Source organism: Sphingomonas sp. BL-S-29, from assembly GCF_055521495.1.
Genome location: NZ_CM145482.1, coordinates 448,257 through 501,905 on the forward strand (window position 1 = coordinate 448,257; position 53,649 = coordinate 501,905).

Annotated in this window: 60 protein-coding genes and 1 tRNA gene (2 of these 61 running past the window's edge); 37 read left to right on the plus strand and 24 right to left on the minus strand. The window is 67.4% G+C overall.

What is annotated here, in order from left to right; genetic code table 11:
- The 5 genes in view from ccoP to ccoS are tightly spaced (at most 35 nt apart) and all read left to right on the plus strand, a layout consistent with a single transcriptional unit that may run on beyond the window.
- A protein-coding gene (gene ccoP, locus ACZ1I2_RS02130; protein ID WP_465171243.1) for a cytochrome-c oxidase, cbb3-type subunit III crosses the window boundary here: on the plus strand, positions 1 to 376 show its 3' portion. The gene continues 581 nt to the left of window position 1, outside the view; only the last 376 of its 957 coding nucleotides appear in the window; its start codon lies off the left edge, out of view; the stop codon is at positions 374 to 376.
- Positions 363 to 1,880, plus strand: coding sequence for a cytochrome c oxidase accessory protein CcoG (gene ccoG / locus ACZ1I2_RS02135; protein ID WP_465175280.1), 1,518 nt, complete (start codon positions 363 to 365; stop codon positions 1,878 to 1,880). The genes ccoP and ccoG overlap by 14 nt, the downstream gene beginning before the upstream one ends.
- Positions 1,877 to 2,335: a FixH family protein gene (locus ACZ1I2_RS02140; RefSeq protein WP_465175279.1), complete on the plus strand. Its 459-nt coding sequence runs from the start codon at positions 1,877 to 1,879 to the stop codon at positions 2,333 to 2,335. Before ccoG ends, ACZ1I2_RS02140 begins: the two co-directional genes overlap by 4 nt.
- Positions 2,336 to 2,370: 35 nt before the next feature.
- Complete coding sequence (locus tag ACZ1I2_RS02145) at positions 2,371 to 4,467, plus strand: heavy metal translocating P-type ATPase (protein WP_465177196.1); 2,097 nt, start codon at positions 2,371 to 2,373, stop codon at positions 4,465 to 4,467.
- On the plus strand, positions 4,464 to 4,643 hold the full coding sequence (ccoS, locus tag ACZ1I2_RS02150; RefSeq protein ID WP_465171240.1) for a cbb3-type cytochrome oxidase assembly protein CcoS: 180 nt from the start codon (positions 4,464 to 4,466) through the stop codon (positions 4,641 to 4,643). Before ACZ1I2_RS02145 ends, ccoS begins: the two co-directional genes overlap by 4 nt.
- A 71-nt stretch (positions 4,644 to 4,714) precedes the next feature.
- Here the strand turns inward: ccoS and ACZ1I2_RS02155 are convergent, their stop codons facing one another.
- Positions 4,715 to 5,398, minus strand: coding sequence for an OmpW/AlkL family protein (locus ACZ1I2_RS02155; RefSeq protein WP_465171239.1), 684 nt, complete (start codon positions 5,396 to 5,398; stop codon positions 4,715 to 4,717).
- A gap of 124 nt (positions 5,399 to 5,522) precedes the next feature.
- Between ACZ1I2_RS02155 and hemN the strand changes: the two genes are divergently transcribed.
- Both hemN and ACZ1I2_RS02165 read left to right on the plus strand, forming a co-directional pair.
- Positions 5,523 to 6,845, plus strand: a complete 1,323-nt coding sequence (gene hemN, locus ACZ1I2_RS02160; RefSeq protein WP_465175278.1) for an oxygen-independent coproporphyrinogen III oxidase — start codon at positions 5,523 to 5,525, stop codon at positions 6,843 to 6,845.
- 265 nt (positions 6,846 to 7,110) lie between these two features.
- The gene (locus tag ACZ1I2_RS02165) at positions 7,111 to 7,815 is read left to right on the plus strand and encodes a Crp/Fnr family transcriptional regulator (RefSeq protein WP_465171237.1); all 705 of its coding nucleotides are present in this window, start codon (positions 7,111 to 7,113) and stop codon (positions 7,813 to 7,815) included.
- 3 nt (positions 7,816 to 7,818) lie between these two features.
- Here the strand turns inward: ACZ1I2_RS02165 and ACZ1I2_RS02170 are convergent, their stop codons facing one another.
- Positions 7,819 to 8,325, minus strand: a complete 507-nt coding sequence (locus ACZ1I2_RS02170; RefSeq protein ID WP_465171236.1) for a hypothetical protein — start codon at positions 8,323 to 8,325, stop codon at positions 7,819 to 7,821.
- A 139-nt stretch (positions 8,326 to 8,464) separates the two neighbouring features.
- Here ACZ1I2_RS02170 and ACZ1I2_RS02175 point away from each other — a divergent pair, with 139 nt between their 5' ends.
- From ACZ1I2_RS02175 to ACZ1I2_RS02190, 4 genes are all read left to right on the plus strand, one after another.
- Complete coding sequence (locus ACZ1I2_RS02175) at positions 8,465 to 9,274, plus strand: universal stress protein (protein WP_465171235.1); 810 nt, start codon at positions 8,465 to 8,467, stop codon at positions 9,272 to 9,274.
- A gap of 87 nt (positions 9,275 to 9,361) precedes the next feature.
- On the plus strand, positions 9,362 to 9,739 hold the full coding sequence (locus ACZ1I2_RS02180; protein ID WP_465171234.1) for a response regulator: 378 nt from the start codon (positions 9,362 to 9,364) through the stop codon (positions 9,737 to 9,739).
- A 58-nt stretch (positions 9,740 to 9,797) separates the two neighbouring features.
- The gene (locus tag ACZ1I2_RS02185; RefSeq protein ID WP_465175277.1) at positions 9,798 to 10,607 is read left to right on the plus strand and encodes a universal stress protein; all 810 of its coding nucleotides are present in this window, start codon (positions 9,798 to 9,800) and stop codon (positions 10,605 to 10,607) included.
- 3 nt (positions 10,608 to 10,610) lie between these two features.
- The gene (locus ACZ1I2_RS02190) at positions 10,611 to 11,753 is read left to right on the plus strand and encodes a L,D-transpeptidase family protein (RefSeq protein WP_465175276.1); all 1,143 of its coding nucleotides are present in this window, start codon (positions 10,611 to 10,613) and stop codon (positions 11,751 to 11,753) included.
- 112 nt (positions 11,754 to 11,865) lie between these two features.
- Here ACZ1I2_RS02190 and ACZ1I2_RS02195 read toward each other — a convergent pair whose 3' ends face one another.
- Both ACZ1I2_RS02195 and ACZ1I2_RS02200 read right to left on the minus strand, forming a co-directional pair.
- Positions 11,866 to 12,444, minus strand: coding sequence for an NAD(P)H-dependent oxidoreductase (locus ACZ1I2_RS02195; RefSeq protein ID WP_465171231.1), 579 nt, complete (start codon positions 12,442 to 12,444; stop codon positions 11,866 to 11,868).
- A gap of 28 nt (positions 12,445 to 12,472) precedes the next feature.
- Positions 12,473 to 15,130, minus strand: coding sequence for a bifunctional acetate--CoA ligase family protein/GNAT family N-acetyltransferase (locus ACZ1I2_RS02200; protein ID WP_465175275.1), 2,658 nt, complete (start codon positions 15,128 to 15,130; stop codon positions 12,473 to 12,475).
- A gap of 149 nt (positions 15,131 to 15,279) precedes the next feature.
- On the opposite strand from ACZ1I2_RS02200, the gene ACZ1I2_RS02205 reads away from it, so the two are divergent.
- From ACZ1I2_RS02205 to ACZ1I2_RS02215, 3 genes are read left to right on the plus strand one after another with little or no spacing between them, the layout of a single operon-like run.
- Complete coding sequence (locus ACZ1I2_RS02205) at positions 15,280 to 15,423, plus strand: hypothetical protein (RefSeq protein ID WP_465171229.1); 144 nt, start codon at positions 15,280 to 15,282, stop codon at positions 15,421 to 15,423.
- On the plus strand, positions 15,423 to 16,094 hold the full coding sequence (locus tag ACZ1I2_RS02210) for an NAD(P)H-dependent oxidoreductase (protein WP_465175274.1): 672 nt from the start codon (positions 15,423 to 15,425) through the stop codon (positions 16,092 to 16,094). Before ACZ1I2_RS02205 ends, ACZ1I2_RS02210 begins: the two co-directional genes overlap by 1 nt.
- A gap of 15 nt (positions 16,095 to 16,109) precedes the next feature.
- Complete coding sequence (locus ACZ1I2_RS02215; RefSeq protein ID WP_465175273.1) at positions 16,110 to 17,375, plus strand: MgtC/SapB family protein; 1,266 nt, start codon at positions 16,110 to 16,112, stop codon at positions 17,373 to 17,375.
- A gap of 4 nt (positions 17,376 to 17,379) precedes the next feature.
- Here ACZ1I2_RS02215 and ACZ1I2_RS02220 read toward each other — a convergent pair whose 3' ends face one another.
- Entirely contained in the window at positions 17,380 to 17,991 is a 612-nt protein-coding gene (locus ACZ1I2_RS02220; protein WP_465171226.1) for a hypothetical protein, read from the minus strand.
- Positions 17,988 to 19,031: a zinc-dependent alcohol dehydrogenase family protein gene (locus ACZ1I2_RS02225; RefSeq protein ID WP_465175272.1), complete on the minus strand. Its 1,044-nt coding sequence runs from the start codon at positions 19,029 to 19,031 to the stop codon at positions 17,988 to 17,990. The genes ACZ1I2_RS02220 and ACZ1I2_RS02225 overlap by 4 nt, the downstream gene beginning before the upstream one ends.
- 187 nt (positions 19,032 to 19,218) lie before the next feature.
- Between ACZ1I2_RS02225 and ACZ1I2_RS02230 the strand changes: the two genes are divergently transcribed.
- Complete coding sequence (locus tag ACZ1I2_RS02230) at positions 19,219 to 19,983, plus strand: sterol desaturase family protein (protein ID WP_465175271.1); 765 nt, start codon at positions 19,219 to 19,221, stop codon at positions 19,981 to 19,983.
- An 11-nt stretch (positions 19,984 to 19,994) separates the two neighbouring features.
- Here ACZ1I2_RS02230 and ACZ1I2_RS02235 read toward each other — a convergent pair whose 3' ends face one another.
- Entirely contained in the window at positions 19,995 to 20,651 is a 657-nt protein-coding gene (locus tag ACZ1I2_RS02235) for an NAD(P)H-dependent oxidoreductase (protein WP_465175270.1), read from the minus strand.
- A gap of 172 nt (positions 20,652 to 20,823) precedes the next feature.
- Positions 20,824 to 20,898, minus strand: a tRNA-Gly gene (locus tag ACZ1I2_RS02240).
- Between the two features lie 174 nt (positions 20,899 to 21,072).
- On the opposite strand from ACZ1I2_RS02240, the gene ACZ1I2_RS02245 reads away from it, so the two are divergent.
- Both ACZ1I2_RS02245 and ACZ1I2_RS02250 read left to right on the plus strand, forming a co-directional pair.
- Positions 21,073 to 21,969 (plus strand): tetratricopeptide repeat protein, encoded by an 897-nt coding sequence (locus ACZ1I2_RS02245; RefSeq protein WP_465177195.1) that lies wholly within the window; start codon positions 21,073 to 21,075, stop codon positions 21,967 to 21,969.
- A complete protein-coding gene (locus ACZ1I2_RS02250; RefSeq protein WP_465175269.1) occupies positions 21,966 to 22,604 on the plus strand; it encodes an LON peptidase substrate-binding domain-containing protein in 639 nt (212 codons plus the stop codon). Before ACZ1I2_RS02245 ends, ACZ1I2_RS02250 begins: the two co-directional genes overlap by 4 nt.
- A gap of 17 nt (positions 22,605 to 22,621) precedes the next feature.
- Here the strand turns inward: ACZ1I2_RS02250 and ACZ1I2_RS02255 are convergent, their stop codons facing one another.
- Together ACZ1I2_RS02255 and ACZ1I2_RS02260 are read right to left on the minus strand one after the other, a co-directional pair.
- Positions 22,622 to 23,146 (minus strand): hypothetical protein, encoded by a 525-nt coding sequence (locus tag ACZ1I2_RS02255; RefSeq protein ID WP_465175268.1) that lies wholly within the window; start codon positions 23,144 to 23,146, stop codon positions 22,622 to 22,624.
- Between the two features lie 26 nt (positions 23,147 to 23,172).
- Complete coding sequence (locus tag ACZ1I2_RS02260; protein WP_465171221.1) at positions 23,173 to 24,390, minus strand: UbiH/UbiF/VisC/COQ6 family ubiquinone biosynthesis hydroxylase; 1,218 nt, start codon at positions 24,388 to 24,390, stop codon at positions 23,173 to 23,175.
- A gap of 125 nt (positions 24,391 to 24,515) precedes the next feature.
- On the opposite strand from ACZ1I2_RS02260, the gene ACZ1I2_RS02265 reads away from it, so the two are divergent.
- From ACZ1I2_RS02265 to ACZ1I2_RS02285, 5 genes are all read left to right on the plus strand, one after another.
- Positions 24,516 to 26,810: a DNA translocase FtsK gene (locus ACZ1I2_RS02265; protein ID WP_465175267.1), complete on the plus strand. Its 2,295-nt coding sequence runs from the start codon at positions 24,516 to 24,518 to the stop codon at positions 26,808 to 26,810.
- Between the two features lie 66 nt (positions 26,811 to 26,876).
- Positions 26,877 to 27,491 (plus strand): LolA family protein, encoded by a 615-nt coding sequence (locus ACZ1I2_RS02270; protein WP_465175266.1) that lies wholly within the window; start codon positions 26,877 to 26,879, stop codon positions 27,489 to 27,491.
- Between the two features lie 228 nt (positions 27,492 to 27,719).
- Positions 27,720 to 28,508, plus strand: coding sequence for an exodeoxyribonuclease III (locus ACZ1I2_RS02275; protein ID WP_465171218.1), 789 nt, complete (start codon positions 27,720 to 27,722; stop codon positions 28,506 to 28,508).
- Positions 28,505 to 29,566, plus strand: a complete 1,062-nt coding sequence (gene ribA, locus ACZ1I2_RS02280; protein WP_465175265.1) for a GTP cyclohydrolase II — start codon at positions 28,505 to 28,507, stop codon at positions 29,564 to 29,566. Before ACZ1I2_RS02275 ends, ribA begins: the two co-directional genes overlap by 4 nt.
- A 1-nt stretch (position 29,567) precedes the next feature.
- Complete coding sequence (locus tag ACZ1I2_RS02285; RefSeq protein WP_465175264.1) at positions 29,568 to 30,002, plus strand: hypothetical protein; 435 nt, start codon at positions 29,568 to 29,570, stop codon at positions 30,000 to 30,002.
- Here ACZ1I2_RS02285 and ACZ1I2_RS02290 read toward each other — a convergent pair.
- Together ACZ1I2_RS02290 and ACZ1I2_RS02295 are read right to left on the minus strand one after the other, a co-directional pair.
- A complete protein-coding gene (locus tag ACZ1I2_RS02290; RefSeq protein WP_465175263.1) occupies positions 29,999 to 30,661 on the minus strand; it encodes an HAD family hydrolase in 663 nt (220 codons plus the stop codon). The genes ACZ1I2_RS02285 and ACZ1I2_RS02290 overlap by 4 nt on opposite strands.
- The gene (locus tag ACZ1I2_RS02295) at positions 30,658 to 31,326 is read right to left on the minus strand and encodes a YggS family pyridoxal phosphate-dependent enzyme (protein WP_465175262.1); all 669 of its coding nucleotides are present in this window, start codon (positions 31,324 to 31,326) and stop codon (positions 30,658 to 30,660) included. Before ACZ1I2_RS02295 ends, ACZ1I2_RS02290 begins: the two co-directional genes overlap by 4 nt.
- A 22-nt stretch (positions 31,327 to 31,348) precedes the next feature.
- Here ACZ1I2_RS02295 and ACZ1I2_RS02300 point away from each other — a divergent pair, with 22 nt between their 5' ends.
- A complete protein-coding gene (locus tag ACZ1I2_RS02300; protein WP_465175261.1) occupies positions 31,349 to 31,915 on the plus strand; it encodes a thiamine phosphate synthase in 567 nt (188 codons plus the stop codon).
- Here the strand turns inward: ACZ1I2_RS02300 and ACZ1I2_RS02305 are convergent.
- Complete coding sequence (locus ACZ1I2_RS02305; protein ID WP_465171212.1) at positions 31,888 to 32,598, minus strand: porin; 711 nt, start codon at positions 32,596 to 32,598, stop codon at positions 31,888 to 31,890. The genes ACZ1I2_RS02300 and ACZ1I2_RS02305 overlap by 28 nt on opposite strands.
- 224 nt (positions 32,599 to 32,822) lie before the next feature.
- Between ACZ1I2_RS02305 and ACZ1I2_RS02310 the strand changes: the two genes are divergently transcribed.
- Genes ACZ1I2_RS02310 through holA form a run of 4 tightly spaced genes read left to right on the plus strand, consistent with a single transcriptional unit; the run spans position 32,823 to position 37,330 of the window.
- Positions 32,823 to 33,260 carry a DUF3576 domain-containing protein gene (locus ACZ1I2_RS02310; protein ID WP_372856407.1) on the plus strand — a complete coding sequence of 146 codons (438 nt, stop codon included), beginning with the start codon at positions 32,823 to 32,825 and terminating at the stop codon, positions 33,258 to 33,260.
- Positions 33,261 to 33,274: 14 nt separating this feature from the next.
- The gene (gene leuS, locus ACZ1I2_RS02315) at positions 33,275 to 35,800 is read left to right on the plus strand and encodes a leucine--tRNA ligase (protein WP_465175260.1); all 2,526 of its coding nucleotides are present in this window, start codon (positions 33,275 to 33,277) and stop codon (positions 35,798 to 35,800) included.
- Entirely contained in the window at positions 35,797 to 36,306 is a 510-nt protein-coding gene (gene lptE / locus ACZ1I2_RS02320) for an LPS assembly lipoprotein LptE (RefSeq protein WP_465171210.1), read from the plus strand. The genes leuS and lptE overlap by 4 nt, the downstream gene beginning before the upstream one ends.
- 10 nt (positions 36,307 to 36,316) lie before the next feature.
- The gene (holA, locus tag ACZ1I2_RS02325; protein WP_465175259.1) at positions 36,317 to 37,330 is read left to right on the plus strand and encodes a DNA polymerase III subunit delta; all 1,014 of its coding nucleotides are present in this window, start codon (positions 36,317 to 36,319) and stop codon (positions 37,328 to 37,330) included.
- Between the two features lie 31 nt (positions 37,331 to 37,361).
- On the opposite strand, the gene ACZ1I2_RS02330 is transcribed toward holA, so the two are convergent.
- The 6 genes from ACZ1I2_RS02330 to ACZ1I2_RS02355 form a co-directional block, all read right to left on the minus strand.
- Positions 37,362 to 38,273 carry a ParB/RepB/Spo0J family partition protein gene (locus tag ACZ1I2_RS02330; RefSeq protein WP_465171208.1) on the minus strand — a complete coding sequence of 304 codons (912 nt, stop codon included), beginning with the start codon at positions 38,271 to 38,273 and terminating at the stop codon, positions 37,362 to 37,364.
- The gene (locus tag ACZ1I2_RS02335) at positions 38,270 to 39,061 is read right to left on the minus strand and encodes a ParA family protein (RefSeq protein WP_465171207.1); all 792 of its coding nucleotides are present in this window, start codon (positions 39,059 to 39,061) and stop codon (positions 38,270 to 38,272) included. Before ACZ1I2_RS02335 ends, ACZ1I2_RS02330 begins: the two co-directional genes overlap by 4 nt.
- Positions 39,058 to 39,672 (minus strand): 16S rRNA (guanine(527)-N(7))-methyltransferase RsmG, encoded by a 615-nt coding sequence (gene rsmG / locus ACZ1I2_RS02340; protein WP_465175258.1) that lies wholly within the window; start codon positions 39,670 to 39,672, stop codon positions 39,058 to 39,060. Before rsmG ends, ACZ1I2_RS02335 begins: the two co-directional genes overlap by 4 nt.
- Positions 39,669 to 41,510, minus strand: a complete 1,842-nt coding sequence (mnmG, locus tag ACZ1I2_RS02345; RefSeq protein WP_465175257.1) for a tRNA uridine-5-carboxymethylaminomethyl(34) synthesis enzyme MnmG — start codon at positions 41,508 to 41,510, stop codon at positions 39,669 to 39,671. The genes rsmG and mnmG overlap by 4 nt, the downstream gene beginning before the upstream one ends.
- Before the next feature lie 102 nt (positions 41,511 to 41,612).
- The gene (gene mnmE, locus ACZ1I2_RS02350) at positions 41,613 to 42,893 is read right to left on the minus strand and encodes a tRNA uridine-5-carboxymethylaminomethyl(34) synthesis GTPase MnmE (RefSeq protein WP_465181565.1); all 1,281 of its coding nucleotides are present in this window, start codon (positions 42,891 to 42,893) and stop codon (positions 41,613 to 41,615) included.
- A 2-nt stretch (positions 42,894 to 42,895) separates the two neighbouring features.
- On the minus strand, positions 42,896 to 43,120 hold the full coding sequence (locus tag ACZ1I2_RS02355; RefSeq protein WP_465171203.1) for a DUF6489 family protein: 225 nt from the start codon (positions 43,118 to 43,120) through the stop codon (positions 42,896 to 42,898).
- 136 nt (positions 43,121 to 43,256) lie between these two features.
- On the opposite strand from ACZ1I2_RS02355, the gene ACZ1I2_RS02360 reads away from it, so the two are divergent.
- Entirely contained in the window at positions 43,257 to 43,958 is a 702-nt protein-coding gene (locus ACZ1I2_RS02360) for a dienelactone hydrolase family protein (protein ID WP_465175255.1), read from the plus strand.
- A gap of 100 nt (positions 43,959 to 44,058) precedes the next feature.
- On the opposite strand, the gene ACZ1I2_RS02365 is transcribed toward ACZ1I2_RS02360, so the two are convergent.
- The 5 genes from ACZ1I2_RS02365 to hemE form a co-directional block, all read right to left on the minus strand.
- A complete protein-coding gene (locus tag ACZ1I2_RS02365; RefSeq protein ID WP_465171201.1) occupies positions 44,059 to 44,706 on the minus strand; it encodes a YjbE family putative metal transport protein in 648 nt (215 codons plus the stop codon).
- Positions 44,703 to 44,993 (minus strand): antibiotic biosynthesis monooxygenase family protein, encoded by a 291-nt coding sequence (locus ACZ1I2_RS02370; protein ID WP_465171200.1) that lies wholly within the window; start codon positions 44,991 to 44,993, stop codon positions 44,703 to 44,705. Before ACZ1I2_RS02370 ends, ACZ1I2_RS02365 begins: the two co-directional genes overlap by 4 nt.
- Before the next feature lie 115 nt (positions 44,994 to 45,108).
- Positions 45,109 to 46,365: a transcription termination factor Rho gene (gene rho / locus ACZ1I2_RS02375; RefSeq protein WP_372856418.1), complete on the minus strand. Its 1,257-nt coding sequence runs from the start codon at positions 46,363 to 46,365 to the stop codon at positions 45,109 to 45,111.
- A gap of 168 nt (positions 46,366 to 46,533) precedes the next feature.
- Positions 46,534 to 46,986, minus strand: coding sequence for a CopD family protein (locus tag ACZ1I2_RS02380; protein ID WP_465175254.1), 453 nt, complete (start codon positions 46,984 to 46,986; stop codon positions 46,534 to 46,536).
- Positions 46,983 to 47,942 (minus strand): uroporphyrinogen decarboxylase, encoded by a 960-nt coding sequence (gene hemE / locus ACZ1I2_RS02385; RefSeq protein ID WP_465181648.1) that lies wholly within the window; start codon positions 47,940 to 47,942, stop codon positions 46,983 to 46,985. The genes ACZ1I2_RS02380 and hemE overlap by 4 nt, the downstream gene beginning before the upstream one ends.
- A gap of 409 nt (positions 47,943 to 48,351) precedes the next feature.
- Between hemE and ACZ1I2_RS02390 the strand changes: the two genes are divergently transcribed.
- The 9 genes from ACZ1I2_RS02390 to ACZ1I2_RS02430 all read left to right on the plus strand — a co-directional run.
- Positions 48,352 to 49,161 carry a pyruvate, water dikinase regulatory protein gene (locus tag ACZ1I2_RS02390; protein WP_465171197.1) on the plus strand — a complete coding sequence of 270 codons (810 nt, stop codon included), beginning with the start codon at positions 48,352 to 48,354 and terminating at the stop codon, positions 49,159 to 49,161.
- Positions 49,158 to 49,754: a Maf family protein gene (locus ACZ1I2_RS02395; RefSeq protein ID WP_465175252.1), complete on the plus strand. Its 597-nt coding sequence runs from the start codon at positions 49,158 to 49,160 to the stop codon at positions 49,752 to 49,754. The genes ACZ1I2_RS02390 and ACZ1I2_RS02395 overlap by 4 nt, the downstream gene beginning before the upstream one ends.
- Positions 49,751 to 50,563, plus strand: a complete 813-nt coding sequence (locus ACZ1I2_RS02400) for a shikimate dehydrogenase family protein (RefSeq protein ID WP_465171195.1) — start codon at positions 49,751 to 49,753, stop codon at positions 50,561 to 50,563. Before ACZ1I2_RS02395 ends, ACZ1I2_RS02400 begins: the two co-directional genes overlap by 4 nt.
- 4 nt (positions 50,564 to 50,567) lie before the next feature.
- Entirely contained in the window at positions 50,568 to 51,203 is a 636-nt protein-coding gene (coaE, locus tag ACZ1I2_RS02405) for a dephospho-CoA kinase (protein ID WP_465175251.1), read from the plus strand.
- Positions 51,204 to 51,211: 8 nt separating this feature from the next.
- Positions 51,212 to 51,904: a DNA polymerase III subunit epsilon gene (gene dnaQ, locus ACZ1I2_RS02410; RefSeq protein WP_465171193.1), complete on the plus strand. Its 693-nt coding sequence runs from the start codon at positions 51,212 to 51,214 to the stop codon at positions 51,902 to 51,904.
- Positions 51,905 to 51,957: 53 nt separating this feature from the next.
- The gene (gene hpf, locus ACZ1I2_RS02415; RefSeq protein ID WP_465171192.1) at positions 51,958 to 52,542 is read left to right on the plus strand and encodes a ribosome hibernation-promoting factor, HPF/YfiA family; all 585 of its coding nucleotides are present in this window, start codon (positions 51,958 to 51,960) and stop codon (positions 52,540 to 52,542) included.
- Positions 52,543 to 52,612: 70 nt separating this feature from the next.
- Positions 52,613 to 53,080, plus strand: coding sequence for a PTS sugar transporter subunit IIA (locus ACZ1I2_RS02420; protein WP_465177194.1), 468 nt, complete (start codon positions 52,613 to 52,615; stop codon positions 53,078 to 53,080).
- Positions 53,067 to 53,537, plus strand: a complete 471-nt coding sequence (locus ACZ1I2_RS02425) for a PaaI family thioesterase (protein ID WP_465175250.1) — start codon at positions 53,067 to 53,069, stop codon at positions 53,535 to 53,537. Before ACZ1I2_RS02420 ends, ACZ1I2_RS02425 begins: the two co-directional genes overlap by 14 nt.
- A 24-nt stretch (positions 53,538 to 53,561) precedes the next feature.
- On the plus strand, positions 53,562 to 53,649 hold the beginning of the coding sequence (locus tag ACZ1I2_RS02430) for a DUF1491 family protein (RefSeq protein WP_465175249.1). Its footprint extends 254 nt past the window's final position; only the first 88 of its 342 coding nucleotides appear in the window; its start codon is at positions 53,562 to 53,564; its stop codon lies off the right edge, out of view.

Sequence of the window (53,649 nt, forward strand, 5' to 3'; positions counted from 1 at the left end):
GGTCCGCGTCCTGTCGAAACAGGAACCGGCCAGCCTTTCCGCCCGGCGCGGCAAGGCGCTGTTCGCGGCCAATTGCGCCGTCTGCCACGGCGATGCCGGCACCGGCAATCGCGCGGTCGGCGCGCCGAACCTGAGCGACGGCATCTGGCTCTATGGCGGCGACCGCGCCACTCTGACCGAGACCGTCACCAATGCGCGCTACGGCATCATGCCGGCCTGGGGCTCGCGCCTCGATCCGGTCACGATCAAGATGCTCGCCGCCTATGTCCATTCGCTCGGCGGCGGCGAGGCGATGGTGCCTGAAAAACCGGTGGGGCCGCCGGCGGCACCCGAGACGGGGGCGCCCATCCCGGTGAAGCAGAATGTCGCACCCTGACAGGATCCTCCTCCCGGGCGAGCAATTCTTCGAGGCGCGGCGCAAGGTCTTCCCCAAGGCCGTCGATGGCAGCTTCCGCCGCCTGAAATGGGCGATCATGGCGGTGACGCTGGCGATCTATTACGTGACGCCCTGGCTGCGCTGGGATCGCGGCCCCTTCGCGCCCGACCAGGCGGTGCTGGTCGATCTGGCGCACCGCCGCTTCTACATGTTCGCGATCGAGATCTGGCCGCACGAATTCTATTATGTCGCCGGTCTGCTGATCATGGCCGGGATCGGCCTGTTCCTCGTCACCTCCGCGGTCGGCCGCGCCTGGTGCGGCTATGCCTGCCCGCAGACGGTGTGGACCGACCTGTTCGTGCATGTCGAGCGGGCGATCGACGGCGATCGCAACGCACAGCTCCGCCTGCAAAAGGCACCCTGGGGCCCGGCCAAGATCCTGAAGCGCGTGTCGAAACATGCGATCTGGCTCATCATCGGCGCGCTGACCGGCGGGGCGTGGATCTTCTATTTCGCTGACGCACCGGCCCTGTTGCGCGATCTGGCGCACGGCACCGCGCCCTATGCCGCCTATGCGACGATCGGCATCCTCACGCTCACCACCTATGTCTTCGGCGGGCTGATGCGCGAGCAGGTGTGCATCTATATGTGCCCCTGGCCGCGCATCCAGGGCGCGATGCTCGACGAGAAATCGCTGACCGTGACCTACAAGGCGTGGCGCGGCGAGCCGCGCACGCACGGGCTGAAGCGCGAGGCGACGGCGCTCGATCTCGATGCCGGCGGCATGCCGTCACTCGTCGCGCTCGCGGGCAACCCGTCGCTCGCGCCGCGCATCGGCGACTGCATCGACTGCAATACCTGTGTCGCGGTATGCCCTACGGGCATCGATATCCGCGAAGGGCCGCAGATCGGCTGCATCACCTGCGGCCTGTGCATCGATGCCTGTGACGGCATCATGGCAAAGGTCGGCCGGCCGCCGCGGCTGATCGGCTACACCACCGACCTGGACGGGCGGATCGCCGCGGCCGGCGGCACGCCCTTATCGCCGATCAAGCGCCTGCTCCGGCCACGCACGATCGTCTATTTCGCCGTCTGGGCGGGCATCGGGCTCGGCATGCTGTTCGCGCTCGGCAGCCGGACGCGGATCGACATCAGCGTGCTGCAGACCCGCAATCCGCAATGGGTGCGCCTCTCCGACGGCAGCATCCGCAACGGCTATACCGTCAAGGTCCGCAACATGGAGGCGCGGCCGCGCACGGTGGAAATCGGCATTTCCGGCGTGCCGGGCGTGATGTGGACCGAGGCGAGCGGGCGCAGCGGCGCAGGCCGGACCGTCCGCCTCACGGTCCCCGCCGATCAGGTCGCGAAAACCCAGGTCTTCGTCGCGGCACCGGCTGCGGGCGCGGCGCGCACTGACATGCGCTTCACCGTCCGAGCGCTCGATGCCGAAGGCGGCGGCGCAAACGACGACAGCTATTTCGAACGGCCGGAGCAAGGGCAATGACACGAGGTTTCACCGGCTGGCACATGACCGGCATCATGGTCGCCTTTTTCGGGGTGGTGATCGCGGTCAATTTCCTGATGGCGAGCTATGCGGTCGGCACCTTTGGCGGGACGGTGGTCGACAACAGCTATGTCGCGAGCCAGCAGTTCAACACCTGGCTGGCCGAAGCGCGTGCGCAGCGGGCGCTGGGCTGGTCGGTGACCGTGACGGCAGATACGGACCGCCTGGTGCGGATCGTCCCGACCGGGCCGCGCGGAGCGCTGACGGCCGCGACGGTGACCGCGACGGCCGCACATCCGCTCGGCCGCGTTCCCGCCCGCGCGCTCTCCTTCCGGCGCGGCCGGGATGGCCGCTTCGTCGCGACCGCGCCGCTGCCCGCCGGTCGCTGGCTGCTCCATATCGAGGTGCGCGACGGCCGGAACGATGCGCGCTTCGACGACGAGGTGCGGCTGTGAACGCCGTCCGCCCGATCGCCCGCGCGCCGCGCGCCATGGAGACCAGCTTCACGGTCGACGGCATGCGCTGCGCGGGCTGCATCGCGACCCTGGAGGACGGGCTGGCAAAACTCCCCGGGGTCGCCTCGGCCCGGGTCAATTTCACCACCGGGCGCGTGCGCATCCTGCACGACGCGCTGGCCGAGGAGAGCCTGCAGGCGGCGATCCGACGCCTGGGCTTCACGGCGCATGTCTTTGCCGGCGACACCGGCGGCGCGGCGCGCGACGAGAGCCGGGCGCTCGTCCTGGCCATGGCGGTCGCCGGCTTCGCCGCGATGAACATCATGCTGCTCTCGGTGGCGATCTGGTCGGGCGCCGAAGGGCCGACCCGTACGCTGTTCCACTGGCTGTCCGCGCTGATCGCGCTGCCGACGATCGCCTTTGCCGGCCGGCCCTTTTTCCGCAGCGCCTGGAGCGCGCTCCGCCATGGCCGCACCAACATGGACGTGCCGATCTCGATCGGCGTGACGCTCACCGCGGCGATGAGCCTCTACGAAACCGCGACCGGCGGCCACCACGCCTATTTCGACGGCGCGGTGATGCTGCTGTTCTTCCTGCTCGCCGGCCGCTTCCTCGACAGTGCGATGCGCGCGCGAGCGCAGGACGGCGTCGCCGCGCTGATGCGCCGCGTGCCGGGCGACGTGCTGGTCCTCAGGCCCGACGGCACCACGCGGCGCCGCGCCGCCGCCGATGTCGCGCCGGGCATGAAGATCCTGGTCGCGGCCGGCGAGCGCATCGGCGTCGACGGCGTGGTCGAGCAAGGCCACAGCAATGTCGACCGATCGCTGGTTACCGGCGAGAGCCTGCCCGAATCCGCCGCCATGGGCAGCGTCGTGCTGGCCGGCACGATCAACCTCTCCGCTCCACTGACGGTGCGGGCGACCGCGGCGGGCGACGCGACCGCGATCGCCGACATCGCGCGATTGATGGAAGCGGCCGGACAGGGCAAGTCGCGCTATGTCCGCATCGCCGACCGCGCCTCGCGGCTTTATGCACCCGCCGTCCACACCCTCGCCCTGCTCAGCTTTGCCGGCTGGCTGATCGCCGGCGCGGGTGTGCACCAGGCCGTGATGATCGCCGTCGCGGTGCTGATCATAACGTGCCCCTGCGCGCTCGGGCTGGCGGTGCCGATCGCGCAGGTGGTCGCGGCCGGCTCGCTGTTCCGCGCCGGTGTGCTGATCAAGGACGGCAGCGCGCTGGAACGGCTGGCCGAAGCCGATGCCATTCTGCTCGACAAGACCGGCACCGTCACGCTCGCCAGGATCGAGCCCCGGTCCGGCCTGCCGGACGATCCGCTGGAGCGCGCCGCGCTGTTGCGGCTGGCGCAATCGAGCCACCACCCATTGTCCCGCGCGCTCACGGCAAGGCTCGAACGCGACGGCGTCGTGCCGGTACCGCTCACCGACCTGGTGGAGCATGCCGGCCTCGGGATGGAGGGACGGTTCGGGGATCGCCTCGTCCGGCTGGGCCGGCCGGACTGGGTCGGCGGGTGCGGGGTGGCGGACACCGTGGCAACCGCCTTCGCCATGACCGGCGGTACCGCTCGTCTCATCCTGTTCGGCGACACGCCCAGGCCCGATGCCGCCGCGGCGGTGGCGCGGCTGAAGCGGCTGGGCTTCGCGCCCGAATTGTTGTCGGGCGATTCCGCGCCGGTCGTGACGGCGCTTGCCGATCGACTCGGCATCAGCGGGCGGGCACGGATGTCCCCTGCCGACAAATATCGCGCGATCGAAACGCTCCGGGCGGCCGGGCGCCATGTGCTGATGGTCGGCGACGGCCTGAACGACGGGCCCGCGCTGAAAAGCGCCGATGTCGCGATGGCGCCCTCGTCGGGCAGCGATGTCGGCCAGCTTGCCGCCGATGTCGTGTTTTTCGGCGACCGGCTGATGCCGGTGCCGATCGCCATCGCCGCGGCCCGGCGGACGATGGCGGTGGTGCGCCAGAATTTCGCGCTGGCGATCGGGTATAATGTCCTGGCGGTGCCGCTGGCCATGGCCGGGCAGGTCACGCCGCTGATCGCTGCCCTGGCCATGTCGGGATCGTCGCTGCTGGTGGTGGCCAACGCCCTGCGCCTGCGGAATGCCGCGCGATGAACGGTCTCGCCCTGCTGATCCCCGTCGCGCTCGGCCTCGGCCTGGCGGCGCTGGGTGCTTTTTTCTGGACGGTGCGGTCCGGCCAGTTCGATGATCTCGACGGTGCCGCGCTGCGCATCCTGATCGACGATGACGATACCGGCCCGCCATCGGCGCCGAGCGACGCGCTGAAATAACGCCCGATCCGATAGTCCCAAAGGAAAAGGGCCGGCATCGCTGCCGGCCCTTTCCTGTCCGCCGGATCGGATCAAAGGCGAATGCCGAAGCCCACACCGACCACGACCGGGTCGAGATGCACCTTCACCGTCTGGGTGCCGATTGCCGTCGTCCGCAGCGTCGCCTTGGTGTCCATGTCGATATATTTGACGTCGAGATTCAGGAAGACCCGCTTGGTCAGGTCGACATCGAGGCCGGCCTGCGCGGCCCAGCCGACGCTGTCCGACATGTGCACGCTGGTCGGGCCTACCGCGCTCTTCAGGCCGGTCGAGGCCTTTTCACTGTAGAACACCGTGTAGTTGATGCCGCCGCCGACATAGGGACGGATCTTGCCTTGCGGGTTCAGGTGATATTGCACCGTCAGCGTCGGCGGCAGCACCCAGGTCGAGGCGAGATCGCCAATGCCGCCGGTCGTCCCGGTCTTGCCCGACGCCGTGTGCTTGGTGGTCGCGGCGATCAGCTCGAACCCGATATTGTCCGTGGCCATATAGGTCAGGTCGACCTCCGGCATCACCGCGGTATCGACCGAAACCTTCTCGCCGGGGAAGGTCGGCGCGATGCCGCCCGATCCGCCCGTCGGCGCGACCAGGATGCCGCGAACGCGCAGCAGCACGTCGCCGGCCTCGATTCCCTGCCGTTCCTGCGCGCTGGCCGGCGCGGCCCATGCCATTGCGGCGACCAGCGTGACCGCGGCGATCGATATCATCTGTTTCATGTACAGCCTCCTTTGAGCTGGCCCGCTCCTAGGCGGCCGCGGCGCCGGGGCATTTGAGCGCAGGCAAGAAGTGGTTTGACCGGGGTCAAGGCATGGACCCCATGGGTGCCGCATCCGGGACGGCATGTGGCGTCATATCCCAGACCTGCTCGCGACCCCGGTCCCCCGCTATACGAGCTTCCCGACCGCGGCCGAATTCACCGACGGCGTCGACGCATCCGACATGGAAGGCGCGCTGGCCGCGGTCGGGCAGGACGCGCCCGTCTCGCTCTATCTGCACATCCCCTATTGCCGGGAGATCTGCTGGTATTGCGGTTGCAACACCGGCGCCGCCAACCGCAGCGCGCGGCTCGACGCCTATCTTCAGCGCCTCGGCGAGGAGATCGAGCTGGTCGCGGCGCATCTCGCGGGTCGGGGCAGGATTGCCCGCATCGCCTGGGGCGGCGGCAGCCCCAACGCGCTGGCGCCGGGTGCGTTCGACCGGCTGAACGACCGGCTGCTGGACGCATTCAACGACGTCGGCGCCGTCGCCTCGATCGAGGTCGATCCACGCGGCTTCGACCGGGCATGGGCCGCCAGCATCGCGCGCAACCATATCGGCCGGGTCAGCCTGGGCGTGCAGACCTTCGCGCCGCATATCCAGGCCGCGATCGGGCGGGTCCAGCCCGAGGCCGACATCGCCAGGACGGTGCGGCTGCTGCGCGAGGCCGGGGTCGAATCGATCAATTTCGATCTGATGTACGGCCTGCCGGGCCAGTCGACCGCTGACCTGGTCGACACGCTCGACCGCGCGATCGCCATGGGGCCGGACCGGCTGGCCGTGTTCGGCTATGCCCATGTCCCGCATCTGCTGCCCCGCCAGCGACGCATCGAGGCGAGTGCCCTGCCCTCGCCGCGCGAGCGCTTCGCCCAGGCGGGCATCGCCCATGAGGTGCTGACCGCCGCCGGTTATCAGCCGATCGGATTCGACCATTTCGCCCGGCCAGGCGACGCCATCGCGGTCGCGGCGCGCGCGGGAAAACTCCGGCGCAATTTCCAGGGCTTTACCGAGGACGCGTCGGACACGCTGATCGGTCTCGGCGCCTCGGCGATCAGCGCCTTTCCCGACCGGCTGCTGCAGAACGAGAAGAACACCGGGCGTTATCATCTGAAGATCGGCAGCGGGCGGTTCGCTACCGCGCGCGGCGTGCGGCGGTCGGCGCTGGATGAACGCACCGGCGCGGCGATCGAGCAGATCCTGTGCAACGGACGCGCCGATCTGTCCGGCCTGCCCCTCACCGCATCGACCGAGGCGGCGCTGGACCGTTTTCGCGCGCTCGGCCTTGTCGCCCGCGACAGCCATCGGCTGACCCTCGCGCCCGATGCCCTTCCTTATGCCCGCAGCATCGCCGCGACGCTCGACCCCTATCGCACGTCCAACCAGGTGAGGTTCAGCAATGCCGTCTAGCCTGTCCGCCCAGCTTTCCCTGGCGGCGGTCGCGGGACTCGCTTTGTCGGGAACGCCGCTCTGCGCGGCTGATCGTCCTGTCGTCCTGGTCGCGATCTGCGGCCAGCATGCCAGCATGCCCCTGCCGATCGGGCCGCGGTCGCCGGCGCGGGACCGCGATTGTCCCGTCGCCTGCCACGCCGCCTGCCCCCGCAAACAGGCCGGCGAGGTCGACTCCGGATAGTTACGTACAGCCGCGCCGCGCGGCCGCTGGCAATGGACGGACATGAACCCCGTCGTCGACCGCTGCCGATCCTGCCTGGTGCGCGAGCACGCCATCTGCGGGGGCCTCGCCGATCCCGAACTCCAGGCACTCAGCGCGATCGGCCGCCGCCGCACGATCGCGGCGGGCCAGGTGCTGAGTTGGGCGGGCGACGCCAATCTTGCCTGCGCCAATCTGGTGTCCGGCATCCTCAAGGTGACCAGCTCCACCGCGGACGGCCGCGAACAGATCGTCGGCCTGCTCTTCTCGGGCGATTTCATCGGCCAGCTCTTCCTGCAGGAAGCGACCCTCACGGTCACCGCGCTGACTGAATCCGACCTGTGCCTCTATCCGCGCGAGCGTTTCGAGGACGTACTGCGCGGCTCGCACGCGCTCGAACATGCCCTGCTGCGCCGGACCATGACGTCGCTCAACGATGCGCGCGAACGGATGCTCACCCTCGGCAAACGCGGCGCGCCGGAACGCATCGCCGGTTTCCTGCTCGATCTCGCGCACCGCGCCGCCAAGGATGGCGGCGGGGCGCTGGCCGCGTTGCAGATCCCGATCAGCCGCGGCGACATGGCGGATTATCTGGGGCTGACGATCGAGACGGTCAGCCGCCAGCTCACCCGGTTGAAGACGATGGGCGCCATCGCGCTGGCCAAGGGCGGCCGGAGCATCGACGTGACCGACATGGCGACGCTTCGGGCGATCGCCGACGCCGGCTGAGCTTCAGCTGGCACCCTGCTCCCGCTCGATACCGGCGCCGACCAGCAGCATCAGCGCCTCCTCCAGCGCGACCGCCCGGCGGCAGCCGTCGAAGAAGCAGCGCAGCATATAGCCGAGCTCCTCCGGGCGGGCCGCGCTGCCCCGTGCGGTCCCGTCCCACAAGGCCGCGACGACATCCTCGCCATGGACCGCGTCCAGCGCATGCATCCTCGTCAGCGAGTCGAACATCTGGCGCAGCACCGGATCGGTCCGGGCGGTCATGACATCGGCGAAGATCGTCTCGGCACGCCGGAAATACCGCGTCGTCACGAACTCGATATGGCTGCAGATGCGCCTGACGCGCCGCGGTGGCGGCAGGGCGGGCAGCATGTCGGCGAGGCGCTCCAGCTCGACGCAGAGCGCCAGCTGCGCATCGTGATCGTCGCGCAGCTGCCGGCCGAGCAGGTCGATCAGTTCCGCGTCCGCCGTCGCCCCGGGCGCCGCGTCGCGCAATGTCTGCGATTCAATCATGACACCGCGCTGTCGCCCGTCCGGCGGGAGCGCGCTTTGACGCGGGTCAAGCGGCGCGACCGATGCTCATCCGTAAACTTCCCAATGTTCCCGATCCGCTGCCAGCGCGACAAGGGCGCATCGATCAGGAGGCAATGCCATGAAGAACATCCTCGTCCTTATCCATGACGACAGCGGACAGAAGGCGCGTGTCCAGGCCGCGCTCGACGTGGCCCGCGGCGTCGGCGGGCATCTGCGCTGCGTCGATGTCGCGATCGTACCGGAGCTGGTAACCGACTATGCCTCGATGGGCGGCAGCGCGTTGCTGCGCGCCGACGAGGAAGTGAAGGAAGCGGCCAACCGTACTCGCCTGCGCGAGCGGCTGGAGAATGACGATGTGCCGTTCGACTGGATCGACGTCACCGGCGACCTGACCGAGTCGATCCTCGATGCCGCCGCGCTGACCGACCTGGTCGTGATCAATCGCGAACTCGAGACGAGCCTGTTCCCGAACGCGATCGAGCTGGCCGGTCGCTTGCTGGTCGAGGCCAGGCTTCCGGTGCTGGCCGTCCCGGAGACGGCAACCGGCCTCGATATTCGCGGCCACGCGCTGGTCGCCTGGGACGGCTCTCCCTCCGCCGAGGCGGCACTGCGGGCGGCCGTGCCGCTGCTCGGGCAAGCCGCCGCCGTCACGATCCTCTATGTCGACGATGGCTCCCTGAAGATCCCGGCCGAAGAGGCTGCGACCTATCTGTCTCGCCACGGTATCAAGGCGACGATCCAGCGCGAAAAGATCCTGATGGACCGCCCCGGCGCGGTGATCCTGTCGGCGCTGCAATGGTCCAAGGCGGACTATGTCGTGATGGGCGCTTTCGGCCGGGCGCGCGCGATCGAGGAACTGTTCGGCGGCGCGACGCAGCGGATGCTCACGGAAAGCCCGGTCCCGCTGTTCCTCGCTCATGGCCGCTGACCGCCGGACGATCTTACGCACATCTGCGTAGAGACCGCCGCGGGTGGCGGCTTCACAAGGGCAGCGACCTCATTTTCAAGGTGATCCATGCCTCGACCAGATTTTCCGACCGCTCCCCGCGAACAGGCCGTTCTCATCGAGGATGACGAAGGCGTGCGCCGGTCGTTGCAGCTGGTGCTCCACGCCCGCGGCTATGAGGTCCGCTCCTTCGCCTCGGCGCTGCCGTTCCTGGCCAATCTGCGCGCGGAGGAGATCGATCTGCTCGTGACCGACTATCGCTTGCCCGATGGCGACGGCCTCGGCGTGCTGCGGGCGCTGCGCCGCAATGGCTGGCACGGACGGTCGATCCTGGTGACGGCCTTTTCGTCGCCGACGCTGACCGCGAGCGCCAAGGCCTGCGGGTTCGACGCAGTGCTGGAAAAGCCGCTGCGGCCTAATGAACTGGCAGGCGCGATCACTGGCTGACCCGCTTGCCGTAACGCCGCCGACCGCATCCGCGCCGGCGCAGAGAGGGATGGACATGATGAAGAACATTCTCCTGCTGGTCCACGACGATGCGGGCCAGGAAGCGCGGCTTCAGGCCGCCCTGGATATCGGACGCGCCGTGAGCGGCCATGTCACCTGTCTGGACGTCGCCATCCTGCCCGCGATGCTCGGTACGGAATATGCGTGCGATGCGGCGTTCGGCGCCGAGATGTTGCTGGCCGAAGAGCGTGACCATGAAGCGGCGAACCGGACGAGGCTGGAGCAGCGTCTCGCCAAGGAAGACGTCACGTGGAACTGGCTGGACGCGACCGGTGAGATCGCGGCCTGCCTGAAGGACGCTTCGACCCTGGCCGACCTCATCGTGGTCAACCGCGAGCTCGACGAATTTCCCCTCCCCGACATGCGCACCGCCGCCGGCGCGCTGGTCGTCGGCGCGGGCAAGCCGATCCTCGCCGTGCCGGAGTCGGCCAAACGCCTGGATCTCGACAATGCCCTGGTCGCCTGGGACGGATCGTCTGCGGCCGCTGCCGCGCTCCGCGCCGCGGTGCCGCTCCTGAAGCTCGCCAGCCGGGTCGAGATCGTGGAGATCGACGACACTTCAGTCCACGCCCCGGCCGAGGACGCCGCCGCCTATCTCTCGCGTCACGATGTCCATGCGATGATCCGGCGATGGCCACGCGGCACGGGGACGACCGCGGACGCCTTGCTCGAGCGGGTCGCGACCGGCGCCTTCGATTATATCGTCATGGGCGGGTTCGGGCATCGCCGGTGGCTCGAGGCGCTGTTCGGCGGCGTGACCCGGGCGATGCTGACCAAGAGCCCGGTGCCCTTGTTCATGGCGCATTGACGCGTGCCCTTTGTCCGGAAGCTGGCCGCCCTGCTGTTGCTCGGGGCCGCGTCCATCGCCGCGCCCGCGGCCGCCGAGACAACTCGCTGGTCGACTACCGATGTGACGGCATTGATCGGGGAGGCGCAACGGAGCCAGGCCGAGGGAATCGGGGCCGGGCGCTACGACATTGCGGGCTTCGAGGCCCAGGCCGGGGCGGGCGCACCCGATCTCGACGCGCAGGCCGACCGCCTCGCGCTGTCGCTGGCGCATGACTATGCCGAGGGGTCGGCGACAGCCGCGGCGCGTGCCGGATGGGGCATCCCCCGCGATCGGATCGATTATGCCGCATGGCTCGCCGGAGCGCTGGCCCGGCATGACATCGCCTCGGCTCTCCACGCGCTGCTGCCGCGGGATGCAGCCTATGCGGGTCTGCGCGAGGCCCTTGGGCATTGCGATTCGCCCGCGCATTGCCTGACGATCCGGGTGAACATGGAGCGCTGGCGCTGGCTGCCGCGCGACCTGGGGACCAACCATATCCTGGTCAACCCGCCCGCCTTTCGGCTGGATCTCATCGAGCATGACGCCGTCATCTCAAGCCACCGCGTGATCGTGGGCAAGCCGGCGAGCCCGACACCGGTCTTCGCCGCCCAGGTGACCGGCGTCACCGCGAACCCCTGGTGGAACGTCCCGCAAAGCATCGTGGCCGAAAGTGTCGGCGCGCTGGTGCGCACCCAGCCCGCCGAAGCGGCCAGTAGAGGATATGTCGCGGCGCGCGGCGCCGGTGGGGGGCTGCAGGTCCGGCAGCGGCCCGGGCCGCGCAACGCGCTCGGCCTGGTGAAGCTGGAGATGCCGAACCCGCACAGCGTGTTCATCCACGACACACCGTCACGCGAGCTGTTCGAGCAGGACCGGCGTGCCCTGTCGCATGGCTGCGTGCGCACGGCGCGTCCCGACATCCTCGCCAAGATCCTGTTGTCGCCGGAAGGCGCCGCCGAGTTCGACGGCCTGATGGCGAGCGGCGTCAACCGCACCTTGAAGCTGACGACGCCAGTGCCGGTCTATATCGTGTATTTCACCGCGGAGCCGGATGCCGCCACGGAGGGTGGCGTTCGCTTCCTCGACGATCTCTATCGCCGCGACGGCCGCGTGGCCGCCGGGCTCTAGTTCAGTAGGACGGCACCAGCCCGCTCCCCCACCCGGCCTCCCATCCAGGATATTCTGTGGGAGGCCGGTTGGGGAGCGGGCTGGTGCCGATTCAGCGAAGCTGCAAACGACTCTAGGAACCCGTCTGGCCCAGTTCGAACAGATCGTCGAGCGCCTTTTCCCGATCCTCCGGGCTTCCCTCCACGCCGCCGACCAGGGTCTGGCGCACCGGCTTGATCCCGACCAGCTTCAGGATGTTGCGCTCGAAGCTCTTCACGCTGTGGGCGCCGAAATAGAAGCGATAGAAGATCGCCGGCATCCCCATCGTCACCACCAGCCGCGCCGATTTGCCACGCAACAGGCCACTGTTCAGCCCCGCCCCCTTCGGGTCGATCGCGAAGCCCGGACGCAATGCCTGCTCCAGAAAGGCCTTGAGCAGCGCGGGCATGTCGCCCAGCCAGAGCGGATAGAAGATCGCATAATGATCGGCCCAGGCGAGCGTCTCCTGCGCCGCCGCGATGGCTGGCGGCGGCGCATCCTTTTCCCAGGCGGCCCGCGACCGGAGGAGCGGGAAGTCGAGTGTGGCGAGCTCGATCAGCTTCACCTCATGCCCGCCATCGACGGCGCCCGCGCTGTAGCTGTCGGCGAGCGCATGGACGAAGCGGGCGCGATCGGGATCGGGATGGCCATCGATCACGGCAATATGCGTCATGGGATATCTTTCGAACAAAGAGGGTGGATCAGGCCGATTCGACCTTCCGGCGGACGGTCACTTCGGTCGAGCCGCTTTCGCCCGGAACGGCCTTGAAACCTGCCTCGCGCTCCAGCTTCAGGGCGGCGTGATTGTCGCTGCTCTCGACCGATTCGACCGAGTCGATGCCTTCGGCGCGGGCATAGTCGAGCACATGCTGGAGCAGCGTCCAGCTCACACCGCGCCCCTTGAAAGCGGCGCGGACCGAGATCGCCAGTTCCGCGCGGACTCCGTCCGGGTCGCAGGCCAGCATCGCGGTCGCGATCAGCAGGCCGTCCCCGGCGAAGGCGAGGAAATTCATCGTCCGGCGATAATCGATCTGAGTCATCGCGGCGAGCCGGTCCCGGCCGACTTCCTGCAGGCCGGTGAGGAAGCGGAAGCGGAGATCCTCGGGCGTGACGTGACGGAAGAACGCGGCGAGCGCTTCCTCGTCATCGGGCTTTACCGGGCGAACCTGCATCACGACGCCGTCCCGCGTGGTGAGTTCCCGCGCCCATTCCATCGGCACCGGGCGGATCACGGCGCGCGACGCGCGGGGCGCATCGGATATCCGGGCCCGCGCATCGACACCGATCACCCCCCGTTCGTCGGCGACGAGCGGGTTGATGTCGAGATCGACGATATCCGGAAAATCCAGAACGAGCGCCGACAGCGCATTGAGCACCGACACGATCGCGGTCCGGTTGGCCGCGGGCACGTCGCGATAGCCGTCGAGCAGCCGGGCGATCCGGGTCGAGGCGATCATCTCCCCGGCCAGCACATCGTCGAGCGGCGGCAGGCCGAGCGCCCGGTCGCGAACGAGTTCCACTGCCTTGCCGCCGGCACCGAAAGCGATGACCGGCCCGAATATGGCATCCTCGGCAATGCCGACCAGCAGTTCGCGGCCGTGCATAGGGGCGATCATCGGCTCGATCTCGAAACCGGTGATCGAGGCCTCGGGATGGTCCTGCCCGACACGGCGGATCATCGCCTTCGCGGCTGTAACCACCTCGCCAGCGCTCGCCAGATCGAGCACCACGCCGCCGATATCGGATTTGTGCGGATACTGCGGCGAGATGAGCTTCAGGACATAGGGCGGTTCGATGCGCGCGCAGACGGTCGGGATCGCCTCGACGGTGCGCGCCAGCCGCGCCTCTACCACCGGGATGCCGTACGCGGCGAGCATCGAGCGGACTTCGCATCCGCTGAGGATCGTGCGCCCTTCCGCCCGCGCCCCCGTCAGGATCGCCCGCACCCGGGCGCGATCCGCCTCGGCCACGGTGACGCGCGCCGGCGCGCGCATCAGCGCGTCCCGACCCCTGCCTGCCTGCAGCAGATAGCCGAAGCCGCGCACGGCATCGTCGAGATTGTCGAACAGCGGAATGCCCGCTGCGTCGAACTGCCCTCGCGCGGCCTCCGCATTGTGCGTGCCGAGCCAGCAGGCGATCACGGCCTTGGTCGCGGGAACATGACCCGCGATCGCGTCGATCACCGCACCCGCGATGTCGGTGCCGGTCGCCGCGGCCGTCGGGCAGTGCATGACCAGTACCGCGTCGACGCCCGGATCGGCCAGTGCCGCGCGCGTCGCCGCGGCAAAACGTTCGGGTCGCGCGTCGCCGACCACGTCGATCGGATTGGCGCGGGACCAGCTCGCCGGGAGCTGCGGATCGAGCGCGGCGATCGTGTCCGGCGACAAGGTCGCGAGCGTGCCGCCGGTTGCGGGCAGGGCGTCGGCCGCAAGCACGCCCGCGCCGCCGCCATTGGTGACGATGGCGAGCCGTTCGCCGCTGCGCGGCCGATGCCGGCTGAGCATCTGCGCCGCGTCGAACAGCTCCGACAGGCTGTCGACCAGGATGATTCCGGCGCGGCGGAAGGCAGCGGCGTGAACGTCGTAGGCACCGGTCAGCGCGCCGGTATGCGAGGTCGCCGCCTTGCCGGCCGCCTCGGTCCGCCCGGCCTTGATCGCGATCACCGGTTTGATCCGCGAGGCGGCGCGGGCGGCCGACATGAACTTGGCCGGATTGGTGACGCCTTCGATATAGAGCAGGATCGCGTCGGTCTTCGGATCGGCCGCGAACAGATCGATCAGATCGCCGAGGTCGACATCGGCCATGTCGCCGACGGAGACGACGCCCGAAAAGCCGATATTCCTGGCCCCCGCCCAATCGAGCATCGCGGTGACCAGCGCGCCGCTCTGCGACACGAAGGCGAGCCGGCCCGGCAGCGCGACCCGGGGCGCGAACGACGCATTGAGCTTCGCATGGGGAAGCAGCGCGCCGAGGCAGTTCGGCCCGACGATCCGCAACAGATGCGGTTTGGCGGCATCCAGGATCGCCTGGCGCGTCGCCGGATCGTGCAGGCCGGCCGACACGATCACCGCCACCCTGGTGCCGAGCGCGCCGAGTTCCGCGACGATCGTCGCGACCGTCTCCGCCGGGGTGACGATGACGGCCAGGTCGGGCACGCCGGGCAGGTCGGCAACCGACGCCACCCACCACACGCCCTCCATCTCGACCGGCTTCGGGTTCACCGCGAACACCGTGCCGGCGAAACCGCCATCGACGATGTTGGTGAGCACCATTTCGCCCATCGAGCCCGGTCGCTGCGATCCGCCGATCACGGCGACGCTGCGCGGATGGAGAAGGCCGTCGAGATTGCGGACAGTCATGGGATCGCTCCTGTGCGGGACGGCGCGACGTGCGTTCCCGGCACCGTTGTTTTCCCACAGCAAGCCCCGGCCGAGACATCCGTATAGTTCCGCATATGGCCGTCGGGTCCGGCCGCTAGAGTCCGTGCATCCCATCCGGAGGACTCGATATGGCAACGGCCCTGCATGCCCTTTCCGACCGCGCGGCGACCTTCGCCGCCCGCCAGCCGCGCCTTGCCGTCGGCGGCTCCATTCTCTGCTGCATCGTCCTGGCGGAACTCGCGGCGGCCTTTGCGATCAACGGGGTCCTGTGATGTCCGTCGATCCGCACGACATCCGCCACCTGGTGATCCTCGGTCACCCCGCGCCGTGGAGCTTCAACGGCTCGGTCGCCGCCGATTATTGCGACGCGGTGCGCGGCTGCGACCAGACCGCGGTGCTCCGGAACCTTTATGAAATCGGGTTCGATCCGCTGCTCAAGAACGAGGAACGCCCCGATATGCCGGGTTTTGCGCCGGCGCCGGACGTTCAGGAGGAGATCGACCTGATCCGCGACAGCGCGGTGATCGTGCTGGTCTACCCGATCTGGTTCGGCATGCCCCCGGCAATCATCAAGGGGTATGTCGACCGCGTGATGGGCGCCGGGCTCGCCGCGCGCGACATCAAGACAGGCACCGGTCTCCGGCCGCTTGAGGGCAAGCGGCTGGTGATCCTCAGCTCCTCCGCCTCGACCATGCCGTGGCTGGAGGAGCATGGCCAATGGGCGTCGATGCGCCAGGCCTTCGACACCTATCTCACCACGATCTTTTCGATGGCGGGCAGCGCGCATGTCCATTTCGACGCGATCGTCGATGGCCGTGACGAACGGTTCGTGCGAGAAGATCTCGAGCGTGTCCGCGAACAGGCCCGATCGACCTGCGCCATGGTGCTGAGCGAACGGCACAAGATACAGACCCGGGCAATCGTACAGGGCAATGGTGCTTGAGCGAGCATGACGTAGATGGATGATCTCGATCCGGTCACGCTTGATCCGGTCATGGCGGCGTCGCTGGGCTATGCCCTCGCCATCGGGCTGCTGATCGGTCTGGAACGGGGCTGGACGAGCCGGCGCGAGCGGGCGGGAACGCGGGTCGCGGGTTTCCGCACTTTCGGGTTGCTCGGGCTGGCCGGTGGCGTCGCCGGCCTTTTGCCGGCATTGGGCGCGATCGCGTTGCTGGGCAGCGCGGGCCTGATCATCCTGGTCGGCTATCTGCGCCAGAGCCGCGAGCCGGACGACCTGAGCGCGACCAGCGCGATCGCCGGCGTTGTCGTGCTGGCGCTCGGCATGCTGGCAACCTCCGGACAGCCGGCGATCGCGTTGGGCGCGGCGGCCGCGGCGACCTTGTTGCTGTCGATGCGTGGCCAGCTGCACGGCATCGTGCGCGGCCTGAGCGCGGCGGAGCTTCGCGCCGCGGCCCGGTTCGCGATCCTGGCGCTCGTCCTGCTGCCGCTGATGCCCGATCGCGCCATCGGCCCCTATGCGGCGCTGAACCCGCACAAGCTGATGCTGGTGATCATCTTCGTCACCGGCCTGTCCTTCGCCGGCTATATCCTGGCCCGCCGGGCAAGGGCATCGCGCAGCATGGTGCTGGTGGCGGCCTGCGGCGCGCTGGTCTCCTCCACCGCGGTAACGCTGGCGTTCGCGCGCAGGCTGGCGACCAGCCCGGCCGCGGCCGCCGCACTGTCGGCAGGGATCGCGCTGGCCTCGGCGATCAGCGTCGCACGAGTCTGCGTGCTCGTCGCCATCCTCGCGCCACGTGCGATCGGGCCGCTGGCGATCATCCTGGGGCCGGCGGTGGCCCTGCTGGCGGGCACGACCTGGTGGCGGCTTCGCCACGAAACGACGCAGCAGGAACAGGCCGTCGCACTGGGCAATCCGCTCGAACTCGGCGCGGCGCTCGTCCTGACAATGGTCGTCGCCATCTCCTCCATCGCCAGCCATTGGGCGTTGATCGCGTTCGGCGATGCGGGCGTCGCGGGGGTGCTGGCGGTGATCGGACTGGCCGATGTCGATGCGGCGGTGATCGCCTTCGGCGCCATGCCGCCCGACGCGATCGCGCCGCGCATGGCCGGCGTGGTGCTGGCGATGCCGGTGCTGCTCAACATGGTGCTGAAGACGGGGCTTGTGCTCGGCGTGTCGCGATCCCGCGCGCATCTCGTGGCAGCAGCGCCGCTGGGTGCTGCGACAGCGGCGATCGCGCTCGGAATCGGCGTTGCGCTATGGTGACTCGTCAGCTGTCCCCGCGATCGAGGTCGCGGGCAAGCAGCGCCATCGCCAGCGGAAAGACGACCAGCCAGATCGCCCCGACAAGGATCAGTTCCGGCCAGACGAGCTGGAAGAACAGCGCCGGCGCCAGCGCGCCATTGGCGAGCAGCATCCAGCGCAGCCATCCGCGCCCATAGGTCGTCGCGAGGAGCAGCAACGACAGGCACATATGAGTGTAGCCGAGCAGGTCGACCGTCGTGATCGGGGCGCGGAAGGTGCAGCAGGTAAAGTCGCTGAACGGTCCGATCTGCCCGGCCGCTTCGCGCGGCAGGACCGAACCGAGCTGGATGGCATAGGCGCTGCTGACCTGAGTCGCATAGACCACCGCCAGCGCCAGCGCCCCGAGCCGCCTGGCGCGATGCTCCGGCGCCGCCTGCGCGCTCGACGCCGCCATGGCGAGCACGAACAGCGGCGCCAGCGCGAGCGACGGCGCGAAGACGAGATAGCGGTCGAGCGGTGTCGGCAGCCATCCGGCCACCTGCAGGACCTGCGGCACGCCATAGGCGATGCTTGCCGCGCAGGCACCGATCGCCGCCCAATAGCCGAAGCGGCGGTCGGCCGGTGCGACCGCGCTCATGGCGCACTCGCGTCGATGATCACCTTGAGCGCGCTGGTTTCGGCGGCGCGGCCGAACACGTCATAGGCCTGGAGCACATCGTCCAGACTGAAGCGATGCGTGATCAGCCTGGTCGGGTCGAGCTTGTTCGACGTGACGGTCTTGAGCAGCATCGCCGTGGTCGCAGTATCCACCAGCCGCGTGGTGATCGAGATGTTCTGCGACCAGAGCGCTTCGAGATGCAGGTCGACCTTGGCACCATGCACGCCGATATTCGCGATCACGCCGCCCGGCGCGACGATCTGCTCGCACAGTTCGAAGGTTGCCGGGATACCCACCGCCTCGATTGCCGCATCGACGCCGCGGCCTCCGGTGATCGCCTTGACCGCCTCGACCGCGCCATCGGCGCTGTTGATCGCATGGGTCGCCCCGAAACGACGCGCCACCTCAAGCCGATTGTCGTCGAGATCGATCATGATGATTTCGGCCGGCGAATAGAATTGCGCGGTCAGCAGGGTGGCCAGGCCGATCGGCCCGGCCCCGACGATCGCGACGCTTGAGCCGGGCGATACCTTGCCGTTGAGCACGCCGCATTCGAAGCCAGTCGGCAGGATGTCGCTGAGCATCACCAGTGCTTCCTCGTCCGCGCCGGCGGGGATCGGATAAAGGCTGGTGTCGGCATGCGGGATGCGCACGAACTCGGCCTGCGTGCCGTCGATCATGTTGCCGAGGATCCAGCCGCCGGTGACGCAGTGCGAATACATGCCGCGCCGGCAATAGTCGCAGCGCCCGCAAGAGGTGATGCACGAGATCAGCACATGGTCGCCGGGCTTGAACGCGGTCACGCCCGCGCCGATCGCCTCGATCACCCCGACACCCTCATGGCCGAGGATGCGGCCCGGCGCGCAGGTCGGCACGTCGCCTTTCAGGATGTGGAGGTCGGTGCCGCAGATCGTGGTCCTGGTGACGCGAACGATCGCATCGCCGGCGTCGACGATGACGGGCCTGGGACGTTCCTCCAACGCCTTGCGGCCGGGGCCCTGATAAACGAGCGCTTGCATGATGCGAGTCCTGCGACTGTTGGCGATGCGCGATCGATGCGACGTCCGCCGGCCCGGGCCTATTGGTAGAAATACGAAGCTGCCGCCGGCACGCGCGTTTGATCGCCGTCAACCCGGCGCGGTCGGCACGATGATAACCGCTGACGCGATCCGCTCGCCAGCGAGCTCAACCGGACCAGCCATTCCCATGCATCTTCGCCATCCCGCCCCGCGTCGCGCCTTCTGGACGCAATCGCACCATCTCGACCGGATGACCCTGGGCGAGCTGGTGGCCGCCTATTTCGGGCATTACACGATCCTCAGCTATCTCGTGCTGACCATGGCCTCGATCGGCATCTGGCTGTGGCGCCCGGCGGCGGCGGCGCCGACGCTCGCGGCGATCCTGCTGGTGGTGCTGGCATATCCCCTGGTGTGGTACGCGCTGCACCGCTGGGTGCTGCACTGCCACTGGATGTTCAAGGTGCCAGCGCTCGCCGGGCTGTGGAAGCGCATCCATTACGACCATCACCAGGATCCCAACCATCTCGAGGTGCTGTTCGGCGCGCTCTACACGACACTGCCGACATTGCTGATCGTCTCGGCGCTGCCCGGCTGGCTGATCGGCGGGGTCGGCGGCGCCGCGGCAGGGTTCGCGACCGGCCTGCTCGCTACCTGCTTCTACGAATTCTTCCACTGCATCCAGCACCTCGCCTACAAGCCGCGCGTCCGGTGGCTGGCAGTGATGAAGCAACGCCATATGGAGCATCATTTCCACGACGAGCATGGCAATTTCGGCATCACCAACTTCCTGTGGGATCGCCTGTTCGGCACGCTCTACAGCCGCAGCGAGCGGCCGGCGAAAAGCCCGACGGTGTTCAACCTCGGCTATACCGAGGAGGTCGCCGCGCGCTATCCGTGGGTCGCCCGCCTGTCCGGCGGCGTAGCGACGGGGCATCCCCGCCGACGGGGCTGAGCGCGCATCCTTCAGGACGGCAAAGCCGAGGTCGCGGCACGCTCCTGCTCGAGATCCTGCACGATTGCGCGGGCCTGGGTTCGCACGTCTTCGAGATGTTGCCGGACCCAACGCGGATCCATGCCGGCAACGATCGACCCATAGTGAAAATGCCGTGACGGACCCATGGCGAACGCGTTCTGGAGATAATGATCGAAACAGGTGATCAGCGATTGCAGCTGCCCTTGCTCGTCGAGCCAGATGTCCTTCAGGCCCGACGAGGTGAAGCTCAGCATGCGTTTGCCCGCAAGCACGCCCTTGGCGGAGCGGCCCTGTACGTCGCCGGGGAGCACCCCGGTTCCGAGCACGCGCTCGATATATCCCTTCATCATCGCAGGCGGGGTGCCGAACCAGAGTGGATAGACCAGCACGAACACGGCCGCGGTGCTGAGGAGGGCCAGTTCGTCCTCGATATCAGCGAACTGCCGGAAGCCGGCTCCGGGGCGCTCCGCCGACTTCAACACCGGATGAAACCCCATGGCGTACAGGTCACGGACCAGCACCTCATGGCCGTGCCGGTTGACCTCGGTGCTGTAGGCATGAGCGACCGACGCGTTGAAGCTTTCCTGTTCCGGGTGGCAGAGAATCACGACATGGCGAATCGCGGAGGACTGGGACTCATCGGTCATGCTGGATCTCCTTTCCCGGCATTCTAGCGGGGTTGACGCCCAACCGCCCTCCGGAGATGTACGGAGCCCGGCGCGGTAGATGGGACGAATCGCGAAACCCGCGCGCCCGACATATGGAAAAGGCCGCTTGCGCGGCCAATCCAGGAAATTCGCTGATTCCCATTGGGAAAACTGGAGCGGGCGAAGGGATTCGAACCCTCGACCCCAACCTTGGCAAGGTTGTGCTCTACCCCTGAGCTACGCCCGCTCTGGCGCCTGACCGGTCGGTGGACCGGGCGGGTAAGGGGGCGGCCTCTAGCATCGGCTTTTGGGTCCGGCAACCCCTTGATGCACAACCGACGAAAAGGGTTGGCTTGAGCGCCCGCGCACCCACATAAGGCGCGACATAGAAGTACGGGAGCGACACTTGGCCAGTTTGGGAATGACCGCCGCGGAGCGCGAGGCAGTCGAAGGGTTCCGGCGCGACGTCGTCGAGCCATCGATGACGAAGCTCGTCATCATCGATTTCTGGGCCGAATGGTGCGGGCCGTGCAAGGCGCTGACCCCGGTGCTGGAGAAGGTCGCGGCCGAGTATGCCGACAAGGGCGTGGTGCTGGCCAAGGTCGATACCGACAAGAACCAGTTCATCTCCGCCCAATTCCAGATCAAGTCGATCCCGACCGTCTATGCGATGTTCCAGGGGCAGCTGGTCGCCGACCTGACCAGCGCACGCACCGAATCGCAGCTGAAGACGATGCTCGACCAGATCCTCCGCCAGCTGCCGGTGGAGAGCGAAGTGGCCAGCGCCGAGGCCGAGATCGAGCCGCTGATCGCGATGGGCGAGCAATTGCTGGCTGACGGCGACACAGATCGGGCGCTGTCCGTGTTCGAACAGATCGGCGAGATGGTGCCGGAGCACCCCGCCATATTGTCTGGCCGGGTGCGCGCGCTGGTCGCGGCGAATCGGATCGACGAGGCCGAGGCGGCGATCGCGGCGCTGCCCGAGGAGCTCGCCAAGCTGCCCGAGATCGAGCGCGCGAAATCGGCGGTGGCGCTGGCGCAGGACGCCAAGCCGGTCGACGACCTGGCGGGCCTGGCGGCGGAAGTGGCGGCGAACCCGGATGATCTCGACAAGAGATTCGAGCTCGCCGGCGGCCAGATGGCGGCGGGCGACCGCGACGCGGCAGCCGATTCGCTGCTGGACATCATTGCCGCCGACAGAGACTGGAACGAGGGCGCGGCACGCCAGCAGCTGCTGAAGCTGTTCGACGTGGTCGGCCTGGAGGATCCCTGGGTTTCGGCGCAGCGGCGACGGCTGTCGGCGATCCTGTTCGGATGACCGACGCGCCGGTCTCGACTCGGCTCTCGATCTTCCCGCTCCCCGGTGCGCTGCTGTTTCCCGGCATGCACTTGCCGCTGCACATCTTCGAGCCGCGATACCGCGCGATGATATCCGATTCGATGGCGCGCGACCGGCGGATCGGCATGATCCAGCCGCGCCCTGGCCCGCTGGCGCCCGGCGAGGCCCCGGCGCTGTTCGAGATCGGCTGTGTCGGGAAGATCGCCGAGTTCGAGGCGAGCGAGGACGGACGCTACAATCTCGTGCTGGAAGGTGTCGCGCTGTTCCGCATCATCCGCGAACTCGACGTGACGACCGCATTCCGCCAGGTCGAGGCGCTGTTGCTGCCGGTGCCGAGCGAAGCCGAGATCTTGTCGCTGTCTCGGCGATCCTCGCTCGAGATCGAATCGCGCCGCTTCGCCGACGCGCAGGGCTATGCGGTCGACTGGGAGGCCGTAACCCGGCTCGACGACGAGGCATTGGTCAATGGCATCGCCCAGATCGCGCCGTTCGACGTGGCGGCAAAGCAGGCGCTGCTCGAAGCGCCGGGGATCGAGGACCGCGCCGAGCTGATCATCCAGCTGATGCAGTTCTTCGGCCGCCACGACGGCGAGGATTCGGTGACGCTGCAATAGCGCTCTGTGCCTCGGTGTTACATCCCGACCTTGTATCCGTCCGTCGGTGCCACCCAGATCATCTTCTGTTCCAACGGCGGCGTCGTCGCGCCCTCAATGGTGGCCTTCGCCACATAGTCCGAGCCGGCGGGCACATAGGTGGTGCAGATGCGGCGATCGATGATGCTCGCCAGACCACCCGCTATCAACTGGCGGATCCCCACCGCCTCACTCTCGCTGAGCTTCTGGCCCTCGAGCGAGATGCCGGCCGCGTCGATATCCTGTTTCCGGATCGTCCCGCAGACAGCGCCCGCATCGATCTCCACCGTCGTGACCGTGTCCACGATGACCAGTGGAGCCGGCGAGACCAGGACGGTGGCGCTATTGTCATAGTTGCCATCGGGCCGCTTACGGTAACCCGCAAGCGACCGGCAGCTGTGCTTCGCGACGTCCGGCTCATAGCATTGCAGCATGCCGGACGCTGCCGGCGCGAGAGGATCGGCAGCTGTTGGCGTTCCGTCCTGCGCGGCCGCCAGAATTGCCAGGGCGACGATGACGCTCATCCGCGACTTCCTTCTTGCGAAAAGATCTAAACCGTCAGCCCCTGAAGCAGCTTCGGCACGTCACCCGATTCGCCCCGCGCCTCGGCCATGAAGCGGTCCTTGAGCGGCGGCAGCTTCTGGACCGCCGACAGGCCGAACCGGCGTACTGCGGAGGCAGTGCGGCCGGGAATGCCGAACAGGCGCGTCAGGCCGTCGGTGGCGGCGGCGACCATGAAGGTGTCGAGGCTGCGCCAGCGCTCGTAGCGGGCGAGAAGCTGCGGATCGCCGAGATCGAGGCCGAGGCGTTTACCGTCGACCAGCACCTCCACCAGCGTCGCCACGTCGCGGAAGCCGACATTGACGCCCTGACCGGCGATCGGGTGGATGCCGTGCGCGGCATCGCCGACCAGAGCGAGCCGGTCGGCGGTGATCGTCGCGGCGTGATGGAAGCCGAGCGGATAGCTCGAGCGCGCGCCGAGCGGGCCGAGCTTGCCGAGGAAGCCACCCATCCGCTTCTCCGCCTCGGCGAGGAAACCGCGATCGGAGAGTTTGAGCATGCCCGCCGCTTCGTCTCGGCGCACCGACCAGACGATCGCCGAGCGATGGCCCTGGGCGTCGTCGTTCAGCGGCAGGATCGCGAACGGGCCCTTCGGGTAGAAGATTTCATAGGCGATATTGTCGTGGCTATGCTCGTGGTGAAGCGAGGTCACCAGCGCGGCATGATCATAGGTCCAGCGCGCGACCTTCAGCCCGGCCGATTCGCGCGTCGGCGAGTTGCGGCCTTCGGCGGCGATCAGCAACGGGGCGGTGACGACCGCCCCCGAATCGAGCGTGACGGTAACGCCGTGCGCGCCGCGATCGACCGCGACGGCGCGCGTCTTCATCCGCACGTCGACGCCGGGTGCCGCTTCGGCCGATTCGAGCAACGCGCCGCGCAGCCGCCGATTCTCGAACATGTGACCGAGCGCGCCGCTTTCCGCATCGGGCTCGAAATCGAGCGCGCCGGGTTCGAGCCCGTCGCTGACCCGGATGCCCTGGATCGGGCAGCCATGGCCGCCCAGCCGGCCCACCACGCCGATCGTCTCCAGCATGCGATAGGGCGCGCTGGCGATCGCCGAGGCGCGGCCGTCGAAGTCGGCGGCGAGGATCACCTGCGGATCGGCAATGTCGATGACGATGGCAGTGAGGCCGTGCGCGTCGAGCGCCACGGCGAGTGCGCTGCCGACCAGGCCACCGCCCAGAATGATGACGTCCGCTCTATCCATGCCCTCGCTCTAGCGTGCGTCGGGCACGGTGCCAATGCGCCCGCCCAATGGCTTAACCTTGACGTCGGACTCGCCAGGAGCGATGATTCCGCGCGTACAGACAGCGAACAATCGAGGACCAGATCATGGCTAGCCGGGCGCAGCCGCCCTTGTGGCGCGAGACGGTGAAGGCAGGTGCCGCGCGAAGCGGCGCGCTGATCGGCGCGATGGCCATCGCCATCGTCGCTTTGCTCCTGTTCGTCGCGCTGATCACCTATCATTCGGGGGATCCGTCGCTGAACACCGCCTCGGGCGGGCCGGCCGAGAACTGGCTGGGCACGCCGGGCGCCTGGACCGCGGATATTCTGTACACTGTGTTCGGCGTGTCGGCGTTTGCAGCGTTGCCGATCGTCATGATCCTCGCGATGCGGCTATGGGCCGACGTGCCGGTCGGCCGCTGGAGGCTGATGCTGGCGGCGTCGCTTGGCGGCATCCTGTTGGCCGATACGACCATTGCCCTCATTTCCAGCGCCGCGGTGCACGGCTTCCCCGCCGGATATAGCGGCGCGATCGGCCTCGGAATTGCCGATCTGCTGCGCTGGGGCATGGGCTTTATCGGCGACCCGAATATGATCCTGTGGACGTCGCGTGCCGTGGCGGTGACCTTCGCGCTGGCCGGCGCCGCGGTGTGGGCACTCAGCTTCATCATCGATATCGCCGATCGTCCGCGCCGCATGCCCAGGCCGAAACCGGTCAAGGCGGAGCGCCGCACACCCGAACAGGAAATCCTGGCGCCCGAGCCGGTGCGCAAACCCACGCCGCGGGCCGTCGCAACCCCCGATTCGCGACCCGGGCCAGTCATCGCCGAACGCAATCTCGCGCCATCGGTGGCCAAGCCCAAGGCCAAGCAGGCGTCGTTCGACCTCGGCGACAACTCCCAGCTTCCCCCGCTCGACCTGCTGAAGCCGGCGCCGCCCGCACCGGGCGGGCCGGTCGACAAGGCCGCGCTGGAACGCAATGCCCGGCTGCTCGAATCGGTGCTCGACGATTTCCACGTCAAGGGATCGATCATCAACATCCGGCCCGGCCCTGTGGTGACGATGTACGAGTTGGAGCCGGCATCGGGCATCAAGGCGAGCCGGGTGATCCAGCTTGCCGACGATATCGCGCGCAACATGTCGGCGATCTCGGCGCGCGTCGCGACCATCCCGGGGCGCACGGTGATCGGCATCGAGCTGCCCAATGTCCGGCGCGAGACGGTCGGGCTGCACGAGCTGATCGGATCGCAGTCGTTCGACGACCAGTCCGCCTCGCTGCCGCTGGTGCTCGGCAAGAACATCGCGGGCGACCCCGTCATCGCCGATCTCGCGCCGATGCCGCATCTGCTCGTCGCCGGCACGACCGGGTCAGGCAAGTCGGTCGGCCTGAACTGCATGATCCTGTCGCTGCTCTACCGGCTGCGCCCGGACCAGTGCCGGATGATCATGATCGATCCCAAGATGCTCGAACTGAGCATGTACGAGGACATCCCGCATCTTCTCTCCCCCGTCGTCACCGATCCGGCCAAGGCGGTCCGTGCCCTGAAATGGGCGGTCGAGCAGATGGAGGAACGCTATCGCATGATGTCCTCGGTCGGGGTGCGCAGCCTCGCCAGCTTCAACGAGAAGGTGCGCGCGGCACGGACCAAGGGCCAGCCGCTCGGGCGGCGCGTCCAGACCGGCTATGACGCGGAGACCGGCCAGCCGATCTATGAGGAGGAGACGCTCGACTTCCAGCCGCTGCCGCAGATCGTGGTGATCGTCGACGAGCTCGCCGATCTGATGATGACCGCGGGCAAGGAAGTCGAATTCCTGATCCAGCGGCTCGCGCAAAAGGCGCGCGCGGCGGGCATCCACCTGATCATGGCGACTCAGCGGCCCTCGGTCGACGTCATCACGGGCGTGATCAAGGCGAACCTGCCGACCCGCATCAGCTTCCACGTCACCTCCAAGATCGATTCGCGCACCATTCTGGGCGAACAGGGCGCCGAGCAGCTGCTGGGCAAGGGCGACATGCTCTACATGCCGGGCGGCAAGGGCATCGTGCGCGTGCACGGGCCGTTCGTCAGCGACGACGAAGTCCGCGCGGTGGCGGATCACTGGCGCGCGCAGGGACGGCCCGACTATATCCAGTCAGTCACCGAGGAGCCTGAGGATGGCTTTGCGCTCGACGGCGCGCCCGATGGCGAGGATTCGGCCGAGGACCAGCAATATCGCGCCGCCATCCAGCTCGTCGTGGAAAGCCAGAAGGCATCGACCTCGTGGCTGCAGCGCCAGCTCCGGATCGGCTATAACAGCGCCGCACGGCTGATCGAGCGGATGGAAAAGGACGGCATCGTCAGCCGCCCCGACCATGTCGGCCGGCGCGACGTGCTGCGCGACCGGGACGGGAACCCGCTGTAGGACTCGTGGTTCAGAAGGGGTTCAACCCGGCGTGCCTAGCGCCGGGACCTGTCTCGGGAGAATATCGTGATCCTTCGCAATCTGTCGGTGCTGGCGGCGCTCGCCGTCCCGGCACTGGTCGCAGCGGCCCCGGCCACCGGCGATCTCGCGCTCGTCCAGAGCCATCTCCAGTCGGTGCAGAGCCTGACCGCCGCGTTCAGCCAGACCGACCGCGCCGGCAAGGTGCTGACCGGCACCCTGACGCTGAAGAAGCCCGGCAAGGTCCGTTTCCAATATGAAAAGGGCGTGCCGATCCTGATCGTCGGCGACGGCCGGGCGCTGACCTTCATCGATTATTCGGTAAAGCAGGTGCAACGCTGGCCGATCGGCAATTCGCCGCTCAGCATCTTGCTGGATCCGAGCAAGGACATGACGCGCTTCGCCAAGGTCGTGCCGGGTTTCGACCCACGCATCATCTCGGTCGAGGCGAACGACCCCAAACATCCCGAATATGGTCGCATCACGCTCGTCTTCATCCGCGACGCGAGCGCGCCGGGCGGGCTGATGCTGCAGGGCTGGGTCGCGCTCGATTCGCAAAACAACCGCACGACGATCCGTCTGTCGAACCAGCATTTCAACGCGCCCGTGAGCGACAGGACGTTCAATTGGAACGACCCGCGGCGAAGTTTGGGCCGAAACTGACCCTTCGTTCATAGTGGCGACAGGTTAGCAGTCCTAAAAAGACATTGCGGATGTGGGGCGGCCCGGGATTTTCCCCCTGTTGCTCGGACGACCTGCTTCCCGCCTGCGTGACGAACGCTAGGTCGGCCCTCGCTCCATGCCCCCGGAGCGAGGGCCTTTCCATTTCCGGTTCTTTCCCCTTCCGTCGCTTTCCTTGTCGGCACCCATTCCCGCCGCTACATCGCCTTGATGGCGCTCAAGATCGTTTCCTGGAACATCAACTCGGTTCGCTTCCGTATCGAGATTGTCGAACGTTTTCTGCGTGAAGTGTCCCCGGACATTTTGTGCCTTCAGGAAACCAAGGTGATCGACGGGGATTTCCCCACCGCGCCGTTCCGCGCGCTGGGCTATAACCACATCATCCTGCACGGGCAGCGCATGCACCACGGCGTGGCGATCATCAGCCGCGTGCCGCTGGTCGAGGACGACCGCTTCGACTGGCAGGCCAATCGCGAAGCGCGGCATGTCGGGGTACGACTGAACAACGGCGTGCGGCTGGAAAATGTCTATGTGCCTGCGGGCGGCGACGTGCCGGACCGCGACGTGAACCCGAAATTCGGCCAGAAGCTCGATTTCGTCGAGCGCATGACGCGCTGGTCGGAAGGCTTGAACGTACCGACGATCCTGGTCGGCGATTTCAACATCGCCCCGCTCGAATCCGACGTGTGGAGCCACAAGCAGCTGCTCGACGTGGTCAGCCACACCCCGATCGAGGTCGCGGCGCTGGACGGGCTGAAGGCATCGAACGACTGGGTCGATCTCGGGCGGCATTTCGTGCCGGCGCCGGACCGACTGTTCACCTGGTGGAGCTACCGCGCGAAGGACTGGCTCGCCTCGGACCGCGGGCGGCGGCTCGACCATATGTGGGCCACTACCGATGTCGCGAAGACGGCGGTGGGCCACACGGTGTTCGAGGATTGCCGAAGCTGGCTGAAACCCTCCGACCATATCCCCATCATGACCGAGTTCGCAGTGTGACCGACGCACGAAGGACGGCAGAAGCAATCGACGCCTTGCGGCGCGGATGGCCGATCGCGATCGCGGGGGCCGACGGAACGCTCGCCTTGCTGCCGATCGAGACGACCGACCCGACGCGGCTGGCCGCGTTCGATCCGGATGGGCGGGCATCGGTGCTGCTCACCTCGGGTCGCGCGGCGACCCTGAAGCTCGCCAACCAGCGCGAGGCGGCGGCGCCCGATTGCCCGGTACTGGTCGAGCGTGCGCCCTGGCTGGACTTCGCCGCGGCAACTGCGCTGGCCGATCCGCAATTCGACCTTCGGACCCCGCTGAAGGGCCCGTTCCGCGCGATTGCGGTCGAAGCGCCCGACGCCGCTGCCGCCGCGCTGCGGCTGGCGCGGATCGGTGGCGTATTGCCGGCCTTTTTCGCCAACCCCGGCGCGACGGCCCAGGTGACGCTGACGCCGGCGGATATCGATGCGCATGAGGATGCGGCGCGGCTGACCATCGCGACGCGCGCGCGTCTGCCGGTGTCGGGGGCCGAGGATACCGAGATCGTCGCCTTTCGCACGCCCGAGATGCCGGGCGAGCATGTTGCGCTGCTGATCGGCGCACCGAACGGACAGCCGCCGCTGGTGCGTCTGCACAGCGAATGCCTGACCGGAGACGTGCTCGGCAGCCTGAAATGCGATTGCGGACCGCAGCTCGATGCGGCGATCCGCGCGATCTCGGACAGCGGCTGGGGCATCTTGCTCTATCTGCGCCAGGAAGGGCGCGGGATCGGGCTGATCAACAAGCTGCGCGCCTATGCGCTGCAGGATCAGGGGTTCGACACGGTCGATGCAAACACGCGGCTCGGCTTCGCGGTCGATTCGCGCAATTTCGCGGTCGCGGCGCGGATGCTCGAACTGCTCGGCCAGCGATCGGTGCGGTTGCTGACCAACAATCCGGAAAAGGTCGCGCAGCTCGAGGGCGCAGGAATCAAGGTGGTCGAACGCGTGCCGCATATCCTGCCGGCCAACCCCTTCAACGAACGTTATCTGGCGACCAAGCGCGACCGCACCGGACATCAGTTCTAAGGTGCGCTATTTCCTCGACGTCGAATTCAACGGGTTCGGTGGCGAGCTGATCTCGCTCGCACTGGTGCCCGAGGCCGATGACGTGCCGCCCTTTTACGAAGCGGTGCGATGCGACCGGCCGACGCCATGGGTCATCGACCACGTCCTGCCGGTGCTGGCTACCGTGCCGGTGGATCGCGCGACGTTGGCGCGCCGGTTCGAGACCTATCTGGGTGACGACCCCGATCCCCTGCTGGTCGCCGACTGGCCGGAGGATATCGCCCATGCGGCGATGCTGATGGTCATCGCGCCGGGGCGGCGCATGGCGCTCGACCGGATCAGGTTCGAAATGCTCGATTCGATCGGCTTCGATTCAGCCGCGATGAGCGCCGTACCGCACAATGCCTATCATGATGCGATGGCGCTGCGGACCTACACGCTCGCGCGCGAACGCTAGGCGAGCAACCGGGCGACCTCGTCGAAATCCGTCGCGATGTCGCGAACGCCGAGCGCGCTGAGCCTGGCGGCGTGATCGGGACCGCAATGCGTGCCACCGCAAAAGCCGATGACCCAGGCGCCGGAGGCGACCGCGCCGGTCGCGCCTACGGGCGAATCCTCAAGGATCGCGCACCGCCCGATATCGACGCCCAGCGCCGCCGCGGCATGAAGATAGAGATCGGGCGCGGGCTTGCCGCGATCGACATGCTCGCGCCCCGAGAAGATCCTGTCGCCGAACGCGTCGCGGATGCCGAGATGCTCGAGATGGCGCTCGATCCAGCGCGTCGTGCTCGAAGAGGCGATGGCGCGGGGGAGGTCAGCGGGCAGGCCGCGCACGAAGGCGACCGCGCCGGCAACTGCATCCAGCCCTTCGCGCATCGCCCGGTCGTCCTCGGCCTTGCGTGCCACGTGGAAATCGTCGGGCACGGCCCGGCCGATCCAGCGCTCGATCGCCGCGAGGAAATCGCCGCCCGCCAGCCCCATGAAATTGGCCATGGATTCCTCGGCCGTGGTCGGATGGCCGGCGCCGGTGAGATAGTCGGCGATCTGCTTGTTGCCGGCATATTCGCTTTCGAGCAGCACCCCGTCGAAATCGAAGATCAGTGCGTCAACCTTCATGCGCGCGCGCCGAACAGGGCAGTGCCGATACGGACATGAGTCGCGCCAAGCGTTACCGCCGTCTCGTAATCGCCCGACATGCCCATGCTGAGTTGGTCGAGACCATTGTCTCGCGCCAGCTTGGCGAGCAACGCGAAATAGGGTGCCGGCTCCACGTCGGCCGGGGGCACCGCCATCAGGCCGACGATCGGCAGCCCCGCATCTCGCGCTTCGGCGAGCAGGGCCGGCAGGGCGTCGATCGCGCAGCCGCCCTTCTGCTCCTCATCGCCGATATTGACCTGAAGGAAGCAATCGGGCCGCCGGCCTTGCCGCTCCATCGCGCGGGCGAGCGCGGCGATCAGCGAAGGCCGGTCGACCGAGTGAATCGCATCGAACAGCGCGACCGCTTCCTCGGCCTTGTTCGACTGAAGCTGGCCGACCAGGTGCAGGCGCACATCGGGCCAGGCCTCGCGCAGCATTGGCCATTTCGCCTGAGCCTCCTGAACGCGATTCTCGCCAAACACGCGCTGGCCCGCCGCGAGCAGCGGCTCGATCTCATCGGCGTTCCTGGTCTTCGATATGGCGATAAGGGTCACCGCATCGGCCTTGCGGTCGGCAAGCCGGGCGGCGCGGGCGATCGCCTCGCGCACGATATTGAGGCGGGTCTCGGGGTCGTCGGGCTGCATCGGCAGCGCTATAGGCAGGGGCGTGCCGCACCGCCACCCCAAGCGCCCGCCGATTCCGACGCTCTGGCTGATGACCGACGAGCGGGTGGGCGACGATCTATGGGCGGCGATTCATGCCCTGCCGCGCGGCGCGGGGATCGTGTTTCGCCACCACGCGACAGGCCTGGCGGAACGGCGCGCCCTGTTCGCGCGGGTGGCGCGTCTGGCCCGGCGCAAGCGGCTGACCCTGATCCGGGCGGGATCCACGTCGTTCGCGAACGAGGCCGGCGTTCATGGCCGTGGCAGGCGCCTGCCCGGCGGCGTCCGTAGCTGGGCGGCGCATAGCCGGGCCGAGGCGATCGCCGGCAAGCGCGCCGGTGCGGATATGCTGTTCGTGTCGCCGGTCTATCCGACTCGCTCGCATCCCGGTGCGGGCGCGCTGGGTCCGGCACGCGCCGCGGCCATCGTGCGCGGACTCGGCATTCCCTCGATCGCGCTGGGCGGCATGGACGCGCGGCGATTCAGGACATTGCGGAGGCTGGGATTTCACGGCTGGGCGGCAATCGACGCCTGGCTACCCGATCAGAAGCGGAACGCCGTCCCGATATAGACTGCCTGGCTGTCGCGGCGATCGTCCGGCGCGGGCTGGAGGCGATAATCGCGCTCCGCCTTGTAGCGCACGCCGGCCGTCACATCGAGGTTGCGGGTCAGGCGATAGGAGCCGCCGACATCGAGCGAATAGGCAGGCGCTTCCTCGACCAGCTTCGGCCCGTTCGGCAGCGGCCGATCGGCCCCCGCCTTCACGCGGCCGGTGAAGCGATTGCCGGAATAGCTGACGCCGACATCGACTGCCTCGCGGCTACCCGGCATGCCGGCAAGATCGACCTTGGCGACGTCACCCGACAGCGCGAACCGGCGCCAGCCGACGGCGACGCCCAGATTATAGGCGATCGGCGCGATGCTGACCGAGGACGGCGTATCGATGATCGAGCCAGAGCGCTCGGCGGCCATCGCGGTGCGAGTCGACCGCGCACGGACCGCGACCGTGACGGCGCGGTTGCCGTTGCGGCGCGAATCGGTCGGCGTGAAACGGAAACTGCTGGTGTCGAGCCCGCTCCGCGCGAAGACCGCCGCGAGCTTCGGATCGGCCGCGGCCGGCGTGAAGGAATTGATGTCGCCCACGTTCAGCGGCGCGATGCGCTTGAGCGGCAGGCGGGAATCGCCCGGAGCGCCGATCGCCGGTGCCATGGCGAAGCCAGCGGCGACGAGCGCCCCCACCCCGATTCCGGACATCCAACGCCTTGAAAACACGTGCGACCCCTTCAGTGCCCGGATTCGGCACCTCACTCTAAATGGCGCCTATCACGATTCGATCCAGCCCTGCCACTGTCTTGACGCATTTTCCCCCGAAGTGTTGCTCGCGGCACACAGGCCGCCCGCGCGCGCCATGCTTGCGGCAGGCGCGAGACCATCTATAGATGCCCGAGATTCTCATGAAACCGTCCAGGAAACCGCCGATGAACCGCCTTTTGCGTACCGCGATTGTGGTTTCGCTTGCCCTTCCGCTCATGGCCTGTGGCCATCGCGGCAAGGATCGCGCCGCCCCCGATCTGGCCGCCGCCAAGGTGACCACGATCGGCGTGAACTCCTATCTCTGGCGCGCGAGCCTCGACACGCTGAGCTTCATGCCGCTGCTGCAGACCGATTCGAACGGCGGCGTGATCGTGACCGACTGGTATGTGAACCCGGCCGCCCCGACCGAGCGCATGAAGGTGACCGTGACGATCCTCGACCAGGATCTGCGCGCCGACGGCCTGCGCGTGGCAGCGCTGCGTGAAGTCAACCAGGGCGGGCAATGGGTCGCATCGCCCGTCGCGGCCGCGACCGTGCAGAAGCTCGAGGATATCATCCTGACGCGGGCGCGCGATCTGCGCCGTGCCGCCATCGCCAACTAAAAGGCGTTCTCCTCATGGCGTCACGCTTCAACGCGCTGAAGGCGGACGCGGCTTGGCAGAAGGTGTGGGACGACCGCAACACCTTCGCCGCGCGCGACGATTCGGCCAAGCCGCGTACCTATGTGCTCGAGATGTTTCCGTATCCTTCGGGGCGGATCCATATCGGCCATGTCCGCAATTACACGATGGGCGACGTGCTTGCCCGGTACCGCCGGATGACCGGGCACGAAGTGCTCCATCCGATGGGCTGGGACGCGTTCGGCATGCCGGCCGAGAATGCGGCCATGGAAAAGGGCGTGCACCCCGGCGGCTGGACCCGCGCCAATATCGCGACGATGAAGGCGCAGCTGAAACGCCTGGGCTTCGCGCTCGACTGGACGCGCGAGCTGGCGACCTGCGAGCCGGACTATTACGGCCACGAACAGGCGCTGTTCCTCGACCTGTTCGCGTCTGGCCTGGTCTATCGCAAGGAATCCTCGGTCAACTGGGATCCGGTCGACATGACCGTGCTCGCCAACGAGCAGGTGATCGACGGCCGTGGCTGGCGATCGGGCGCGCTGGTCGAGCGGCGCAAGCTGAGCCAGTGGTTCCTGAAGATCACCGATTTCGCCGACGAGCTGCTGGAAGGCCTGGAGGGGCTGGAGCATTGGCCCGACAAGGTGAAGCTGATGCAGGAGAACTGGATCGGCAAGAGCCAGGGCCTGACCTTCCGCTTCGCGCTTTCCGACGGCGAGCAGGTCGAGGTGTTCACCACCCGGCCCGACACGATCTTCGGATCGAGCTTCGTCGCGGTTGCGGCGGACCATCCGATCGCGCGGGCACTGGCCGAGCGCGATCCGGCGGCGGCGGCGTTCATCGAGCTGTGCAAGCGCGGCGGCACGACCGCGGCCGAGATCGAGACTCAGGAGAAACTGGGGTTCGACACCGGGCTGCGCGCGACGCATCCGTTTGATTCGGAATGGAAACTTCCGGTCTACATCGCCAATTTCGTGCTAATGGAATATGGCACTGGCGCCGTATTCGGCGTGCCAGCGCATGATCAACGCGATCTCGATTTCGCGCGGAAATACGATCTGCCGGTGCGCCGCGTCGTCTCCGAGGGCGAGGTCACCGACCCCGAGTTCAAGGGTGACGAGGCCTATACCGGGCCCGGCACGCTGGTGAACTCGCATTTCCTCGACGGCATGGATGTCGAGGACGCCAAGCGCACCGTGATCCGCCGCGCAGAGGAAGATGGCTGGGGCACCGGCTCCACCGTGTTCCGCCTGCGCGACTGGGGCGTCTCTCGCCAGCGTTACTGGGGCACGCCGATCCCGATCATCCATTGCGACGCCTGTGGCGCCGTGCCGGTGCCGCGCGAGCAATTGCCGGTCGTGCTGCCCGAGGATGTCAGCTTCGACATTCCCGGCAATCCGCTCGATCGCCATCCGACCTGGAAAAATGTCGATTGCCCGAGCTGCGGCGGTAGCGCGCGGCGCGAAACCGACACGCTCGACACGTTCGTCGATTCCTCCTGGTATTTCATTCGTTTCGCTAGCCAGCCGGGTAACGCGCCATTCGACCGCGCGGTGGCGGAGAAATGGCTGCCGGTCGCGCAATATATCGGCGGGGTGGAGCATGCGATCCTCCACCTGCTCTATGCGCGTTTCTGGACTCGGGCGCTGCGCCATATCGGCATGCTCGACGTGGCCGAGCCCTTTGCCGGGCTGTTCACGCAGGGCATGGTCACGCACGAGACCTATTCGCGCGGCGAAGGCGGCGAGCGTGTCTGGTACGGGCCCGACGACGTCTCGCTCGGCGGCGGCAAGGCCATACTGAAGGCGGACGGCGAACCGGTGGCGATCGGCCGCGTCGAGAAGATGTCGAAGTCGAAGAAGAACACCGTCGATCCGACCGGCATCGTCGACCAGTACGGCGCCGATGCGGTGCGCTGGTTCATGCTTTCCGACAGCCCGCCCGAGCGCGACCTGCCGTGGAGCGAGGCCGGTATCGAAGGCTGCTGGCGCTTCATCCAGCGCCTGTGGCGGTTGTTCGACGGACTGGCCGAGGCCGAAGCGAGCACCGCCCGCGATACCGCGCTCGACCGCAAGACTCATCAGACCATCGCCGGCGTCGCCGCCGATATCGAGGCTTTGTCGTTCAACAAGGCCGTCGCCAAGCTGTACGAGCTGGTCAATGCGATCGAACGCGCCGGCACTTCCGCCTCGCGCGTCGAGGCCATCCGCATCTTGATGCGGCTGGTGTCGCCGATGGCACCGCATCTCGCCGAGGAAGCCTGGGCGGCCAATGGCGGCGAAGGCCTTATCGCCGATGCGCCTTGGCCCGAAGTCGACCCTGCCCTGCTGGTCGAGGACGAAGCGACCATCGCGATCCAGGTCAACGGCAAGCTGCGCGATACCGTGAAGGTCGCCAAGGGCACGCCGCGCGAGGCGATGGAGACGATCGCCTTGGCCAATGCCAATGTGCAGCGTATCCTGGACGGCGCTTCCCCCAAAAAGGTGATCGTCGTGCCCGACCGTCTCGTGAACATCGTCGCATGAAGCGTTTCGCGCTTCTCGCCGCCCTGGCGTTGGCGTCGTTGGGCACGCTGTCGGGCTGCGGGCTGCACCCGCTCTATGCGGGCGGCGGATCGGGCGCGGTGGCAACGACCCTGACCAGGGTCGAGGTCGGCCCGATCGAGGGCAAGGCGGGCTGGCTGATGACCAATGCGCTGAAGGACCGGCTCCAGGCCAGCGGCTCGCCGCTGTACCGGCTCGAGATCAAGCTGGACGACCAGATCATCGGGCTCGGCGTGCGGCGTGACGACAGCGTTTCGCGCGAGCGGCGGACCCTGCGCGCCCGCTATCAGCTGGTTGACCTGTCCAAGGGTACGGTATTGCTGGATGCGACCGCCGGATCGGATGCCGGCATCGACGTGGTCAATTCCGAATATGCGACGATCGCGGCGGAGAATACCGCGCTCGAGCGGCTGTCCGACATCGTTGCCGACCAGATCGTCGCGCGTGTCGCGCTTTACGCGCAGCGGACCGCAGCGCCCGCGCAATGAGCTCCTTGGCGTGAAAGCCAACGCCAACCAGATTCGCGCCGCGATCGATGCGGCGAGCCCCGATATCCGCCTCTATCTGCTCCACGGCCCCGATGAATCAGGCGCACAGGAGATCGCGGCGCGCCTGGCGCGGACGATGGGCCCCGATGCCGAGCGCGTGGACCTCGAGCCGTCGGCCTTGAAGTCGAATCCCGGCCGCCTGGCCGATGAGGCGGCGTCCATGTCGTTGTTCGGCAGCGCCAGGCATATCCGGATCAGCGGCGCCGGTGACGATTGTTTCGAGGCCTTCACCCTGCTGCTCGATGCGGAACGGGCGGGTAACCCCGTCGTCGCCATCGCTCCCTCGCTCAAGGCGACGTCAAAGGCAGTGAAGCTGGCGCTGGGCGCGGCGCGCGCGATGAGTTTCGCCTGCTACCTGCCCGAGGGAGGCGACGCCGAAAAGCTCGCCACCGCGATCGCGCGCGAACAGGGGCTGCGCACGACCGGCGACACCGCGGCACGGCTGGCCACCGCCACCGGCGGGGACCGGGCCGTAATGACGCGCGAGCTGGAGAAGCTGGCGCTCTATCTCGACGCCTCGCCGGAACGTCCGCGCGAGCTGGACGATGCGGCGCTGGACGATGTCGGCGCCGACCTAGGCGACTCGGAAATGAGCCGCGCCATCGATGCGGCGATCGACGGCCGCCCGGATGCTTTGGGCAGCGAACTCGCCAGGCTGGAGGAAGCCGGCGTGTCGCCGATCCCGGTGCTGCGCCAGCTCGTCCGCCGCCTGATGACCCTCGCCGAACTGCAGGCCCAGATCGACGCCGGGGCAAGTCCCGGCACGGTGATCGAGCGCGTCTTCTTCCGCGAACGTGCCTCGACCGGGCGCGCGCTGCGCACCTGGTCCGCGCCGAAGATCAGCGAAGCAATTCAGCGCGCCCGGCTGGCGGAGCGGGCCATCATGAGCTCGGCAAATGCCGGGACGGTGCTGGCCCAGTCGGCGATCGTGGCGGTAGCCCGGATGGCGGCGCGACAGCGCTGACTGAAATGCTATATTATCAACTAGTTACGGTTTAAATTCGCTCGCCGGTCAGGCGTTGGCAGACCATGTCGAGCTGGTCCAGCGTCGAATAGGACAGAGTCAGCGCGCCGCCCTTCGGGCCATGGGCTATACGCACCGCGAGGCCCAGCAGGTCGGCGAGATGATGCTCCAGCGCTGCCAGATCGGCATCGCGCGCCTGATCGCCGCTGCGAATCCGCGCCTCTGCCGGCTTCGCCGCGCGCGCCAGACGCTCGGTGTCGCGCACCGACAATCCCTTGGCGATGACCTGATAGGCAAGCTGCTCGATATCCGGCGCGCCGATCAGCGCGCGGGCATGGCCCATGCTGAGGCTGCCATCGATCACCTTGTCCTGCACGGGTTTGGGCAGATCGAGCAGACGCAGCAGATTGGCGATATGGCTGCGTGACTTGTGGACCAGCTTGCCCAGCGCATCCTGGGTGTGACCATAATCATCGATCAGGCGATGATAGGCCTCGGCTTCCTCGATCGCGTTGAGATCCTGGCGCTGGATATTCTCGACCAGCGCGATCTCGAGCGTCTCGGCGTCGTCGAATTCGCGGACGATGACGGGCACTTCATGAAGCCGCGCGCGCTGCGCCGCACGCCAGCGGCGCTCGCCGGCGACGATCTGATAACCCTTGCCATGCGGCCGCACGACGATCGGCTGGATCATCCCGCGCGCGGCGATCGATTCCGCCAGCTCCTCCAGCGCCGCTTCAGCGAAATGGCGGCGGGGCTGGCCGGGATGAGGCGTCAGCGACCCGACCGGCAAGGTGCGTACGCCGCTCGACAGGGACTCGCCGCCGCGAACCGGTTCCTCGCGTGCGATGTCCCCCATCAGGGCATTGAGGCCGCGGCCTAGGCCGGCCCGGGGCTTGGGCCGCGCAGGCGGCGGCGTCTGATCAGCGGCTTGGTCGGTCATGCGGCTCTGGCTGGTTCCTGTGGTCGGTCGGGCAGACGGGCGATCAACTCGCGGGCGAGCGCGATATATGCTTCCGACCCGGCGCAACGATAATCGTAGATCAGGGCGGGCAACCCGTGACTCGGTGCCTCGGAAAGCCGTACGTTGCGCGGGATTACGGTGTCGAACACGACTCGGCCAAGCACCGCGCGCACATCGGCCGAGACCTGGTCCGTCAGGCGATTGCGGCGATCATACATGGTCAGCGCCACGCCGAGGATGGACAAGCCCGGATTGAAGCGCTCGCGGACGCGCTCGACCGTACTAAGCAATTGGCTCAAACCTTCGAGCGCGAAAAATTCGCACTGCAACGGCACCAGCAGCGAATTGGCGGCGACCATCGCGTTCAGCGTCAACAGACCCAGCGACGGCGGGCAATCGATCAGCACCACGTCCCAACGCTGGTCCGAGCGGGCCAGCGCCCGGTTGAGGCGGTGGGTGCGCTCCTCATAATCGATCAGCTCGATCTCGGCGCCGGAAAGGTCAACCGTCGCCGGAACGATCTCGAGATTAGGCACGCAGGTCGGTACCGCGGCCTCGGCGACCGGCATCTCGCCGAGCAGGATATCGTAGCTGGATTTGTCACGCTCGGCGCGGTTGATGCCGAGGCCGGTCGAGGCATTTCCCTGCGGGTCGAGATCGATGATCAACACGCGGGAACCGGTCGCGGCGAGCGCCGTTCCGAGGTTGATCGCGGTGGTGGTTTTTCCCACCCCGCCCTTTTGATTCGCGAGGGCAATGACGTTCATCGGCGTGACACCCCTTTGGCGAGGACGATGAGAGATTCGGGATCGGTGATGCTATGTTCCACGTGAAACACACCATGCCATGTCTGCTGGGCCACCGCCACCTCTTCGCGCGCGGTTCGTCCTTTTGGGAGAACCCATAGCGTTTTGCGACGACTGCATTGAAGCGCCGATGCGAACAGCACGCTGAGTTGTGCGACGGCGCGCGCGGAGATCACGGCGACCGGTTCGCTGATCGTCTCGACCTTGCCGGCGATGACCGACACGCGATCCGCGATACCCAGCGACTGGGCCGCCGCCTCGAGAAATTCGACCCTGCGCTTACGCGGTTCGACCAGCAAGACGCGGCGCTCGGTCAACGCAGCCACGACCAGCCCGGGAAAGCCCGCGCCGGTACCGATGTCGAGCCAATCCCCCTCCTGCGACGCGGCAAAGCCGATCAACTGCGCCGAATCGACGATGTGACGCGACCAGATCGCGCCAAGCGTGGACGGTGCGATCAAATTCTGCCGCGTGGATTCCGCGACGACCAGCTCCGCGAAGTCCGCCATCCGCCGCTCGCCCGCCACGCCGAAACGATCACGAATCCATTCCCTCGCCTCGTCCTCCGTCATGCCGCGCGGCGCCGGGCGTGGAGGAGAATGGCGGTCAGCGCCGCTGGCGTGATGCCGCGAATACGGCTCGCCGCGCCGAGAGTGGCGGGGCGCACCCGCGTGAGTTTCTCGACCATCTCGGTCGAAAGGCCGGGGATGCCGGCATAGTGCAGATCGTCCTGGAGCGGGATCGAGTCATTGGCGCGGAGCTGCGCCACTTCCTCGTCCTGGCGCCGCAGATAGGGCGCGTAACGCGCATCCTCGGCGATCTCGGCGACCAGCGCGGGATCAAACGCCCCGATCAGGCCCGGCGCGACATGGTCGATCGTCACGCCGGCAAAGCGCAGCCATTCTGCGCCCGAGCGCTTCTGCGTGTCGAGCGGGCCCGCAGCGCCATTGGCCAGCACCGTCGCGGCGGAGAGCGGCGTTTCAAGCACCGCCTCGATCTCGCGACGCTGGGCCGAACGCCCGGCCAGCCGCGCGGACCGGACCGGACCGAGGCATCCGATCGCATCGGCAAGCGGGCCGAGCCGGGTTTCGGCATTGTCGGCGCGCAGTCTCAGCCGGTATTCGGCGCGCGCGGTCAGCATGCGATAGGGTTCGGTAATACCCTGCAGCACCAGATCGTCGATCATCACGCCGAGATAACTGGACGCGCGGTCGAGCACGACGGGGTCGGCGCCGAGCGCTGCGGCGGCAGCGTTGAGGCCCGCGATCAGGCCCTGCCCCGCTGCTTCCTCATAACCGGTGGTGCCGTTGATCTGTCCGCAGCAGAACAGACCCCGCAAGGCGCGCACTTCCAGGGTCGGATCGAGCGCGCGCGGATCGATATGATCATATTCGACCGCATAGCCTGGCGTGATGATCCTTGTAGCCCCGAGCCCCGGGATCGAGGCGATCATCGCGGCCTGCACATCCGCCGGCAACGAGGTGGAGATGCCGTTGGGATAGATGGTGGCGTCGTCCAGTCCTTCGGGCTCCAGAAAAATCTGGTGACCGTCTCGATCGCCGAAACGGTGGATCTTGTCCTCGATCGACGGGCAATAGCGCGGACCCGGACCCGCAATCGCCCCGCCGAACAGCGGCGAACGATCGAGCGACGCGCGGATGATCGCATGCGTCTCCTCGCTGGTGCGGGTGATCGCGCAGAACAGCTGTGGCAAGGTGCGGCCGGACGAGAGCGGCGACATGGTCCAGGGGTCGTCGTCGCTGCGTTGCTCGGCAAGCCGACTCCAGTCGATCGTGCGACCATCGAGCCGGGGCGGCGTGCCGGTCTTCAGCCGCGCCATGGGGAGACGCGCCGCACGAAGCTGCGTCGCCAGCAGCGACGCCGCCGCTTCGCCGATCCGCCCGCCGGTCAGCCGTTCCTCGCCGCAAAAGATGCGACCGCCCAGAAACGTTCCGGTGGCGAGCACCACTGCCCGCGCTCCGAGAACGGTGCCATCGGCCAGGCTGATCCCCGCCACCGCACCGGAGGAATCGAGCGACAGCGCCGCCACTTCGCCACCAAGGATCGTGAGGCCCTGCTGCGCGCCGAGCATGCGCTGGATGGCGGCCGCGTACAGGCGCCGGTCAGCCTGAACACGCGGGCCCTGCACCGCGGCACCCTTGCTGCGATTGAGCATGCGATAATGGATGCCAGCGGCGTCAGCCGCACGGGCGATCAGGCCGCCAAAGGCGTCGACCTCGCGGACCAGATGTCCCTTGCCCAACCCGCCGATCGCCGGATTGCACGACATGGCGCCGATCTTCGTCGGATCGAAACTGATCAACGCCGTGCGCGCGCCACGGCGTGCGGCCGCAGCAGCCGCCTCGGTACCGGCATGGCCACCGCCCACCACGATCACATCGAAATCCATGAGCGTTCCGCTAGGTCCGGCCGGGGCGCCTGTCAAAGCCTGTCGGCGAGTCAGGCGTTAGGTTGTTTCACGTGGAACATCGGTCATGTTCCACGTGAAACATTATTTGCCCAGGCAGAAGCGCGAGAAGAGCGCATCGAGCATAGCCTCGGTGTCACTGCGGCCGACCAACTGGTCGAGTGCCTTCATGGCCAGACGCACATCCTCCGCAAGGACGATCAGGTCGCCCTGCCCGCTCACCGCGCCCAGGCTGGCAGCGCATTGGGCAAGCAGGCCACGTTGGCGGCGGTTGACTGCCAGTGCGTCCTCGCGCGGCAACAACGCCGCTGCGCGATCGCGGAGCACTTGCCACAGATCGCTGATGCCCTCCCCCGTCGCAGCCGACAAAGCGAGGTCAGATCCCCCCGGCGCCGTGGCGCGCCCGGGGATATCGATACGCGCGTGGATCCGGATGGCTTCTCGTACCGGCGCCGGGCCGTCTCCGAGCCACAGGACCAGGTCGGCCGTTTGCATTGCCTCTTCCGCGCGGGCAATGCCGATCCGCTCGATGGGATCAGCCGTCTCGTCCAGCAGGCCCGCCGTATCGGTGAGGACATAAGCGATTCCGTCACGGATGACGGGCGCCTCGATCCGGTCGCGCGTCGTGCCCGAGATCGGTGAGACGATCGCCGCGTCGCGTTCCGCCAGAATATTGAGCAGGGTCGACTTGCCGCTGTTCGGCGGGCCGGCGATCACCACGCGTACCCCGTCCCTGAGCCGCTCCACCGGCGGCGTTGCCAGCAGCACCCGGATTTCGTCGGCAAGCGCCCGTGCCTCATCCGCGAAACTCGCCGGTGCCGCCTGATCGACCTCGTCCTCTTCGGCAAAATCGAGCTGCGCTTCGACCTGGGCGGCCAGCGCCACCAGCCGGTCGGCCCAGCCCTCCGCCCTCCGCCGCAACCCGCCTTCGGCCATCGTCAGCGCCGCCCGACGTTGTCCCTCTGTCTCCGCGGCGAGCAGATCGCCCAGGCCCTCAGCCTCGGTCAGGTCGATCCGGCCATTGGCGAGCGCGCGCCGAGTGAATTCGCCGGGCTCAGCTTGGCGCAGCCCCGGCTGCACCGCCAGCGCCGCCTCCACCGCGCGCACGACTGCCCGGCCGCCATGAAGATGCAATTCGACCAGGTCCTCGCCCGTCGCGCTGTCGGGGCCGGGAAAGACCAGGACCAGCGCCCGGTCGATCGCCTGCCCGTCACCACCGTGCAACGCGCGCAGCCCTGCCCTGCGCGGCGGCGGGAGCGCGCCCGCAAGCGTCGATGCCGCCACAAGGGCATGGTCGCCGCTCACCCGGACGATCGCGATGGCCGCGGGCGGCGCGCCGCTCGAGACGGCAAAGATGGTGTCCATGGCTATTTCGACGAGGTCTCGAACATCTTGCGCCAGAAACTCATCCCGGCCTCGCCCATCGGCGACCAACTCTTCATCATATTCTCGATCATCTCGGGCGGAACGGCACCGTCCATCGCGCCCATCACACCCTGGATATATTTTTCGTGGACCGGCGTGAAATCGGGCAACCCCATGACGCGGCGTGCTTCTTCCGGGGTGCAATCGACTTCGACATTGATCTTCATTGGTCATCTCCGCTTGAGCGGGCGACGGCCGCGCTGCATAAGCTTGAACCCTGTATGCGCGCGACTTGGGCCTGACCGCAACGCCCATCGCCGCCTGCGGATTTCGGGCGCTCCGCCCCTTCAGCCGAGGACAGTCATGACCGCAACGATCACGATCGACACGCTCGACGGCACGGGTGATTTCACCGCCTATTGCGCAGAACCCGCCGGCTCGCCGCGCGCGGCGATCGTCGTGATCCAGGAAATCTTCGGGGTGAACGCCGGCATCCGCCGCAAATGCGACCGGCTGGCCGAGGACGGCTATCTCGCCATCGCGCCCGACCTGTTCTGGCGGCTCGAACCGGACACGCAGCTCGATCCCGATATCCCCGAGGAATTCCAGCAGGCCCTGGCGATGATGGGGCAGTTCGACCAGAATGTCGGCATCCAGGATATCGAAGCGACGATCCGCACCGCGCGCAAGATGCTCGGTGCCGAGGGCAAGGTCGGCGCGGTGGGCTATTGCCTCGGCGGGCGCCTCGCCTTCATGACGGCCGCGCGCACCGATGTGAACGCCAGCGTCTGCTATTACGGCGTCGGCATCGATGGCCTGCTCGGCGAAAAGCACGCGATTGCGCATCCGGTGCTGCTGCACGTGCCGGAGGAGGATCATTTCGTCGACAAGGCAGCGCAGCAGCGCATGCATGACGGCCTCGACGATCATCCCAAGGTGACGATCTTCGATTATCCCGGCGAGGACCATGGCTTCGCGACCGAATTCGGACTGCGTCGGTCGGATGCGTCGGCGACGCTCGCGGACGAGCGGACGGCGGCGTTTTTCGCGGAGAATCTTGGCTGATTTCAGCCCTTTATCTGCATCTAAAACTTTATTGCCGTACCCACCGCAAGGAGCAGCCACGCACGGTGGATGCGGAACAATTCCCGGTTTGGTGGTGACCTCAGACCAGCAGGTGCAGAATACCCACGTCGTTATCCACGATCCCGTGGTAAATCATTGATCCCGATACATAAAGTATCACGGCCAGGCCGATATAGGCGATCCAGTGATAGCGTTCGATCAGCCGCGCGATATAATTCGCGGCGACCGCCATCAGCGTCACCGACAGGATCAGCCCGAACAGCAACACGGTAGGGTGCTCGCGCGCGGCCCCGGCGACGGCAAGGACATTGTCGAGGCTCATCGAGAGATCGGCGATGGCGACCTGGATCGCCGCACGCAGGAAGGTCTTGGTCGGCTTGACGCCTTCGACCGCGGTGGTCGCAGGATCATCGACCGGCACCGCGGCCGGCGCCGGGTGGAGCTCGCGGAACAATTTCCAGGCGACCCAGAGCAGCAATATGCCGCCGCCGAGCAGCAGGCCCACGACATGGAGCAGCTTGGTCGCGATCAGCGCGAAGCCGATCAGGCAGACCATCGCGATGACCACGCCGAAGCCGAGCACCTGCTTGCGCTGCCTCGCCGGCAAGCCGGCCGCGAGCGCGCCCAGCACCATGACGTTGTCGCCCGCCAGCATCAGGTCGATCATGATCACCTGGCCGAGCGTCGCGAGGCCGGCGGCAGTGAACACATCGGCGAAATTGATCACAGACTCTCTCCGAAATAGGTCACGGCCGGCATCGGCTCATAAAAGACATGGAGCAGCGCGCGCCACTGCGCATAACGCGCCGACGCGCGAAATCCCTCACGGTGGCTGGCGATGTCGTCCCACTCCACGAGCAACAGATAGCGATCGGGGCTTTCACAGGCCCTTCGCACCGCGATCGAGCGGAAGCCGGGAGACGCCGCGATGAGCGGGCGAGCCTGGGCCATGGCGGCTTCGAACGCCGCGGACTGGCCGGGTTTGATGGCGAGGAGGGCGTGTTCGAGGATCAAGGACGCGCTCCCGACACACAAGCGGCGCGGGCAAAGCCCGCGCCGTCGACCGGGGCTTTGCCCCGTCGGCCGTGCTTGTGCGAGTCTTGCGGCAGCATGCCGCAAGCCGCACTGCTCACTGATTCATCGAGTCGAAGAAGTCCTCGTTGGTCTTCGAATCCTTCATCTTGTCGAGCAGGAACTCCATCGCGTCGATGGTACCCATCTGCATGAGGATGCGGCGCAGCACCCACATCTTGGAGAGCTTGCTCTTGTCGACCAGCAGTTCCTCCTTGCGGGTGCCGGACTTGCCGACGTCGAGTGCCGGGAAGATACGCTTGTCGGCGACCTTGCGATCGAGCACGATTTCCGAGTTGCCGGTGCCCTTGAACTCTTCGAAGATGACTTCGTCCATGCGGCTGCCGGTGTCGATCAGCGCGGTGGCGATGATCGAGAGCGAGCCGCCCTCCTCGATGTTGCGCGCGGCGCCGAAGAAGCGCTTCGGGCGCTGCAGGGCGTTCGCGTCGACACCGCCGGTCAGCACCTTGCCCGAGCTGGGCACGACCGTGTTGTACGCGCGGCCGAGGCGCGTGATCGAATCGAGCAGGATCACGACGTCCTTCTTGTGCTCGACCAGGCGCTTGGCCTTTTCGATGACCATTTCGGCGACCTGGACGTGGCGCGTCGCGGGCTCGTCGAAGGTGGAGGACACGACCTCGCCCTTCACCGAGCGCTGCATGTCGGTCACTTCCTCGGGCCGCTCGTCGATCAGCAGCACGATCAGGAACACTTCGGGGTGATTGTCGGTGATGGCCCGCGCGATGTTCTGCAGCAGCACCGTCTTGCCGACGCGCGGCGGGGCGACGATCAGGGCGCGCTGGCCCTTGCCCTGCGGGCTGATGATGTCGATCACCCGCGCCGACTTGTCCTTGATCGTCGGATCCTGCGGATCGAGCGTCAGCTTCTCTTCGGGATAGAGCGGGGTGAGGTTATCGAAATTGACGCGGTGGCGAACCGCATCGGGATCGTCGAAATTGACCGAGGTCAGGCGGGTCAGCGCAAAATAACGCTCGCCGTCCTTCGGCCCGCGAATCTCGCCCTCGACGGTGTCGCCGGTGCGCAGGCCGAATTTGCGGACCTGGTTGGGCGACATGTAGATATCGTCCGGGCCGGCGAGATAATTCGCCTCCGGGCTGCGCAGGAAGCCGAAGCCGTCGGGCAGCACCTCGATCGTGCCCAGACCCATGATCTGTTCGCCATTTTCCGCCTGGACCTTGAGGATCGCGAACAGCAGATCCTGCTTGCGCAAGGTCGACGCGCTTTCGACGCCGAGCTCCTCGGCCATCGCGACCAGCTCGGCCGGGCTTTTCTTCTTGAGGTCTTTGAGATGCATGGGGGGCGTCCGGACGTGAGATGGTGCTGGGGTTAGCGTCTGTCGGCGAAAGGGAAAACGCGACGATGCTGGAGGAGGGTGCCGCGGCCCGGAACGCATGGCTCCGCGCGCTTCGACAGCCTCGGACCTAGGTGCCGGTCTTGCTCAAGTCAAGTCGCGAACCCCGATTCAGAAGGGTCGGACGATCACCAGGATGACGATCAGCGCGGTCAGGATCGCCGGCACCTCGTTGATCAGGCGGAGCTGCTTGCCCGTCAGCGTCGGCTTGCCGGCCGCAAGCTTCTTGGCATAGCCGACCGCCCAGCCATGATAGCCACTGAGGATCACCACCAGCAGCAGCTTGGTGTGGAGCCAGCCCAGGCCGCCGACACCGGCGAACAATCCCGCGTTCACGGCCAGCATCAGGCCGAGGATCCACACGAGGATCATCGACGGCGTCAGGATCATGGTGCGGAGCCTGGTTTCCCGCTCGACCCACTTCTGTGCCTCGGCTGACCCCGGCTGTGCCTCCTGGTGATATACGAGGTAGCGCGGCAGCATGAACATGCCGGCCATCCAGAAGATGACGAAGACGACATGCGCCGCCTTGACCCAGAGATAGGCGTTTCCGAGGAAATTCATCGCGCTCTCCGCACATGCGCCAGGAGGCGCTCGACATGGGCGATCGGCGTATCCTGCAGGATGCCGTGCCCCAGATTGAAGATATGCGGCCGATCGGCCAGCGCCTCAAGGATTCGTGTCGCCGCGGCGTCGAGCGCGTCGCCGCCGGCGATCAGGGCAAGCGGATCGAGATTGCCCTGCACCGGCAAACCGTCCGGCAGGCTGGCATGCGCCCAGACCGGATCGACCGTCTCGTCCAGTCCGATCGCGTCGGCGCCCGTCTCCCGTGCATAAGCCGGCAGCTTGCCGCCAGCGCCCTTGGGAAAGCCGATCACCGGCGTACCCGGATGCATTTCATGCAGCGCGGTGACGATCTTCGCGGTCGGCGCGATCACCCAGCGTTCGAACTGTGCCGGGGACAGGCTGCCCGACCAGCTGTCGAACAGCTGCACTGCCTCGACCCCGGCCCGGATCTGGCGGGAGAGATAGGTAATCGTGCTGTCGGCGATCGCATCGATGATCTCGGCAAAGGCCCTGGGGTCGGTATAGGCGAAACGGCGCGTCTCGCCCTGATCGCGGCTGCCATGGCCGGCGACCATATAGGTGGCGACCGTCCAGGGACTTCCCGCAAAGCCTAGAAAGCTGGTTTCGGCCGGTAGCATCGCGGCGACCTTCGCCACCGTGGCATAGACCGGCTCGAGCCGGTCAGGGGCCGCCTGGAGCCCCGCCAGCGCATGATCGACCAGCGGCGGGGCCAGTGCAGGCCCCTCGCCCGCGCCGAAGCTCAGCGCCTGTCCCAGGGCCCAGGGAACCATGAGGATATCGGAGAAGAGGATCGCGCCGTCGAAGCCGAAGCGGCGGATCGGCTGGAGAGTCACTTCCGCCGCGGCGTCGGGATCGGTCGCGAGCGCGAGGAAGCCGCCTTTCTCCGCCCGGAGCGCGCGATATTCGGGAAGATAGCGCCCGGCCTGGCGCATCAGCCAGACGGGCGGAACGTCGTGCCGGACACCCTTGAGGGTCGCGAGCAGGCGCTTTTCGGTCACGGGAGTCGGGATCGCGAGCGTCCTTCTATCTGATAAGAAGAGAATCTAAAAAGGATGTAGCGGTGGTTGGCGCGTGGATGGCGGGGCTTATGCGTTCGTCCCCGAAATGCCAACAGCTTGACGCGGCGGGGGCCGCAGACTCGACCGGAGTCGGCCGGACGATCCCCATTATCCACAGGCTGTGCGCGAAACCATCGGGGTGTGGGCGCGATTGTGGGAAACTCCGGACTTTTCCACCGATGGCGATCGCTTTGCGTGGCGGGAAAGTTGCGCTAGCGATTTTCCGGATGTTCTCCACAGCTCCATCCCCAACTGGTTTTTTCGCTCGCGGTGCGCGGCCATAATGCGGCTGCATCTCCATCTTCTGTCGGATTCCACCGGCGAGACGCTCGAGAATATCGCGAAGGCGGCGCTCGCCCAATATGACGATGTCGAGACGATCCGCCATTTCTGGCCGATGGTCCGCACCGAAGCCCATCTCGAGCGAATCCTGCAGGAGATCGCGCAAAATCCCGGGCTGGTGGTGTTCACTCTGGTCAACAGCGCGACGCGGCGTACGCTGGAGACGCGGTGCCGCGCACTGGGGCTGCCGGCGGTCGCGCCGCTCGATCCGGTGACCGACGCGCTCTCCAGCCTGCTCGGCCAGCAGGCCAAGGCGCGGCCGGGGCGCCAGCATGTGCTCGACGCCGCCTATTTCGCCCGGGTCGACGCGATCCAGTTCACCATGGCGCATGATGACGGGATCAACTGGGAGGATTGGGAGGAAGCCGATATCGTGCTGGCGGGCGTGTCGCGCTCGTCCAAGACGCCGACTTCGATCTATCTCGCCAATCGCGGCTTCAAGACCGCGAATATCCCGATCGTGGTGGAAAGCCCGCCGCCGACGGCGCTGTTCTCGCTCCGGCATCCCTTGGTGGTCGGCCTGACCACCAGCGCCGACCGGCTGATCCAGGTGCGGCGCAATCGCCTGCTCTCGCTCAATCAGGCGCCCGAGACATCCTATGTGGATCAGGAGGCCGTCACGCGTGAGGTCGCCTTTGCGCGGCGGATGTTCGCCGACAATGGCTGGCCGGTGATCGACGTGACGCGCCGGTCGATCGAGGAGACGGCGGCGGCGATCGTGCAACTGGTCAACGAGCGGGATTCGGCATGAGACTGATCCTGGCGTCGAACAGCGCGTCGCGTCGCGCGATGCTGAGCGCGGCCGGCGTGCCGTTCGAGGCGATGTCGGCTAATGTCGACGAGGAGTCGGCCAAGGTCGCGATGCGCGCCGAGGGCGTCGCGCCACGCGACCTGGCGGACCGGCTGGCCGAGCTTAAAGCGCTGCGCGTATCGCACCGCGAGCCCGAGGCGCTGGTGCTGGGCAGCGACTCGGTGGTGGCGCTCGAGGACGGATCGATGCTCGAGAAACCGGGCGACCGCGCCGAGGCGGCCGAGCATCTCCGCCGCCTGTCGGGCAAGCGCCATGAGCTGATCAGCGCCGCGGTGATGGCGATCGATGGCCGGCCGGTCTGGCGCGGGGTCGACCGTGCGAAGATGTTCGTCCGCACCCTCTCCGACAGCTTCATCGAGCGCTATCTCGATGAGGAATGGCCGGAGATTTCGGGCTGCGTCGGCTGCTACCGCATCGAGGGACCAGGCGCGCAATTGTTCAGCCGGATCGAGGGGAGCCAGTTCACCGTACTGGGCCTGCCGCTGCTGCCGGTGCTCGATTATCTACGGGTCAGGGGTATTTTGACGTCATGACGGCACCGTATGCCGAGGTGATCGGCGATCCGATCAAGCACAGCAAATCGCCGTTGATCCACCGTTTCTGGATTGAGGCGCTGGGTCTGGACGCGGATTACCGGGCGCATCATGTGACGCCCGACGCGCTCGCCGCCTATTTCGACGCGCGCCGCGCCGACCCGGCCTGGCGGGGATGCAACATCACCCTGCCGCACAAGGAGGCAGCGCTCGATCTGGTCGAGGATCGCGGCGGCGTGCGCGCGACGATCGGCGCGATCAACCTCGCGATGCGGGCTGAGGACGGCGTGCTGATCGGCACCAATACCGATGCGGGCGGCTTCTACGCGCCGATCGCCGATCTCGACCTGGCCGGCGCGCCGGTGGCGGTGATCGGGGCGGGCGGCGCGGCGCGGGCGATCCTGTTCGCGCTGTCGCGGATCGGTGTCGGCGAGGTGACGATCCTCAACCGCAACGTGCTGAAGGCGGCGGCGCTGCTCTCCACCTTCGGGCTGAAGGGCAAGGCGTTGCCGCTGAGCGCGCCGCTGCCGGCGGCGGCGCTGCTGGTCAATACCAGCTCGCTCGGCATGACCGGCCAGCCGCCGCTCGAGCTGGACCTGTCGCCGCTTCCCGAGGATGCGGTGGTCTATGAGATCATCTATGCGCCGCTCGAAACCGCCTTGCTGAAGGCGGCGCGGGCGCGCGAGCTGGATGTCGTCGATGGCCTCGACATGCTGATCGGCCAGGGCGCACTGGCGTTCGAGCTGCTGTTCGGCGCGGAGCCGCCGCGCGACCGCGACGAGGAACTTCGCGACCTGTTGATGTCATGACGTCATGCTGACCGCCCCCCCTCGCCTGACTACCCCCCTGACTATCCCCCTGACTCTGGGTCTCACCGGATCGATCGGCATGGGCAAGTCGACCGTCGCCGCGATGTTCGAGAATCTCGGCGTGCCGGTCTTCGATTCGGATGCGGCGGTGCACCGGCTCCAGGGCGAAGGCGGGCGGCTCGTCGCGGCGATCGAGGCGATGTTTCCCGATACGACCGGGCCGAAGGGCGTCGACCGCACCCTGCTCGGCGAAGCGGTGCTGGCCGATCCGCGCGCGCTGAAGCGGCTCGAGGCCCTGATCCATCCCGCGGTCGGCGAGGAGCGGGCTGCCTTCCTCGCCGCGCATGCCGATGCGCCGCTGGTCGTGTTCGACGTGCCCTTGCTGTTCGAAACCGGCGGCGAGACGCGAGTCGACAAGGTCGTCGTGGTCTCGGCACCGGGCGATGTCCAGCGCACCCGAGTGCTGGCCCGGCCAGGCATGACCGAGGCCAAGCTGGAGGCGATCCTCGCGCGGCAGATGCCCGATGCGGAGAAGCGCGCGCGGGCCGATTTCGTCATTCCGACCGGGGGTAGCCTCGCGGAGACCCGCGCTGCGGTCGAGTCATTGGTCTCTTGCCTCAGGCCCTCGCAATCCCGATAACATATGTAATGCGCGAGATCGTCTTCGACACCGAAACTACCGGCTTCAGCTTCGCCGACGGCGACCGGATGGTGGAGATCGGCTGTGTCGAGCTGGTCAACCGGGTCGAGACCGGACGCACCTTCCACGCCTATTTCCATCCCGAACGGACCATGCCGGCCGAGGCGCAGCGCGTGCACGGGCTGAGCGATGCCTTTCTGTCAGACAAGCCGTTGTTCGGGCACGGCGTCGACGATCTGCTCGAGTTCCTCGGCGATGCGCCGCTGGTCGCGCACAATGCCAGCTTCGATTTCGGCTTCCTCAATGGCGAGCTCGTCCGCTGCGGGCGCAAGGCAGTCCATCTCGACCGGATGGTCGACACGATCGTGCTGGCGCGCACCCGCCATCCGGGCGCCAAGCACAGCCTCGACGCGCTGTGCGGCCGCTATGGCATCGATCGCAGCCACCGCGTCGTGCACGGCGCATTGCTCGACGCGCAGCTGCTGTCGCAGGTCTATGTCGAGCTGACCGGCGGGCGCCAGATCGGGCTGACCCTGGTCAGCGAGACGATCGAGGTCCAGACCAGTTTTCAGCCGGCCTCGGCGCCGGCGATCGTGCGGCCTGCCCGGCTTTTCGAGGCAAGCGCCGCGGAACTCGCGCGCCACGCGGCGTTTATGGAGAAGATCAAGAATCCGCTTTGGGGGGTCGAGGCGTCCGGTTGACGCAGGTACGGGGCCAGGCTTAGCTGCCTGGTTTCCGTTGAAGGAGAATGCTCATGGATATCCGGATTTCGGGCCATCAGGTCGCTACCGGCGACGCACTGAAAAGCCATGTCGAGACTCGGCTCCAGGGTATCGCCGCGAAATATTTCTCTCGGGCGATTTCGGCCCAGGTCACTTTCGGCAAGGGGCCGCACGACAATGGCTTCACCTGCGACATCGTCGCGCATGTGATGCAGGGCCTGGTGCTGAAGGGCAGCAATGACGGGATGGACGCGCATGGCGCGTTCGACGGCGTGGCCGACAAGATCGAGAAGCAGCTGCGCCGCTATATGCGCCGCCTGAAGGACCGCAATTCGAGCCAGGCCGCCGCCGCCGATGGGGCCGAGGCGGCGGACGACAATGCCGGTTATACCGTGTTCCGCGAAGCCGATGAAGAAGCGGCCGAGGATTTTCCGCTGATCGTGGCGGAGACACGGGTCGACGTGCCTGACGCAACGGTTTCGGATGCCGTCATGATGCTCGATCTGCGCAACACCACTGCCCTGTTGTTCCGCAACGCCGGCTCGGGCGCGTACAACATGGTCTATCGTCGCGGTGACGGGACGATAGGCTGGGTCGAGCCGCACCGCGCGGCCTGACGGCCGAGCTATCGCACGGCGCCAAATGGCGCTATGGGCGCCCCCCGGGTGGGGGTGCCCAAGGATGACGATGACCGACCTGAGCGATCTGTTGCTGCCGGAAACCGTGCTCGAACGGCTTGCGGTGACCAACAAGAAAACCCTGTTCCAGCAGCTCGGCATGGCTGCGGCGGCGGCCTATGGGCTCGATGCCGTCGCGGTCGCCGATGGCCTGGTCAAGCGCGAGAAGCTGGGGTCGACCGGCTTTGGTAGCGGCGTCGCGACGCCGCATGCGCGCCTTGCCGGTCTCAATCACGTCGTCGGCGTGTTCGCGCGCCTGGCCCAGCCGATCGATTTCCAGGCGGTCGACGATCTACCGGTCGACATCGTGTTCATGCTGTTGTCGCCGGTCGATGCCGGTGCGCTGCACCTGAAGGCGCTTGCCAGGGTGTCGCGCCGGCTGCGCGAGCGCGGATTCGTCGACAAGCTGCGCGGTGCCGGGTCGCGCGACGCGATCTATGCCTTGCTGACCGCCGACGAGGCACGTGACGCCGCCTGAGTCTCCCGCGCAGGGCGAGGAAGCGCATTTCCGCGCGCTCGAATCGCTGTACGCGGCGGCGCCGATCAACCGCCTGTTCGAATCAAGGCTGGAGATTCCGGCCGCGGGCGTCGCGCGGATCCACTTCCTGATCGACGAGCGCTATTATCATGCCGGCGGCGCGGCGCACGGCACGAGCTATTTCAAGATGCTCGACGACGCGGCCTTCTATGCCGCCAACAGCCTGGTCACCGACCGTTTCCTGCTGACCACCGCGTTCAACCTGCTCTTCACCAAGCCGCTCAAGGCTGGCCCCGTTGTCGCCGAGGGGCGCTGGGTCAGCGGGCAGCGGCGCGTGTTCGTCGCCGAGGCGCGGCTGATCGACAGCGACGGCGAGGAAGCGGCGAGAGGCACCGGCACCTTCATGCGCAGCCGGATCGCGCTGGCGGGCCTGCCCGGATATCGGACGGCACCGTGAGCGCCCGGCGATGAGCGCCCGGCGATGAGCGAACGCCTGCCGAGCGGGCTGCTGGTTGGCGCCATGCTCCGGCGGGTGAACGATGCCGGCGGGATCGGCACGGTGCTCGCCA

Coding starts and splice junctions, on each gene's coding strand:
- ccoG (WP_465175280.1), top strand. CDS start 363: ATGTCGCACCCTGACAGGATCCTCCTCCCGGGCGAGCAATTCTTCGAG.
- ACZ1I2_RS02140 (WP_465175279.1), top strand. CDS start 1,877: ATGACACGAGGTTTCACCGGCTGGCACATGACCGGCATCATGGTCGCC.
- ACZ1I2_RS02145 (WP_465177196.1), top strand. CDS start 2,371: ATGGAGACCAGCTTCACGGTCGACGGCATGCGCTGCGCGGGCTGCATC.
- ccoS (WP_465171240.1), top strand. CDS start 4,464: ATGAACGGTCTCGCCCTGCTGATCCCCGTCGCGCTCGGCCTCGGCCTG.
- ACZ1I2_RS02155 (WP_465171239.1), bottom strand. CDS start 5,398: ATGAAACAGATGATATCGATCGCCGCGGTCACGCTGGTCGCCGCAATG.
- hemN (WP_465175278.1), top strand. CDS start 5,523: ATGTGGCGTCATATCCCAGACCTGCTCGCGACCCCGGTCCCCCGCTAT.
- ACZ1I2_RS02165 (WP_465171237.1), top strand. CDS start 7,111: ATGAACCCCGTCGTCGACCGCTGCCGATCCTGCCTGGTGCGCGAGCAC.
- ACZ1I2_RS02170 (WP_465171236.1), bottom strand. CDS start 8,325: ATGATTGAATCGCAGACATTGCGCGACGCGGCGCCCGGGGCGACGGCG.
- ACZ1I2_RS02175 (WP_465171235.1), top strand. CDS start 8,465: ATGAAGAACATCCTCGTCCTTATCCATGACGACAGCGGACAGAAGGCG.
- ACZ1I2_RS02180 (WP_465171234.1), top strand. CDS start 9,362: ATGCCTCGACCAGATTTTCCGACCGCTCCCCGCGAACAGGCCGTTCTC.
- ACZ1I2_RS02185 (WP_465175277.1), top strand. CDS start 9,798: ATGAAGAACATTCTCCTGCTGGTCCACGACGATGCGGGCCAGGAAGCG.
- ACZ1I2_RS02195 (WP_465171231.1), bottom strand. CDS start 12,444: ATGACGCATATTGCCGTGATCGATGGCCATCCCGATCCCGATCGCGCC.
- ACZ1I2_RS02200 (WP_465175275.1), bottom strand. CDS start 15,130: ATGACTGTCCGCAATCTCGACGGCCTTCTCCATCCGCGCAGCGTCGCC.
- ACZ1I2_RS02205 (WP_465171229.1), top strand. CDS start 15,280: ATGGCAACGGCCCTGCATGCCCTTTCCGACCGCGCGGCGACCTTCGCC.
- ACZ1I2_RS02210 (WP_465175274.1), top strand. CDS start 15,423: ATGTCCGTCGATCCGCACGACATCCGCCACCTGGTGATCCTCGGTCAC.
- ACZ1I2_RS02215 (WP_465175273.1), top strand. CDS start 16,110: ATGGATGATCTCGATCCGGTCACGCTTGATCCGGTCATGGCGGCGTCG.
- ACZ1I2_RS02220 (WP_465171226.1), bottom strand. CDS start 17,991: ATGAGCGCGGTCGCACCGGCCGACCGCCGCTTCGGCTATTGGGCGGCG.
- ACZ1I2_RS02225 (WP_465175272.1), bottom strand. CDS start 19,031: ATGCAAGCGCTCGTTTATCAGGGCCCCGGCCGCAAGGCGTTGGAGGAA.
- ACZ1I2_RS02230 (WP_465175271.1), top strand. CDS start 19,219: ATGCATCTTCGCCATCCCGCCCCGCGTCGCGCCTTCTGGACGCAATCG.
- ACZ1I2_RS02235 (WP_465175270.1), bottom strand. CDS start 20,651: ATGACCGATGAGTCCCAGTCCTCCGCGATTCGCCATGTCGTGATTCTC.
- ACZ1I2_RS02245 (WP_465177195.1), top strand. CDS start 21,073: ATGACCGCCGCGGAGCGCGAGGCAGTCGAAGGGTTCCGGCGCGACGTC.
- ACZ1I2_RS02250 (WP_465175269.1), top strand. CDS start 21,966: ATGACCGACGCGCCGGTCTCGACTCGGCTCTCGATCTTCCCGCTCCCC.
- ACZ1I2_RS02255 (WP_465175268.1), bottom strand. CDS start 23,146: ATGAGCGTCATCGTCGCCCTGGCAATTCTGGCGGCCGCGCAGGACGGA.
- ACZ1I2_RS02260 (WP_465171221.1), bottom strand. CDS start 24,390: ATGGATAGAGCGGACGTCATCATTCTGGGCGGTGGCCTGGTCGGCAGC.
- ACZ1I2_RS02265 (WP_465175267.1), top strand. CDS start 24,516: ATGGCTAGCCGGGCGCAGCCGCCCTTGTGGCGCGAGACGGTGAAGGCA.
- ACZ1I2_RS02275 (WP_465171218.1), top strand. CDS start 27,720: ATGGCGCTCAAGATCGTTTCCTGGAACATCAACTCGGTTCGCTTCCGT.
- ACZ1I2_RS02290 (WP_465175263.1), bottom strand. CDS start 30,661: ATGAAGGTTGACGCACTGATCTTCGATTTCGACGGGGTGCTGCTCGAA.
- ACZ1I2_RS02295 (WP_465175262.1), bottom strand. CDS start 31,326: ATGCAGCCCGACGACCCCGAGACCCGCCTCAATATCGTGCGCGAGGCG.
- ACZ1I2_RS02305 (WP_465171212.1), bottom strand. CDS start 32,598: ATGTCCGGAATCGGGGTGGGGGCGCTCGTCGCCGCTGGCTTCGCCATG.
- ACZ1I2_RS02310 (WP_372856407.1), top strand. CDS start 32,823: ATGAACCGCCTTTTGCGTACCGCGATTGTGGTTTCGCTTGCCCTTCCG.
- leuS (WP_465175260.1), top strand. CDS start 33,275: ATGGCGTCACGCTTCAACGCGCTGAAGGCGGACGCGGCTTGGCAGAAG.
- lptE (WP_465171210.1), top strand. CDS start 35,797: ATGAAGCGTTTCGCGCTTCTCGCCGCCCTGGCGTTGGCGTCGTTGGGC.
- ACZ1I2_RS02330 (WP_465171208.1), bottom strand. CDS start 38,273: ATGACCGACCAAGCCGCTGATCAGACGCCGCCGCCTGCGCGGCCCAAG.
- ACZ1I2_RS02335 (WP_465171207.1), bottom strand. CDS start 39,061: ATGAACGTCATTGCCCTCGCGAATCAAAAGGGCGGGGTGGGAAAAACC.
- rsmG (WP_465175258.1), bottom strand. CDS start 39,672: ATGACGGAGGACGAGGCGAGGGAATGGATTCGTGATCGTTTCGGCGTG.
- mnmG (WP_465175257.1), bottom strand. CDS start 41,510: ATGGATTTCGATGTGATCGTGGTGGGCGGTGGCCATGCCGGTACCGAG.
- mnmE (WP_465181565.1), bottom strand. CDS start 42,893: ATGGACACCATCTTTGCCGTCTCGAGCGGCGCGCCGCCCGCGGCCATC.
- ACZ1I2_RS02355 (WP_465171203.1), bottom strand. CDS start 43,120: ATGAAGATCAATGTCGAAGTCGATTGCACCCCGGAAGAAGCACGCCGC.
- ACZ1I2_RS02360 (WP_465175255.1), top strand. CDS start 43,257: ATGACCGCAACGATCACGATCGACACGCTCGACGGCACGGGTGATTTC.
- rho (WP_372856418.1), bottom strand. CDS start 46,365: ATGCATCTCAAAGACCTCAAGAAGAAAAGCCCGGCCGAGCTGGTCGCG.
- ACZ1I2_RS02380 (WP_465175254.1), bottom strand. CDS start 46,986: ATGAATTTCCTCGGAAACGCCTATCTCTGGGTCAAGGCGGCGCATGTC.
- hemE (WP_465181648.1), bottom strand. CDS start 47,942: ATGCGCCAGGCCGGGCGCTATCTTCCCGAATATCGCGCGCTCCGGGCG.
- ACZ1I2_RS02390 (WP_465171197.1), top strand. CDS start 48,352: ATGCGGCTGCATCTCCATCTTCTGTCGGATTCCACCGGCGAGACGCTC.
- ACZ1I2_RS02395 (WP_465175252.1), top strand. CDS start 49,158: ATGAGACTGATCCTGGCGTCGAACAGCGCGTCGCGTCGCGCGATGCTG.
- ACZ1I2_RS02400 (WP_465171195.1), top strand. CDS start 49,751: ATGACGGCACCGTATGCCGAGGTGATCGGCGATCCGATCAAGCACAGC.
- coaE (WP_465175251.1), top strand. CDS start 50,568: ATGCTGACCGCCCCCCCTCGCCTGACTACCCCCCTGACTATCCCCCTG.
- dnaQ (WP_465171193.1), top strand. CDS start 51,212: ATGCGCGAGATCGTCTTCGACACCGAAACTACCGGCTTCAGCTTCGCC.
- hpf (WP_465171192.1), top strand. CDS start 51,958: ATGGATATCCGGATTTCGGGCCATCAGGTCGCTACCGGCGACGCACTG.
- ACZ1I2_RS02420 (WP_465177194.1), top strand. CDS start 52,613: ATGACCGACCTGAGCGATCTGTTGCTGCCGGAAACCGTGCTCGAACGG.